We start from the raw sequence: 53,792 nt of genomic DNA, 5'->3' as shown, positions 1-53,792 counted from the left end.
TCTTCCAATGTATCAGTCAGTTTGGCAGGACGGCTATAAATACCAACTTTATTTTTAGCCAAATCGATATCATTACGTAATGTCAAAAGGCCGGACGTTACAATCGCCTGTTCGACGGTTGCTCCTTGCGGTACTTTCACATTACGCAGATATTGCCGTTCAGGCAGAGCATAAACGACTTCGATATTAATTTCAGACACTATAGACCTCACGTGCACGTTGGGTAAAAGCCTGAACCATATTCCCCGCCAGCTCTTTAAATACCTTACCAAAAGCCAGTTCAATCAATTTATTGGTAAATTCAAAATCGAGATGCAACTCAACCTTACAAGCCTCTTCACTTAACGGAGTAAAATGCCACCCTCCCATCAATTTACGGAAAGGCCCATCAACAAGTTGCATACTGATGCGTTGATTATCAAATAACGTATTGCGCGTTACGAACGTCTTACTGATCCCTGCCTTAGAGACCTCAACAGAAGCCGTCATTTCATTGTTGCTACTGCTTATTACACGGCTACCTACACATCCTGGTAAAAAATCCGGATAAGATGTCACATCGTTGACCAATTTATACATTTGTTCCACGCTGTAAGGCACTAGCGCAGAGCGACTAATCTGTGGCATATCGTTTCCTGTAAAACATAACAGCGCTGAATAGTATCACTTAAACATGGTTAAATAAAAACCCGATGACATTTAGAACAATAAATGCGCACTTATCGCTAAATATCATACAGAAGAGATTTCTTTCACTAACGCATACAGTATAATACAACGCACTATGACAAAGAAAAAAGCATACAAACCCGGTTCGGCAACAATTGCCATGAATAAGCGAGCCCGCCACGAATACTTCATTGAGGAAGAACTCGAAGCAGGCTTATCCCTACAAGGTTGGGAAGTCAAATCACTGCGCGCTGGCAAGGCTAACATCAGTGAGAGTTATGTTTTGCTCAAAGATGGTGATGCTTATCTTTTTGGTGCCACAATTACGCCATTAAATGTTGCTTCTTCCCACGTAGTTTGTGATCCGACGAGGTCACGTAAGCTACTACTTAACAAACGCGAGCTTGATTCACTGTATGGTCGAATCAATCGAGAAGGTTATACCATCGTCGCACTTTCCATGTATTGGAAAAATGCCTGGTGCAAAATCAAAATTGGCGTGGCAAAAGGTAAAAAGGCGCATGATAAGCGTTCAGATATCAAAGAACGTGAATGGAAATTAGACAAAGCGAGAATTATGAAGAATTCTGGGCGTTAATCACTGGCATTATCACTCAATATTCTGATATACTTATTCTTAATACACTTGGGGCTGATTCTGGATTCGACGGGATTCGCGAAACCCAAGGTGCATGCCGAGGGGCGGTTGGCCTCGTAAAAAGCCGCAAAACAATAGTCGCAAACGACGAAAACTACGCACTGGCAGCTTAATAACCTGCGCAGAGCCCTCTCTCCCTAGCCTCCGCTCTTAGGACGGGGATCAAGAGAGGTCAAACCCAAAAGAGATCGCGTGGATGCCCTGCCTGGGGTTGAAGCGTTAAATCCAATCAGGCTAGTTTGTTAGTGGCGTGTCTGTCCGCAGCTGGCAAGCGAATGTAAAGACTAGACTAAGCATGTAGTACCAAGGATGTAGGAATTTCGGACGCGGGTTCAACTCCCGCCAGCTCCACCAATTTTGTATTCGGAAATCATCGGAATACACCGAAAGTAAAAGAAAAAGCCCTAACTCATAATGAGTTAGGGCTTTTTTATTGCCCGTTAGTATTCGTTTAGTATCGTTATAACTCGATAGTTTTGGTAGTATGTTTGGTAGTAAGTCAGCTACACTACAAAAACACTTACTACCAAAACGTAAATACCCAAGTGTCCAAGAGAAACTCATATATATAGTTAAGTTTTTTGCAAAAAATGATGTCCCGCTGTCCATAAACACTTAACAATATGATTTATAAAATAAAATACTGTTAGAATGCCGTCCCGTACATGTTTTCTCACACGTCCCAAAACTTAAAAAAATAACCATTAACAACTTGATTTAAATATAAAAAATACAACATGGACGCTTAGACACCAAGGGACGCAGTACAAGGTTAAAGAGGTAAAAAGTTAGTAGTAACAGCCCAACCACACCAATAAACCGCTACTACTACCACAGAGAACACTTACTACTACGGTTAGAGGTGCCCGATGCCTAAAAAGATAACGCCGCTTTCCCCTACAACGGTATCTAATGCCAAAGCCAAACTTGATAGCAAAACAGGTAAGCCCAAAGACACGATCTACCGTGACGGGGATAATTTAGAACTCCTCGTAAAAGCATCAGGCATTAAGCTCTGGTATTTCCGATACTACAAGCCATTCACCCAAAAGCGCACGATGATTGCATTTGGTGAATACCCCTCTACTAAGCTGGCTGACGCTCGCCGACTCAAAGACGAAGCAAAAGCGATGCTGGCTAAAGATATTGATCCTGTTGATTGGCGTAAACAGCAAGCAGCGGCAATACAGGAAGAGAACAACAACACCTTACGGAATATTGCTGCCCGCTGGTTTGAAGTGAAGAAAACCACTGTCAGTGAAGATTACGCCAAAGATATCTGGCGCTCACTGGAAAAAGATATTTTCCCTAAACTCGGTGATGTACCGATATCAAGCCTCAAAGCACCTATGCTGGTGGAAGTGCTCAAGCCGATTGAAGCACGGGGCAATCTGGAAACGATTAAACGCCTGACACAAAGAACCGTGGAGATCATCGACTACGCCATGAATTTAGGCGTTATTGATGCCAACCCTTTTACCACTGTCAGCAAGGCGTTTCCTAAACCAAAGAAAAAACATAACCCGACCATTCGACCCGAAGAACTCCCCGGATTAATGCAAGCGCTCTCCATTGCACAGGTAGAACGGCAAACACGTTTAGTCATTGAATGGCAACTATTAACGGCTGTACGCCCGGGGGAAGCGGTAAAAGCGCGTTGGTCAGAAATAGACTTTGAAAATAAAGTCTGGAATATACCCGCCGCAACGATGAAAACATCGCATGCTCATACTGTGCCTTTATGCCAACCGGCTTTAGACCTTCTTGAAATTATGAAACCTATCAGCGGACATAGGGAATTTGTCTTCCCACACAGATCTACCCCAAGTACCCATATGAGCAGCCAGACCGCTAATATGGCGTTAAAGCGCATGGGGTATCAGGATATGCTTACTGCGCACGGCATCCGCTCAATTGTCAGTACAGCGATGAATGAGCAGGGTTTTATGCCCGATGCCATAGAAGCGGTATTGGCTCACAGAGAAAAGAACTCTGTCCGGGCAGCGTATAACCGCGCCACCTATTTAGAACAACGCCGGGTTATGATGGATTGGTGGGGGCTATATGTAAAAGGCGCAGCAACGGGTGATTTAACGGTAGCAGGAAGTGTCAAAGGATTACGCATCGTAGGAAGTGATTACTATGTCGGATGATATTTTTATTCTTGAGAATGTAAACGCAGCACTCAAACATTACTCTATTGGCAATGGTATCGAAAACGGTTTATACCCCCACTCCCCGGCTTATTGGTGCGCTGAGCAAGTATCCAAATTAACCAATGATGAACGAAAAGAAGCTCTGTTCAGGTTAAGTGTATGGGATTTGATTGATGTTGCTACTGTAACCATAAAAAAACTCTGTCAGCCTGGCAGTGATGCTTGGCAGTATTCTATAGTCGAAATGCTGGCGGATAATGGTAAGAATGACTTACTGGTCAGCGCGTGTGCTATATGGGGATGGGGGCTAACCGTGGAGTCTGATAGCGCCGCGTATCATCTAGCGGCCTCTAATTTCGTTTTTGCGGTTTTGGCACAAGAGCAGTACCGTCGAGACATATTAGATGACTTTGAAGATTTACAGCTCATAGAAAGCCGTAGTAAGGGTGGAACGGCGAGACATTCTATCTACTATATGCCACTTAAAGAGCGATGCCTAAAATGGGCGCAAGAAATTATCGACTCAACCACTGGCACTATGACCAAAAAAGCGCTAGCTACTGCTGTGGATTCTCGCTATCACGATTTGATAAAAGAAAACCCTCCCGGGACGGCAGTGTACGGACAATATCACCCAATGAATTATGATACTGGTCAACGAATAAAAGAACCCGTATACCGCACTATCTATGGATGGGTGAAAGGTCTACTACCAATAACCAAAGAAGCAAAGAAAAAGAAATAAGCCGGATTGCTCCGGCTCTCTTATCACTCAAATAGCTTACCTGCGTCTATCCTGTAAAATCGGCGCTGGTCTTTATAACCAAGCGGATCACGTTTCTTAGGGTTATAAACGGTACGAGGTTTACCGTTCTTACCTACCTCCTCTGTTACGCCAACAAGTGCCCCTTTTTTGTGTAAGGCGGCAATTGTTATATCAAAATTACAGCCATCCAAAGCACGTTCTTTCAATGCTTCTGACGTAATCCAATAAATGCGCGATGGGGGATTATCATCCTCAAGTATCGATTCGTTACTAACATCAGAGCTATCTACAGCTTCACCGGTAGATAAAGCAATATAACCGTCAAATATCGGCATATTCCTAACGTCATTAGAATAAGAACGGAAGCGTGATTCACCATAGGTACTGAGGTACACACTTAGCCGCTCAATGCCATTTACCGCTTCCAGATCGCCAGTCGTGCCCCTACTATCTACATAGGCTTTGAAGCACTCACCAACACAGCGTAGAGCTTCCCCGGTATCCCAACCTGTAATACCCCATTCAGTCGCCAATTCCCCCGCGGCAGCACAGAGCGCGAACCGCTCTAATACCCGGTCTAACTGTGCTCCTGCATCTTCTGGTCTATAAGCTTCCTTGAACTGAATAATTAACGCTCGCAAGCGGTCAACCAGCTCTGAACGGGAAGAAGCAGTAAGCTTTTCAAGCCATGTGATACCCGCACATCCATAATATTTCGTTGTTAAGGCATTCAGAGAATCAGCAAATTCTTTAGCTGTGCCTAATCCGTGGAGGGTATCAAAAACGCCATTCTCATCGCTTACTATCGCCGGGATATCCACAAAGCGAGCTTGCTGGCCTGCGGCAACGCTTTCACCCGAAGCCTTAAGATAACTTTCGAAAGCATCTTCGCTTGATGCCAGCACCAGAGTTCGCCATTGTAGCGTTTCACGCAAAGTAACGTCTTTTGTGCCTCGTGCCTTTCCCTGCCCAAGAGCCAGCATATAAGCAACCTGACCCACCAGCTTAGGGTTAACGCTTTTCAGTTCATCCAATATTAACGGTAAGTCATTATGCGCTGTGGCCAATACCTCGATCCCGACTAAGGTAGTGTTGCAACTATGGGAATATCCGCCTGTTGTTGCACCACTCCCCCATACAGAGGCCGCGACATGCTGAGCTGTACTTTTACCTTTGGTTGAAGCTCCTTTCAGGCTGAATACACCACCATCAACCCCCAATACATTGAGTAAAGGAGCAGCAAAAGCAACACAGAGAGAAAATATTAACCGAGTATTACCGGCACATTTCGCGCTGATCTGTTTCTGCCAGTCTTCAAGGGATTCTGATTGCGCTAACTGGCTGCGTTCGCTCTTTTTACGCCCGGATAATTGGTACATCACTTTACTGGTGGAGCTGCCTATTGTGTTTTCAGGCAGTACAAACAGGCGATCATTAAACCAGCCCGTGGAATTTGCTAAGGTTATGCGTTCTTTTGCCGTTGTGATATTCAGATACCCCAATAAATCACGGCTCATACCTGTACCAATATATAACCCTAATCTCGCTAAGCTCTGAGGAATATCACTACCGGGCTTATGTAATTGCTCATCGGGTACAATGAATTGCTTCGTTTCCCTATCCTTGTCTTTAAATGAAATTAGTTTGCCCCAGTTATCGCTATATACATCGCGAGTTAATCCCAGTACTGAAAACGGCGCGGATATCTTCCTTGCCTCAATGGTTTTTGCCTTACCTTTCCCCTCTTCAATATTCTTCATTAGACCATCCTCGGTCATATAAAAACCGAGCTTTTCTAGGGGCTGTTGACGTTTTGAGTTCACCATTTACTCAACCCACATCGGTAACCATATAATGACAAACGCCAGTGCCAACATACTGGCGTAATTTCGCGCCAATTTATCGTATCTTGTCGCAATAGCTCGAAAATGTTTTATTCTGGCAAACGCATTTTCGACCAAATGCCGATAACAGTATAAATCTTCATCAATACTTTTATCGGGTTTTCGGCTATTTTTTCGATAGGGAATGACCGTTTTTGAACCTTGTTTTTCAACGAAATCTCTGAAAGTACCGCTATCGTAACCTTTATCCGCGATCACAAAATCGGATGCGGGTGAATGGGTGACCAAACTTTCTGCATGTACAATGTCGTGCGTTTGACCCCCTGACAGCTCAAAATGGACAGGCAAACCATAACTGTCTACGGCCAAATGAATTTTAGTCGAACGTCCACCTCGACTTTTACCGATGGCTTCATCTTCTGTTGAAGTTGCCCCTGAGCTATGTTGATGAGCGCGGATAATACTCCCATCAATGAATAACCATTCGGTGTCTGTATTTTCAGATAACAATTTGAATAATAATTCAAAAACACCTTTCTTTGACCAGGCGTTAAAGCGCTTAAAAAGCGTATTCCATTTGCCAAATTCATCGGGTAAATCCCGCCACGGACATCCCGTTCTCATTCGATAAAGGATCCCTTCGAAAGTCAGGTAATGCGCGTCTTTGTGGTAAATACATCCATGTTGTTGCATTAATACAGCTAGCGTATTCCATAAAGATTTTGATAACATTGTTCTTGGCATGATGAGCTGGGGTAATGGTTTTTTCGCGAAGACAATGATACCAGATCATCATGCTGTTCAAACTTCCCTCCACGAAACGTCAACACGCCCTAATTCGATACCCGATTGCTACGCCGATGCTTTTTAAGTTTTTCCATTCAGAAATGGTTGAGATAACGCTTGTGCAGACAATACATGATATTCACGCGCTTCTATACGACCATGCCCTTGTTCTATCGTGATATTTTCGGCATGACTCACTGCTGAGACTTGCGCAGACAACGCCTTCTTGACGGCGTGATACAGCGTTTCCTGATTGCCTTTCACCGCCAGAAGATAGTCACCTTCTTGCTGCACAATTTGTTCCGCAATCTTCGTTTGACATCCCATCGCATCAATCGTTATCAGGCAGCCTTTGATATCCAGCAAACGGAGTAATTTAGGGATCGCAGTGATTTCATTGGACTTTTTGTCTGTCTTCAATTGCCCCATCACAACGCCATTCTGGGTGGCAAACGCACTTACATCGACTGCCGATCCTTGCCGTGATAAGTTCCCCGCAATGTTTTCCCGTCAATGGCGATAATTTCCCCTTCAGAACGTTCATTAATCCCTTGAACCCACTGGATAAAACAGTGCTGAAACTCAACAGGATTGAGACGAGAAATAAGTCGAGCGATAGAATCATGTCCCGGTATTCCATTCGGGAAAAGTGATTTTTTTTGATACCAGTCCAGATACGTTTCGCCGAAATCTTCAATATCTTCCCATCCTTCCGCGCCGGCGATGATGGATGTAATTGCCAGAAAAAGGATATCAAACAAAGGATAACTGATCTTAGACGACTGGCGAGGGTCTGTTAACGTACTGAAATATTGAGAAAAGGCATCGATGCTCATGAGAATACTTCCTAAAAAAAGAAGGATGAGATGATGTTTTTTCTTATCCGTCAACCCTAAATTTTGTTAACAAAAAATTCACGCTCTCACCCTGGTTAATATACTATTTTTAGAGCTATCCTTACTATAGATATGAAGATAAGCTACCCCGTCTTTGTTGATATCATTCAGCAGTGTAGTATTAAGGTCATTATTGCCAAAAAGAGCATTTGTGACATGAGCCATAATTGGTTTGTTATCTAAATGAGTATATACCACTGCGATTAAAGATGGTTTTATATCTGGATGGTCACTATCCAGATCGGCAATATTTTTGGTCGTTTGTACTTTAATGTTGACAGTATCTAAATCATTTTTAATAGAAATGTCTTCATAATTAGACTTTATTTTATCATCAGGCGTAGAGAATTTCACAATAACGGATTTTACTTCTGAAAAATTAATTTTATTTTTATCGAATATATAATCTAAATAACCATTGTTGATATCATCCACTCTTAATGTGATGTTGATTGATTTGATAATAAATAACTCTCCACTATCCCCAAAAAATTTCGCAGTGAAAATGATATCATCATCTTCCGCCAAATCGTCAAATTTAGCACGAACTCTAGTTCCCTTTTTCATATTTATTTTTGTTAAATATAATATGGAATTTTTAGCATCAAGAAAAATGATTTCATTATCGGGATTAGGCATGTTAGTCTCTCCTATAATTGTAATGTTCGCTGTTTGTGAGTAAAGGATTTCTTGATGTAAATTTGTCATTGTATAGCTGGTTTCACATAAACCAGAGATGTCTATTTTATCCACATCAAATAAGACAGTATAAAAATCATAATTTATTTGATCGGGAGCGACAGTATAAGGAATACTTTTCACGTTGGCTTTAGTATCCTTTTCATTTTTTAAATGAATTTCTCCTTCGATTGTATCTATTTCCTCTATGCTTTGATATTTATTGACCCTCATAATGACATATTTAGTAAGCATTGCTTTAATATCGGGAATGTTAATTTTCCCATCTGAATTTGCTTGAGGAAACTCAGGTGGTGGTAAGGTTTTTTTCTGACTCATAAGCTACCTCACTAAAAATTAGTTAAAATGTATCAATATAACCTGACCAAATTCCACCATATGTCACATCAGAATCACTATCATGACCAATTTGATAATCAAAGTAGATCCAGGCATCACTATATGGGAATGCCAAATTATTATTTAAAAGATTATAAGGGATATTAAATTTCAATGTTGCTGTTTTTCCCCCTATTTCATCTGGTTGATAGGGCATATCACCGTTAAAAACATGTTTTGTCGTATTATTACTTGCATTAATATATAAAGTTAAGATGACTTTTGAACCCAATTTTATTTTAGTACCATCTCTAACATCATTAGTTCCTGTTATCCTGACAAACAGGCCAGCATCGTCTGGGTTATTAGTATGGTTTGATATAGTTTTGTCAATGATGGGGTTATCCTGACTTATAAGTTCGTCGAAGCTGGAATAAACCTGGCAAGGTTCATATGTTCTATCAATATCATTCCATGGTTGATTTGGTCTTCCTCTATAAATAACATCAGCAGGACTTGATTTAGCGATTATATTGTCACTGGGTTTAATTAAAAAATAAGATAGTTTTGATGGTTCATCTTTTTTGAAAATAAAATAAGGTAACTCCTTTAAACAAGGTTCACTCTCCTTATTACTAAGGATTCTGGTGTAGTACTTATATTCATCGTTAACAAAAAATAAAAAAAAATCACCCAACTTATAATCATTACACGGTGACATATCTACCCAAAATTTACTTTCTCCTTCTGACTTTAAATTATCATTAATGGCAGTTACTATATTTAAGGGTTGCCGGTAATCTTTAATGTTATCAACAAAAATAAATATAGGATCATTAGCAAATTTAAAGTCGGTTGAATTTGGTATGGTAGAAGATAATTGAATGATTGGTAATACTGCTTTTTTCGGAGAAATGTAAAATTCTAGCTTTCCTTTTTCATCTGAATTTACGAAAATACCCTGATCGTTACCAAATTCATGAACATCTATTTTTGTGGTTTTATCATTGTGGTAAATATTTATTTCTTTTAACTCATTAATGGTATTAGCTTTTATAAATACAGGTACTCCTGATAATGTTTTTCCTTTTTTATCTCTTAGAATTGTATGAATTTTAGTTGATAGAGAGCCAATTTGGGCGTCGGTAAATGAGATTGGAATAACTAAACATGGGTTATCAATACGTAATCTCACTGAATCCGAATCAATAATTCTTGCTGTGGATTGTAATGTTTTAGTTGGAAATCCGGTTGACGATGTTTTTACACTAAAAGAAATTTTTTCATTTTCTGCTATAGAGTTAGATACAGTAAGAGTGACTGTTGCTGCTGCCTTTTTTTTATTGTGATCTGATGTTAAGGAGATAGGATCAAGTGGTACAGTAATGTTTTTGTTATTATAAAATGAAATAGTAGAAAGGTCATCAATATTTTCATTAGATGATAGAGTTACTGTAAATAAAAATTTTTGTCCGATAATTAAATCGCCATTATCAGGTAGGGAAAGTTCAATTGTACCAGCCATATTTTTATTTCCTTTTCTATTTTATGAACATTAAGTTTAAGAGCGGTGCTACAATCAGCGCTCATATTTTTGTTAATTAATTACCTGTATCATCTGGTAAGGTTTGTTTATAATTACTTACAGACACCATAAAATACGATAGTCCTGAATAGAGTAAAAATAGAATATTTTTAATCTGGTGCCCCGTTTCTTATTTTTAACTTATTTCTTAAATTTAAAATTTAAAACTTCAAGTTGCAATTTACAACACGGTATGAAGCCTGATTTTTCGCCGCTTCACGGGGAGAAATCACACGCATCTTGAAGTTAGATTGGTATAGATGTGGGATATATACTTTATAAATAATAAAAATTAAAATAAGTGTATTATTATATGGTTTGAATTATCAGTGGTCTTTCACACCTCCTGGAGCTGCATAGGTATCAATAGATCCATCCCAAACCACACCATACTCTAATTTTTCATCTAAGTAAAATTGATAATAAAAACTAAGTCCTCCATCTTCTATACCAGCCAAATCCATATAAGGAATATGGAAGAAAATAGAATCTTTATTACCATCACTCCCGATGTCATCTAATGTAATTGGTGTGTGATAAGTTAACATTATATTTCTATTCGGTGAATCTATATACATATTTAAAGTAAAATCCGTTACACTTAATGGGACAGGGTTTACTGTTAAGTTAGGATCCTGAGTATTAGAACGAACAATTTCAATAAATAATCCATTATGTTTATAACCGGGGTATTGCATAATGCTGGCATAAGCAACACCATTATGAGTTGGGATAATATTATCAGGGCCAACACCAATACTGGTATGAACTAGGCAATGTTCATAACTCCTATCAACATTCGGGTTAGCTTCGTAAGGAATACCACCTAAATAAGTGACCGGTATTGGTTCAGAATAGAGGGCTTTGCCATTCGATTTGACTACGGTATAAGAAAATTTGGATGCTTCATCTTGTTTAAAGATAGCATAAGGAAGCTTTATGCTGTATTGATCTAACTGTTTTTCTTTATCCTCGATCATCATGGAATAACCAGTATAGTGACCATTAACAAAAAATAAAATGAGATCACCATTTTCTGCACCATCATAGCTACTTATCGATACCAGAAAATTGGGATCTGAAGTATATGCTGTTAATCCTTCGGGGGTATTACCCTCAATACTTGGCATACCTATAGAATTAAGATAACCCGGTTCTTTATAATTAACTACATAAATCATTTTTTTAGCCAGAATGTTATCTACATTCAGAATAACAGTCTCTAACAGAAGTGTGTTCATCAGTGATGATTTAGGGTAGAGATAAAACTTTGCCAAACCATTTTTATCTGAAATTATAGTTATTCCTTCATTAGGTCCAATTTTCTCAGGAATAAGCTCTGTTTGATTATTAGAACTATTAAAGCTAAATTCTTTCATTTTATTTTTTTGTACAGATGTAATAAATACAGGTGTACCCGCCAATACTTTCCCTGATGTACTTTTCAACGTTGTATATATTGCCGTAAAGTTATCTTTCTCCGATGGTTTTTCATTACCTGCGATACTTGCTTTCAAGTAAGGTTTTTCAATAAAAAATGCCAACGAATTTATATCAATTTGATTAGTCGTACCACTGAAAAGTACAAAATTAAAATCAGCCGCATCTGTATGTACCTCAAATTCAATAGGAGAACCCTCTTTTATGGAGTTACCATCAACTTCTTTAAGCACAATGAACCCTAACTGCGCAGAAGCTGTGAGGAAATCTTTTTCATAAACAAGTGGAATAGTTTCTTTATCAAACTGTGTATTATTACTGGAATTTTTTATAATTATATTTTTCAGTGGGAGAATTAGTTTATCCGAACTTAATGTAACAACAAAACGAACGTACTGCCCAATGACTAAATCCGCGTTAGGTTGAATTGAAATTTCCATTTTATTATTTTTCATTTTATTATCTCATATTTTTATTGATACTGTTTATAGTTAATGACTTGTGAATTAATTATAAGAGCGCTGCTACAATCAGCGCTCATGTTTATTTTTGTTAATTAACTACCTGTTTCACCAGGGCCTGCGGTTGTTTCAATATTTGAAGTCCATTCTACACCATATTTTAATAATTGATCTTGATAGAAATGATAGTCAAAATGTATATAACCATGACCTTCTATACCAGAGATATCATCATAAGGAATATGGAAAAAAATAGAGTCTGGATTACCAGCACTACCAATTTGAGCTAAGGGTATTTGTTTAGTGTAAGATTTCTGAAAACTATTATTGTCTGAATTTATATACATTGTCAGAGTAATATCTGTTATATCTAATGGGACGGGATTTATCTCTGCATTGGAACTAATATTATCAGAGCGTATAATCTCAATAAATAATCCATTGTATTTATATCCAGGGTATTTCATTATGGCGTCATAATTAATATAATTACCCCAACCGGGTTGTAATATGTCATCTGGACCAACACCAATGCTGGCATGAACTATACAAGGTTCAAATTCTCTTTTAACACCTGTAATAGGTTCATAAGGAGCACCACCTATATAATTTAATTTTAACACTTCAGAATATAATGCGTGTCCACCAGATTTAATTACAGCATAAGAAAATTCAGAAGACTCATTTTCTTTAAATATAGAATAGGGAAGGAGTATAGGAGTATTTAACTGGTCAGCTAATTTAATAATACTTACAGAATGGCCTGTATAGTTACCATTAACAAAAAATAATATGGTATCACCAACGGCTGCTTGGTCGTAACTATTTACTATTGTGGCAAAATCTTTCATTCCCGTAGAATATAAATTCCCTATAGAAAATCCAGCGATAATTGGTTGACCTATAGAATTCATGTAGCCTGGATTTGTATAATTGACAGCATAAATTTCTTGTTTAGCAGGGGCATCAGTCACACCATCAAGGATAATAGTCTTGAGTGTAAGTGTGACAATTTCTGCCAGTTTAGGATAGAGATAAAATTTAACTAATCCGTTACTATCTGAAGCCAACATAATACTTTCATTTGGTCCTATTTTTTCAGGAATAATATCAGTTTGATTATCAGCTTTTTTGAAATCAAAATCTTTCATTTTATGTGAAATCATTGATGTGATTAGTACAGGCGTATAAGCCAACGTTTTTCCTGATTTGCTTTTCAATGTTGTATATATTGGTGTGAAGTTACCTGTTTCTGATGGTGGTTGATCACCCTTTATTATTGTTTTCAAAATAGGTTTTTCAACAAAAAGCGATAATGAATTTGTATCAATTTCATTAGCTTTCCCATTAAATTGTACAGATTGAAACGTAGCGTGATCGGTTGTTGTAGCATTAGTCTCTATTTCAAAATTAATTTCTGAACCATCTTGTGCACTCGAAAGTACTGTAAACCCTAACTGCATAGCGGCTATTGTATTATTAGAGCCATACACAAGAAAAGTAGGAATCGGATCGAATTGTATATTGTTACTGATACTGCTTTGTTTAATAGTTATCGAAGCTGACTGATAAATAGGTGTGTCCGAACTTAATGTGACAACAAAACTAACATACTGACCTATAACTAAATCAGCTTTTTTGTTAATTGAAATATCCATTGTTTTTTTTGAAACTGGTTTGGCTTTAACTTTGCCCGCCATAACCGGTGGTGGCGATGTAAATTTAACGCCACCAACATCAGCATCGGTATCTACGTCAAATGTAATGTCAGAATTAACTTGTGCATTGGGAAGGATTTGAAACGTAAACTTTGCAGTTGCTGTCTGGTCTTGATTGGCGTAAGCAAGATTAACAGAATTTGCATCGAATTGTATATTTTTACTGTGATTATTTTTTATTGTTACTTTTTTCCCCTTTGTAATAGGCTGATCTGACGTTAATGTTACGGTAAAACTAATCTTTTGGCCTATAACTAAATCATTTGGATCGATTTTTGAAATATCCATTTTATTATTTGGAGCTGGTTTGGCTTTAACTTTGCCCGCCATAACCGGTGGTGGCGATGTAAATTTAACGCCACCAACATCAGCATCGGTATCTACGTCAAATGTAATGTCAGAATTAACTTGTGCATTGGGAAGGATTTGAAATGTAAACTTTGCAGTTGCTGTCTGGTCTTGATTGGCGTAAGCAAGATTAACAGGATTTGCATCGAATTGTATATTTTTACTGTGATTATTTTTTATTGTTACTTTTTTCCCCTTTGTAATAGGCTGATCTGACGTTAATGTTACGGTAAAACTAACCTTTTGGCCTATAACTAAATCGTTTGGATCGATTTGTGAAAGTGTTATTTTATTCGTTAAAGCTGCCATTTTATCACCTCATTTTTTAATTAATGCTAGTTATTTATAATAACGGATAGAATACCTATTTTCAGTTGAAACTATTTTATGCGTTAATGGTTTTTAATAAACGTAAGACAGATTAAATTATAAACTCAACTGTGCTGTTTTTAATGGTTGAGATCGTCGTTTAAACTAAATAAATAATCAGAAAAAAACCAATGAAAAAAAGTTATCACCTGATAACTTTTTTTCATTGTAAGATTTTGTCATATTTTATAAGTCTTATTTTGTTTTATGTTATTTTATCAATGTAACATAAAACTACTCCTTCTGAATATTTATCAAAAGTATTGCTGTTAAAATCATAAATTCTGTATTTACTTTGATTACCAGCACGGGTGTTTTGTACTACAATAGTGGCTTTATTTTTATCCATTCCTGATGTATTACCGAATATGCCCCATTTATATAAATTACCAAATTCATTATATAAACTATAAATATTGGTGTGATCAGAAACTTGCTTATCTGAAAAAATATGGGAAGCAATACCTGGAAAACTTGGATTACTATTACACTGAATATTGCCATTTATATTTTGATACACAAGGTTATTAAAGGGTGTTAGAAGTTTTGTAGCAGACATTTTATATTCATATAATTGAATCTCTCCCGTTTGTTTATTTGTTATTATGACGGTTATGGTGGCAGAACCTAGCGCCATAAATTGTATGGGGCCACTGTTGTCAGCACCAAAGAATAACATTCCATCTCCATAAATTGGAGAATTAGCATCTTTTATACCATAAACGATTTCATTTTTATTTTTATCAAAGGGACCAGAATTTGTGGATTTCCTTAATTCTCCTCGAAAAATAGGCGCAATGTGATTCGGATGAAGTTTACCTCCGATATTGTCAAAGTATCTATGTTCATCGGTAATGGTGTTATAAATATACAATATTGCAGGTTGAGCAACTGGTGCGAAATCTACATTCTCTTTGGAATCTTTACTGATAATATTCTTTGTAGAGTTGCTATTTAAGTGTGGTATTTTTAATGTAATTTTAACATTATCTACGCCAACAAAACTCTTCAATTTTGCGTATATGTATCCACTGGCATCGGATGTAAATTTATCTCCTCCTGTCGGTGAATAAGCTTCAGGTTTAGGGAATTTAGCGTCCTCGATTTTGTCATGGTCGTGTGTCCACTGTATACCTTCGAACGTATAACCGGAGAGAGGATCTGTCGTCCCTTTTTTTACGATCAATGCCTTGTAGTGATATTCATCTGTGCCATTACCTTGTAATGGATTATTTTCATCAAAATTCGTCACTTTAACCCAGGAAATATCGAATTCCGGTGGAGGTTCAACAAAATTCATCATATCTGAACATGTTGGTGCCGCTGGTTTTCTACCGTCGATATCAATACAAACTTTCACCTTCTGTGCCTTACTACTAGCGACATTCACTTGCAGTTTGCCATCATTGGGGGTCACGGATTGTGAGCTATCTGTTGAGGGTGATAAGGTTACACCTATCGCCTCCGTACCATCTTGGTTTTGAGGTTTAGACCATCTAAACTTAATATCTTGCCCTTTATATGTTGTCTTATTTTTTTCACGCCATACCCTTGCGGTGAGAGAATATTTTTCTTGCCCGCCAATAGTGACATCATGATTTTTGGATTTCGTATCAATGGTGATTTCCGGCCAACTAAAATTAATTTTATCCTTTGATTCTCCTTGACTGGATTGGCCTGCAACAGAAGCTATCACGACAATATTTGAAGCCTCAATGGGACTCCTTAATGTTGCCGTCACTTTACCATCACTATTGGTTTTCTCTGAAGAGGGTATCAGTTTAAGGTTAATATTATCTTTAACCTGCCAATTTACTGTCTTATCTGATACACCTTGGCCACCCACGTCGGTGACTGTTGCTGTACAGGTGTAGGTTTCAGTAACCAATACAGGGAGTTCCCCATCAGCTTTACAGATCACATTAATACTTTCAGGCTTAATCAAAACTGAAACTGGAGGATCGCTGGTAACGGCAGCATGGTGTTCAATAGCCAGTGAAACCTTCACACCATTTAATGGCACTGAACTATCCAGTGTTGCAATCAATTCTCCGTGTTCATTTGTCTCTGTTTTTTGTGTTGTTAATTTAACATCCTGTCCTTTATCATCTTTTGCTTGCCATATCACTCCATCGATAGGTTGACTAATCACCTTGTACTTCTGACTATCAATGTTCTTCTGACTATCAATAACAGTGGCCTTAAAGGTATAGAATTTTCCATCACCAACTGTCAGAGGGCCTTTGGGCTTCACGGTCAGGCCATCCTTAATTTTGTAGTGAGGTTGTTTTTTGTTAAACGTCACTGAACCTATTTTTTGCTGTGGGGCACCATCTAGCTGTATATAAATATCGACTTTTTCATGGGGTTTTTCACTCAATAAAATGTTATGGACTAGTTTCCCTTTTTCATCGGTTAATTCACCCTTTTCATTCGTTCGGGCAGGCTGATTATTCCATATAAATTTTAAGCCAGAACCAGCGCCTAAAGCCGGCTCGGTTGTCCAGACAACTTTATCGATTCTGGCATTTTTAACAAATTTTCCAGATGGGGAACCTGCATAAGTAATAATAGGGGTATCAAACGTATATCCATTTTCTTTTTCGCCGGTTTCTACCGGTGATTTAGGTGGAATGATATTGACTTTTCCCTCTATCATAAAAGGCAAAACTTTCATGGGGATCTGAATCGGTTTTGTTTTTTCCTGACCATCTACTGTATATTCTAACAATATATCAAGCAGGTAATCATTTTTATGTGTTTCCTGATAGCTGGGGAGAGTAATAACAATATTCTTACCTGAGTCAGAAGAAAGTTTCCCCTTGTTATGTAGAAATGCTTTATCTGCAACAATCCAGCGAATTTTTTTTATATCAATATTAGAGGGGACGGGTAAGTTAACGGGTATCTCTTGATGGCCATATCCGACAATAGGCTCTAACGCGATCAGTATTTCTTGTTCTCTTTTTGCATGATCTAAAACAATATGATTATTTCTTTCCACCAAATCATAACGGCTACTTGCTAATGTCCGCATTGAAGCCACATTAGCGGGTGACAATTGAATACTAAAGGGAACCCCGAATTTATAATTTAAGTTTGCTAAAAACTGTGTTTCAGTATGGCCACTTTCCCCCTGCTTATAGTCAACGCCCATGGTAATTAGTGGGATTGGGGTATATGTTAGGCCGAACTTAGCCAGGCTTGGATTTTTCTGTTTAGTATCACGATTGAATAAAGTGACCTTATCACCAAAATATTGCTCATAGGTTAGTTTCATTCCCAGATTAGGGTAAGCCGGCAAGAAAAATTCCCCATTAATGTCATAACCGTTGGCGGAACGTTCATAATAATCCTGAAAGTTTCGTGATTTTTGCCAGTCACTTAAACGATAATAGGTATTTGCGGAAAGTTTAATATAATCGCCCCAGATTTCTCCTCCTAGTCCCAAACGTTGGTTTTTTCCAGTAAAGTCATGATCATAGAAAGTATTTAAGCCATACATCCAGTTCTGATAAAAATAGCGACCACCTAAACCCAGATTCATGGTATTTCGGCTATCTTTGTTACGATAACCCAATTGGGAAAAGAACAACCAATCTGCTTTGTTATCGTAAAGGGGTAATAGTATATCGAGTGAGTTATCTTTCAGTGTCCATTTCCTATCTAGCCCAAGGTTAATTCTGGCAGTACCAAACTGCGATAACCATTTTTGAGTTTCTGAAGATAGGGTGCTATTAAATTTACCTAATGCATAGGATTTTGCTTGCTTCGCGAGTTCTGAAGGGGAAGAAGATAAAATATGACTAGCTTTCTGGATATTGCTGATAATGACATGTGGGGCGTTCAGATCTGAAGTGTCATTTTTTTTTAAATGAGTATACAGTTTATCATCTGTCTTGACATTAGTTTCTGCTAAAGCGTTACTGACTGTAGAAGGCATAAATAATACGTAGAAGAAAATAAAAAAGCCAATGATTTTTCTAGTGTATGATGACATATATGAGAGCCTCAAAAAGTTCATATCAGCCGTTATTTTTACTTAATTTTTCATTTCTTAAACAACTTCACTTATTCCCGTATATAAATCTAGTCAAGAAAACTCAAATTAGCATCATTCAAAATAGTTATCACATCATCAGCAGAGTATCTTGGAACTCAATTGAAATGGCATTTTCGATCAAGGGAATGATTCAGAGGCTTTCTAGACACGAAGAAAACTAATTTCATGCGTGGTTGTTTGCTTTCATGATAATCGTATTTCACTTATTATACGAAATCAGTGATAATAAAAAGTTATCAATTGATAATCTTTTATCATTAGTTTTTGAGTTTCACTCTGTTTATTCTAAAGCGACATCAGAAGATCAATTTTATAGTGATAATAACAGTGAATTATTATTTCATTTATCTGAGAGGGTTTGTATTTAAAAAATAATTTATGTGGCAGTTTTTTTAATTAAAGCATGAGGTGATAACATGTCAAATAACAACAATAAAATGGAAATTTACACTCAACCTAATGCGAGTTTAATCATAGTTCAGTATGTGATTTTCGTTGCCATATTAAGTTCGGATAAGTCGATTATTTCACTGAAAAAAATAACCAATAAAAATTATGATAATAATACACAATTTAATTCTGATATTATCCCATTTGTTTATGTAAATAATGATATCACTCAGTGTTATTATATTTATATTTTTATAATAAAAATAGTTCTCCTTAAAATAACCAAATGAATTTAATTGTAATGCATAAACCAATCATAAAGTTTATAATTTTATAGGTTGCTTTTTAAATTTTTTTCAAAAAAGGTTTTTTATGAATAACAAAAGCAAAAATATTTTATTGCCACCTACTTTTCCTCAAGGAAATTTAAGTGCTGTAATTAATATGCCTGACGTTATTGCAATGAAAATTAAGTATGTAATGATGCAGGTGAATAAATATGAAGGTGTGAGATTATTAGATAAAATAGAGGGTGAGATTTATGTAAAAGATAATATAACCACTAAGGTAAAAAGCGTTCCTTATCATGTTACATCAGATAAACTAAAAGATGATTTCTATTTCTTATTGTTTCGAGTTAATGAAATGGATATATCAGGCCTGTGTGAAGCAAAATATACAGTAACAGATTTAAATTATAATCATTTTGATTCGCCAACATCAAATATCACTATTATAGGGGATCCTAACATGAGTAATGCCGACAATGTGGTCATTTTTCTTGATGCTAAAAGTTCTATATTAAGTTTACACACAATAAATCTTAAAGAAGGTGTTAGGCTTCAGGCTAAATTTAAAGGTCTTGTACCTGGTGATACTATAATTATAGAAGCCAAATTTTTAAGAGAAGATAGTACAGAGTTAATAACCATCCATTCTGACAATATTGATTTAGACTCGAATGCAATAAATGATGGTCATAAGGATCATACAATTAAAACAAATGAAGTTAATTTTTTAGAAGTAAAATATATTGTTGCATCCTTTACTGTTCTTAATAAGAAGATAAATCAATATCCTACACAAGTTTCCATTTTAAATGATTTAGATACTGTCAATATTAAAGTGCAAACAACTAAAAATGTAGGTAGTACTCTAAGTGACTATCCACATATAAAGCCTTTTTTAACCGCGGTAATATATACGGGTTCAGATAACAATCCAATAAATGCTCGACTGACAAATGCCAAATTTACTGATGATACTTCTGATACAGTGGTAGACAAAATCGATGAAAATGGTGTGGCATATCTTCATATCTATAGTGATGATATTACTAAAAATAGCGTATTAATTCTTAACTATGAAGATCCAGTGATTGCCTGTAAAGTTCCTTTGGATTTTGGCAATTGGATTTCATCTTCAGCGGGAGAACTTTCTTATACCTATAGTTCTTATGGTGTCGCAGATGGTAATTGTCAATGTTTACTTCTTATTAGACTCCTCTCAGAGGATATTACGGGGATTACAGTGAATTTTGATAGCCCTGATATTAAAATTAATGGCGCGAATAATACTTCACAAATAGATAAACCTGATTCTAACAAAATATTAGTTTATAAATTAACATCCACAAAAGCGGTTCGCTCAAATTTTACTATTAATGTTAGTGGTATTTCTATGGATCAAATTAGGAATACTATTGTTTTTACCGACCTTCTTACACTTTAAATAAGAATATTATGAATATTTCAGTGAAATTCTTTCAATCTTATCGACTCTATCAAGATAGGTCTGCTACTGATATTCAGATTGTAGTCCATGAAGAATATATTGATTTGGCTGAATTAGGCCTAATTCTTGAATGCTCATTAGGTAGCTTTATCATTAATGGTCAGGAGACAGGCGACAATACACTTTCTTGTTTTACAGATAGTGGCGGAGAAGTTTCTGTTTCAATTGTCGGTTCTGAAATAGGAGGTGATGGTCACTTAACCGTCTCTCTTCAAGATCATGGTAAACAGATTGGTGTCCAACCCTACCATCTTAAAGCTACGGCATATTATACACTTAACTTTAATGTTATTAATGATTATGCAATGGCTGACGGTGTGCAAAGTAATAAAGTTACGGCGAAACTTACCGGAACCGGTTCAGGGGTAAATCTTACTAAGCGTAATCTGGATTTAAATGTTACAGGTTCTGCTTCTTTTGAGAAAAACCATGTAGTTCAGACCACTTCTATAGAGACTGACGAAACAGGAAATGTGAGTTTTGAACTTTATAATACCAATAAAGATGCTGAAATGGTAACACTCACGGGTTTCTTGGATATCAGCAAAGCAGCCTACGCAACCGAACAAATCCATTTTCAGTCTAATCTGGATTGTGAAGCTTCGCCTCCTGCTAATGGAGTATACATTAGAACTATTTTTATTTATTCCATTAATTATCAACAGTATCTTTTGCGGCAGCGTCAATGTGATCATCTGGTGACGGTACACCAGCTGCTCGCAAGTGGACAACAAGGAAATCAAACTTCTACTGGGCAGAAGTGGGTAAATTTTTATGATTTAATGTTTCCTTTTGTGCTTGGTGAAGAACAATATATTTTTGGGTTAGCCAAAAATTTTATTAATAAGTCAAACAATACGTATAAATCCTATTGGATAATTGCAAAATTAGATGAAAAAGGACATAAAGAAATTATAGACTCCGGTTATTGGGATAGTGACTATGATGTAGGTTTTGCCTATAAAACGAGTAAAAGTCAGTTTATTTATCTCCATAGTAAAGATAAAAATGATCAAGGTAAATTCCCCTATATTATATGGGAAATATTGCCAAATGGAAAAATGGGAACAATAGTAGAACAAAGTGATTGGGATAATTTTTATGGGGCTACTTTTTTCTTCTCAATGGAAGGAAAAGAATACATATATATCCATACGAGCGCTAATCGTGCTATGTTTACTTATGAATTAAATGAAGACGGAAAGATAGGTAACTTAGTTAACCAAAATACTTGGGAATATTATTACTATCCACAGTTTCCATATGCTATTGACGGGAATTATTTTTACACAGGGCAAAGATTCTACGATAATTATTGGTTTGTTAGCTATCTATATAGTGGGGGAATACCTGATAGAATAAATGAACATCAAGATTTATGGGATAGGAGTTATCAATATCTGGTTCCATTTTCTATTGATGGGCATCAATATTTTTTGAGACAGGATCAGAGCAAAGATCATTGGTACATTACAGAAATCCTTGCTGATACTCGTATGGGGAATGATACCGATAGCAGTGTTAATCACTAAGCTCTGTTAATGGATGTAACTTATGTTTCATCAGGCGTTTTATCTGTCAAGCTATCGTGTGGTCTGGGATGGTTGTAAAACGCCTCTTATTCGCCAACCTGGCTTCTAATTTTGTTATTGTCTTCTGTATTATTACCTTCCATGTTAGTTGTACCAGTTTTATCATTTTCAGTTTGGAGCACACTGACGATGGTAGTATCCGTTGGTGCTTCATTGCTCTTTGCTTTCTCGCGGTTGGCTTTTGCCCTCATGTATCCCTCCAGGCTCAAATAGTAGCGCCGAATATTTTCAACGTAGCGATAAGCTTCATAGCCACGGGCATAACCATATGTTGTATTGGCGTAATATTTTTTCTTGCTGAGCAAGGGAAGACGCGTTTTAACATCCAGCCAACTGTCTGGATTACTTTTTTGCGCAGCGGTTAACTTACGGGCATCAAGAAGGTGCCCATACCCCATGTTGTAAGCGGCAAGGGCAAACCAAATGCGCTCATCTTCAGGAATGGTTTTTGGCAAACGTTCCATCAGGTAGTTCAGATAAGCCATTCCTCCTTTTACACTCTCTTCTGGATCCAGCCGATCATGAATTCCAGCCCATTCTGCTGTTGGGCGGGTGAGCATCATTAATCCACGAACACCAGTCGGTGAAGTGGCTTGTGGATCCCAATGTGATTCTTGCCATGCAATGGCAGCCACCAATTGCCAATCAAGCGATCCCGCGTATTGTTGAAAAATTGGCTGATAGGTTGGTAAGAGCTTATCGATGGCACGAATAAATGAAATAGTGTCGAAATAATCGAATGAACCGACATGACTGAAATATTTTTCTTGTAGCCGCGACATAATGCCGTTTTCAGTCAACATACTGAAGAAATCGAGCATAGCAGAGTAGAGGCTATAATCGCCATTGCGTTTTAAATACCAGGTTAAAGGACTTTCTTCACTGACATCAAAAGCAACTGCCAGATTGGGATGAATACGCTGCTGCAAGGCTAAACTAAGGGAGTCACTGATGGTGTAGTCGATTTTTCCCTCGGAAAGTTGTTCGAGCAATTGTTGCGTATTTTCGCGCGGTGTTTCTTCCCAACTTAATTCAGGATAAGATTTTTCTTTCCACTTTTTCAGCTCGCTTACATGGGCTGAGCCTGCCGTGACGATGAGTTTACCTTTTAGATCGCCAAACGAACGTGGCCGTGCCTCCCCCTTGCGATAAACCAGTTGTTGTATGACAGAAGCGTAGGCAGGGCCGGTGCGTGTTTGGTCCAGCCTATCTTTATTGTAGATAAGCCCGGCAGCCAGGAAATCGGCTTTATCGTTTTCCAAGTCGTCAAACAGTTGCTTAATGTTGGGACGAAACTTAATCACAAGTTTAACCCCCAGATAATCGGCAAACCGCTTGACTAACTCATAGTCGAATCCTGTCGGTTCATTTTTACTGTTAAGAGAGAGCAGAGGAGAGCTAATAGTGCTAACCCGCAGCTCTCCTCGTGCCAGAATTTTGTTTATCTGCTCCTGCTGTTTATTCGGCCAATTGATATTAAGGCCGATGATAGCAGCAGAAAGGAGCGTGATAATTACGATAACAAAGTAATTTATCTTTATGTTATTCAAATAGTTATCTCTTTTCAGAACGATTTGAAACCGTATGAAGTACAAGATAATAGCATGGTTAAATTTCCAGTAATTGAGAATTTTGCGTAACAAAAGGGAGATGTGCAACCCTATTAAACCCATTTTGGCATTTTATTGAGTGTATTGTTGGGTGGATAAATCACCACGCAAACGGTTTCGTCAGAGGAAACATTCCTCTATAATGCTTGCAGTTTCCCCTGAGGCATCAGTCAGGCTTTGCGTCTAAGATGAGAGAACCTATTATTATGGAAATTCTGCGTGGCTCACCCGCTTTATCGGCATTTCGTATCACTAAGCTCCTTTCCCAGTGTCAAGATCAACATATCCCTGTTACCGACATTTATGCAGAATACGTGCATTTTGCCGAAGTTAATACTCCAATCACAGAAGATGAGCGAGAGAAATTAAGTAAGCTATTAAAATATGGCCCTTCTTTGGCTGAATTGGAGCCTAAAGGGCAACTTATATTAGTCACTCCGCGTCCTGGCACGATATCCCCTTGGTCATCGAAAGCGACAGACATTGCCCACAATTGTGGACTGAAGCAGATTGTCCGTTTAGAAAGGGGCATTGCCTATTATATTCAGGGTATTGGCATGGATGACGGGCAGTGGCAAACGTTGTCGGCATTATTGCATGATCGCATGATGGAAAGTGTGTTCACTCAGTTTGAACAAGCTGAAGTCCTGTTTTCTCACCAGCAACCTGCACCGTTAAAACAGATTGATATCTTGCAATTGGGGCGGGTAGCACTGGAGTCGGCAAATATTGAATTAGGGCTGGCTCTGGCTACCGATGAGATTGATTATCTGATGAGCGCTTTTCAGGCGTTGGGGCGCAATCCAACAGATGTTGAGCTGTATATGTTTGCTCAGGCAAATTCTGAGCATTGTCGCCACAAAATTTTCAATGCAGATTGGGTTATTAATGGTCAGGCTCAACCCAAGTCTTTGTTCAAAATGATCAAAAACACGTTTGAACAAACGCCGGATTACGTGCTTTCTGCTTATAAAGATAACGCAGCGGTTATGGAAGGTTCTAATGTTGGCCGCTTTTTCCCTGACTCCACCGGTACTTATGACTACCATCAAGAGCCAGCCCATATCTTAATGAAAGTGGAAACCCATAACCATCCAACCGCGATTTCGCCTTGGCCTGGTGCAGCAACGGGCTCAGGTGGTGAAATTCGTGATGAAGGTGCAACCGGACGAGGAGCTAAACCGAAGGCTGGGCTGGTCGGTTTCTCAGTTTCAAACTTGAGAATTCCTGGGTTTGAACAACCGTGGGAAGCGGATTTTGGTAAACCTGATCGGATTGTCAGTGCATTAGATATCATGCTGGAAGGTCCATTAGGCGGTGCAGCGTTTAATAATGAATTTGGGCGGCCGGCATTGGCTGGGTATTTCAGAACCTATGAAGAAAAAGTCTGTTCCCATAATGGTACAGAATTGCGTGGTTATCATAAGCCCATCATGTTGGCAGGCGGGATCGGCAATATCCGTGAAGAGCATATCCAGAAAGGGGAGATTTCGGTCGGCGCAAAATTGATTGTGTTGGGTGGGCCAAGCATGAATATCGGCTTAGGGGGCGGTGCGGCATCTTCAATGACATCAGGTCAGTCTGATGCTGATTTGGATTTTGCCTCTGTGCAGCGTGACAATGCCGAAATGGAGCGTCGTTGCCAGGAAGTTATCGACAGTTGCTGGCAATTGGGGGATAAGAATCCGATTTTATTTATCCATGACGTTGGGGCTGGTGGTTTGTCAAATGCCATGCCTGAATTGGTCAGTGATGGTGGTCGAGGCGGGCGTTTTGAGTTACGCAATATTCTTAACGATGAACCTGGTATGAGTCCATTGCAGTTATGGTGCAATGAATCCCAGGAGCGTTATGTTTTAGCGGTAGCACCAGAGCAGTTAGCCCTGTTTGAAGAAATATGCCGTCGTGAACGTGCGCCTTACGCTGTGATTGGGGAAGCCACGGAAGAGCGACATTTACTGTTGAATGACAACCATTTTAATAATCAGCCAATCGATATGCCGCTGGATGTCTTGCTCGGTAAGACACCAAAGATGGTGAAAAATGTGCAGGTCTTGCAAGCGCAAGGGCAAGGTTTGGATCGCAAGGGTATTGATCTCGCAGAGGCGGTAAAACGCGTCTTGCATTTGCCCGCTGTAGCGGAAAAAACATTCCTGATTACGATTGGGGATCGCTCCATCACCGGTATGGTTGCCCGTGACCAAATGGTTGGCCCTTGGCAAATTCCAGTCGCAGATTGTGCTGTTACTACCGCCAGTTTGGACAGCTATTATGGCGAAGCCATGTCAATAGGCGAGCGAGCGCCGATTGCATTGTTGGACTTTGCGGCATCGGCGCGTATGGCGGTGGGTGAAGCTCTGACCAATATTGCTTCCGCCTATGTCCAGGATCTGAAACGCGTGAAGTTATCAGCTAACTGGATGTCGGCATCAGGCCATGCTGGTGAAGATGCGGGTTTATATGCTGCCGTCAAAGCGGTGGGTGAGGAGTTGTGTCCCGCTTTAGGATTGACCATTCCCGTTGGCAAGGATTCGATGTCAATGAAAACCCGCTGGCGTCAAAATGGGGAAGAGCGTGAAATGACTTCACCACTTTCATTGGTTATCAGTGCCTTCGCACGAGTAGAAGATGTGCGCCGTACCGTGACGCCAGAGCTATCTACTGAAGATGACAATGCGTTGCTGCTGATCGATCTGGGTAAAGGGCAAAATGCGCTGGGTGGAACAGCATTGGCGCAGGTTTATCGCCAACTGGGGGATAAAACCGCAGATGTTCGCAACGTCGAGCAATTAGCGGGCTTCTTTAATGCGATCCAGCATTTGATTTCAGAACAAAAATTGCTGGCTTACCATGATCGTTCGGATGGTGGGCTATTAGTGACATTAGCGGAAATGGCTTTTGCTGGTCATTGCGGCTTGCATACCGATATCAGTGCATTTGATGAAGATATCTTGGCCGCATTATTTAATGAAGAACTGGGTGCGGTGATCCAAATTCGTGAGACTGACAGGGTGCAAATTGAAAACCTGTTGGCAGATTATGGATTAAATGAATGTGTGCACTATTTAGGTAAAGCCCAGGCGGGCGATGATTTTGTGATTTCCAGTGGCAATATGGAAGTTTATCGTCAGAAGCGCAGCACATTGCGCTTATGGTGGGCAGAAACAACGTGGCAAATGCAGCGTCTGCGTGATAACCCAGAGTGCGCAGATCAAGAACATCAGGCAAAACAGGATGTGGCTGATCCGGGCTTGAATGTGGAATTAACCTTCAACCCTGCGGAAGATATTGCTGCTTGTTATATTGCAAAACAAGTGCGTCCGCGCGTTGCTGTATTGCGTGAACAGGGCGTTAATTCCCATGTTGAGATGGCGGCGGCATTCCACCGAGCGGGCTTTGAGGCGGTGGATGTTCATATGAGTGACTTATTGGCGGGGCGGATCACATTAGATCAATTCCAAACATTGGTTGCCTGTGGTGGCTTCTCATATGGGGATGTGCTTGGTGCAGGTGAAGGCTGGGCGAAATCCATTCTGTTTAATCCACGGGTACGTGATGATTTTGCGAGTTTCTTCGCAAGGCCGGATACCTTAGCACTTGGTGTATGTAACGGGTGTCAGATGATGTCCAATTTGCATGAATTGATCCCTGGCACGGAACACTGGCCGCGTTTTGTCCGTAACCGTTCAGAACGCTATGAAGCCCGTTTTAGCTTAGTGGAAGTGGCAAACAGCCCTTCATTGTTCCTGAAAGATATGGCCGGTTCTCGCTTGCCAATCGCAGTGGCTCATGGTGAAGGGCAGGTGGAGTTCAGAAACGACCTGAGTTTAATGGAACTTGAAAAGCATCAGCAAGTCGCATTGCGTTTTGTGGATAACTACGGTTCAGTGACAGAAAACTATCCGGCAAACCCGAATGGTTCTGTGAACGGCATTACTTCTGTGACCAATCTTGACGGCAGAGTCACCGTGATGATGCCTCATCCTGAGAGGGTATACCGCACAGTTAGCAACTCCTGGCATCCTAAGGAGTGGGGAGAAGATAGCCCGTGGATGCGAATTTTCCGTAATGCCCGCAAACAGCTAGGTTAATAGCAAAGGCCCTGAAAATACATCAGGGCCTTTATTTTTTACGTTATTAATCATTTTCTTGGCAGTGTCTCTATCTCGCGACAAGAGTGCTTTTTAGTGTCTCAAAAATGAGACATTTAATTTGTTGATATTATTTGAAAAATATTTTTTGATGGTAAAATGTCATAAATAGGCGACACTCATGCCTATCAGATATGAATAAATACCAATAAGAAAATGCAATAAATCTGCGATTTTATTTATTTTCAATTATATCAATTGGTTAAAAATAATTTTGTAAGTTGGCATGTAATGTGCATAATACAGAGCAGTTGCTCATTCAACTTTTTTATGTCGGCCCGCAATTGGGTGGAAACATGCCACATAAAGCCCGGAATGACGCCAAAGTAAGGTGCCTACCGTCCAACTTAATGATACTCGCCTTCGGGCCTTATCAAACACAGGACGACACGTGGAGTGAGGCACCGCCTACATGTTTACATGTAGGAACTTCACTGGCGGGATGGTAAAAAAAGTTACCGTCCCGCCGTCATTATTACAGTCCACCCTGTTTATGTATGCATCCGCATCACTTTCAATGACTCATTGTTTCAATTATCCGTCGTTTTCAACTATTATTCTGACCATTTTCAATAAGAGAAAAGTCACTGTAGCATCAATGTCATTACAGGTTATGAGATGATTTCTTTGAAAAAATGGCGTTTATTTCCACGCTCATTGCGCCAGTTGGTTGTCATGGCTTTCTGGTTAGTGTTATTACCACTCTTGGTTTTGGCTTATCAGGCTTATCAAAGTCTTGATCAGCTTAGTACCCAGGCTGCTGAGATTAATCGTTCAACGCTGGTGGACGCCCGCCGTAGCGAAGCAATGGTTGGCGTCGCCCTTGAGATGGAGCGTAGTTACCGCCAATATTGTGTATTAGGTGATAGTCGGTTAGAAAAGCTTTATCAACGCCAATATCGGCAATACATGAATATGCTTGGTAATCAGATGGCGATGCTAGCTAATGCAGAGTATACAAAGAAATTCAATGAATTACTGTCGGGCTTGAGCAACATTGCCTGTAGTAATGGGGCGCCAGAAGCAACGTCTTCTAAATTACTTGAAGAATTTTCCAGGGCTAATAATCTTTTGGTACAGGAAACCCGTAATATTATTTTTAGCCGTGGTGAACAACTGCAAAAAGATATCGCCGACAAAGGGCAATTTTTCGGTTGGCAGAGCCTTATTTTATTCTTGTTAAGTGCTTTCTTGATAACCTTGTTTACGCGTATGATCATTGGGCCAGTAAAAGGCATTGAGCGGATGATCAATCGGCTTGGAGAAGGGCAATCATTGGAAAATCAGATTGATTCCTTTAAAGGACCACGGGAATTGCGATCATTGGCTCAACGCATTATTTGGCTGAGTGAGCGTTTATCCTGGCTAGAGTCTCAGCGTCATGAGTTTTTACGCCATATTTCCCACGAACTGAAAACCCCTCTGGCAAGTATGCGTGAAGGAACGGAGCTATTGGCTGATGAAATTGCTGGACCCCTGACAGCAGATCAAAGGGAAGTTGTCAGTATCTTGGATAGCAGTAGCAGGCATTTACAGCAGCTTATTGAGCAATTACTGGAATATAACCGCAAATTAGCGGATGGCGCTGCCGAACATCAGATTGTTTCTTTAAAAGAAATTGTGAATAGTGTCGTATTATCACACCAACTGCCGGCACGGACAAAAAATATTCATACGGAAATTCAACTGGATATGGATTATTGTTGGGCAGAGCCTGGCTTACTAACACGGGTGATTGATAATCTCTATTCCAATGCAGTGCACTATGGCGCTGAATCCGGTAACATTTGGATTGCGAGTCGGCAAGTGGGGAAAAACCTTCAAATTGACATTGCCAATACAGGAACGCCTATCCCAGAGTTAGAGAAAAGTATGATCTTTGAGCCATTTTACCAAGGAAAACTGCAACGAAAAGGCGCAGTTAAAGGAAGCGGTCTTGGTTTGAGTATCGCGCAAGATTGCATTAAACAAATGCAGGGGGCGCTTTGCCTGGTAGAATCCGAATTTGCTGATGTATGTTTTCGAATTGAACTGCCATTAACCGCAGAGAATGACTAAATAATATGTATAACAGGTTTACTTACCGCTTTATGACGGAGACGGAACAGCAAAATATTGTGACTAACCTAATGAAAAAAATGGTTGTCAGGCCATCTATCTTGGCACGTGCTTCGGCCCTGCGCTTGCGGGCGATATTGCTATTGTGCGTTCCCTATTTGCTGGCAGGATGCGTTAAAACGAGTGGTTCAGACAATTTGACAACCCTGGCGCAGTCTATCCTGCCAGAACAAAATGTTACCGATTATCGTCTTAGGGATTGTGATGCAATCTGGGATATCACAAAGCCTGCGGCGATGGAAAACGGACTTTATTGGTTGAGATTTATCGATTGTACGGATCGGTTGACTTCGGCAGAAGCTCGTGAGACGGCGAAACGGTTTGCTCCAGAGACGCCGACTGATTGGCAGCAAGTGCTTAAGCAAAGTATTTTAATTGGCAGGGCGACTTCGGTATTAGCTGAACGCCGGAAAACGGTGGAAAACTTTAATCAGTATAGTGCACAATTTCCTATCGGTTTACGGCCATTACTTCAACTGTGGCGTGAGCAGCAATATCTGAAAATTAATCTTGCTGAAGAAAGAGCCAAATTCCAGCGCTTCCAGTTTGACAGTGATAACAAAATTGATCGTCTGAAAGAAACACGAGCACGTTTAGAATATGAGCTTCATTCAATGTCCCGCAAACTCGAAAATTTAACCGATATTGAACGCCAACTTTCCTCCCGTAAACAAGAACAAAGTAGCGTAGCTACTCCTAATACGAACACGTCACCGGATAATAAAGCAGAACTGAAAGAGAAACCCGCCACAAACTCGGATACTAAAGCGGAAGCCAATCCTTCAGAAGAAAAATTAGAAGAAAAAGGAGCTGAATAATAATGACAGTACGCAATTCCGCCCATCTTCTTTTAGTTGATGATGATCCCGGCTTGTTAAAACTATTGGGAATGCGTTTGACCAGTGAAGGCTTTCGTGTCACGACCGCAGAGAGTGGTCATGAAGCGTTACGCATACTGGCGAGAGAAAAAGTAGATTTAGTGATCAGTGACTTACGCATGGATGAAATGGATGGTATGGCACTGTTTGCTGAGATCCAGAAACAGCATCCCGGTATGCCGGTCATTATTCTGACTGCGCATGGTTCTATTCCTGATGCGGTGGCAGCAACGCAGCAAGGTGTATTTAGTTTTCTGACCAAGCCTGTTGATCGTGACGCACTTTATAAAGCGATTGATGATGCGCTGGAACTCTCAACGCCAGCCATTGATGGGCAATGGAGCGAGAAAATTGTTACCCGAAGCCCTTTGATGTTGCGTTTACTGGAACAGGCAAAGATGGTGGCTCAATCCGATGTGAGTGTTCTGATTAATGGGCAAAGCGGAACCGGTAAAGAGGTATTGGCGCAAGCTATTCATCGGGCAAGTCCCAGAGCGAAGAAACCTTTTATTGCTATTAACTGTGGTGCCTTACCTGAGCAATTACTTGAATCTGAATTATTTGGTCATGCCAAAGGCGCGTTTACAGGCGCGGTCAGCAGTCGGGAAGGGTTATTTTTAGCGGCGCAAGGAGGAACATTATTCCTTGATGAAATCGGCGATATGCCGATGGCGTTGCAAGTTAAGCTTTTGCGAGTGCTACAGGAGCGCAAGATCCGTCCATTGGGGAGTAATCGGGATATCGACATTGATGTCAGAATTATTTCGGCAACCCACCGTGACCTGCCTAAAGCCATGCAACGTAATGAGTTTCGGGAAGATCTCTATTATCGATTGAATGTTGTTAATTTGAAAATTCCTGCCTTGAACGAACGCGCAGAAGATATTCCTCTCTTGGCTAATCATCTGTTGCGTGACGCAGCTAAACGCCATAAACCGTTTGTGCGCAGTTTTTCCACTACGGCCATGAAATGCCTGATGGCAGCAAGTTGGCCGGGCAATGTTCGTCAATTGGTTAATGTCATCGAACAGTGTGTGGCATTGACGATGGCTCCGGTCATTAGTGATGCGCTGGTTACTCAGGCATTGGAAGGGGAAAATACGGCATTGCCGACATTCGTGGAAGCCCGTGGTCAGTTTGAACTGAATTACCTGCGTAAATTGTTGCAGATAACCAAAGGCAATGTGACCCATGCCGCTCGTATGGCAGGGCGGAACCGGACAGAATTTTATAAATTGTTGGCACGCCACGAGCTGGATGCTAACGATTTTAAGGAATAACTTTTCTGCTCCTGCAAAAATTCTTACACTGAGTAGAAATAAATTGCTTTGCTGCTAAGACCCAGTAAAGCAGATAGATGATTTATGGCCCAGGAGAGCCGCATTCTATGAGTCGTACTCTTAATATCGCTCTTGCCCAGTTAAATTGGTTGGTAGGAGACATTGAAGGCAACAGTGAACGTATGTTGCAGACAGTTCGGGAGCAGCAGGCAAAAGGCGCTGATCTGGTTATGTTTTCTGAGCTGGCGCTGTCTGGCTATTTTCCTGAAGATTTGTTATTCCGTTCTGATTTGCATCAGCGTTGCCATGAACAATTGGTACGTTTGCAACAGGCAAGCGCTCAGGTTGGTATCTTGGTAGGGCATCCGTGGCAACAGGATGGCAAACTTTACAACGCACTTTCCCTGTTTTGGCGAGGGGAAATTGTGGCTCGTTACTTCAAACAGTTATTGCCAAACTATGGCGTTTTTGATGAAGAGCGTTATTTCGACGCGGGTGATCAAAACTGTGTTATCCCATTCAAGGGTTATAACCTTGGTTTGTTGATTTGTGAAGATTTGTGGTTTGATGCCCCCATTGATGCCTTGAAACAGGCGGGGGCAGAAATCGTCTTGTCGATTAATGCTTCTCCTTATAATCGTGAAAAACCGAATATCCGCAGTACATTAATTAAATCCCACTGCCAGCGTACTCATTTGCCAATTATTTATCTTAATCAGGTGGGGGGGCAAGATCAGCTTATCTTTGATGGTTGTTCTAAGGTCTTTGATGCCAATGGTGAAATAACCCATCGCATGGCGGCATTTGAGGAACAGGTTGAACAATGTCGTTTCAATGAAATGAACATTGAACCTATGGCAAATCCGATCCCTCAATTGCCCCCTCTGGCGCAAATTTATAAGGCGTTAGTGCTTTCTGTACGTGATTATGTGCAAAAGAACGGTTTTAAAGGTGCTTTGCTTGGTTTGTCAGGCGGGATTGATTCAGGGTTGACATTGGCAATTGCTGTGGATGCTTTGGGTAAAGATCACGTGCAGGCGGTCATGATGCCATTCCGCTATACCTCAGAAATAAGTATCCACGATGCCAGAGAACAAGCAGAATTGCTGGGGGTTGAATTTGACGTTGTTTCCATCGAACCCATGTTTGATGCGTTTATGGTACAGCTTGACCCCATGTTTGCGGGAACAGAAAAAGATACGACAGAAGAGAATTTACAGGCACGTTGCCGCGCAGTGATTTTAATGGCAATGTCTAACAAGCGTCGTCGCTTGGTATTGACCACCAGTAACAAAAGTGAGTCGGCAGTCGGGTACTCAACCCTGTACGGCGATATGGCGGGTGGCTTTAATGCTTTGAAAGATGTTCCTAAAACGATGGTATTTGCATTGGCTAAATATCGTAATACCGTATCTCCGGCGATCCCTCAGCGTGTGATTGATCGTCCACCGTCAGCGGAGTTGGCACCAAATCAACTGGATCAGGATAGCCTTCCTCCCTATGACATTCTGGATGCGATCCTCGAAGGGTATGTTGAAAAAGATAAATCAGTGGCTGATCTGGTATCCGAAGGTTTTGATGAAGCCATTGTACGCAAGGTGATCCGACTGGTTGACATTAATGAATATAAACGTAGCCAGGCACCTATTGGCCCACGCATTACGCAGCGTGATTTTGGTAAAGATCGGCGCTACCCGATTACATCTGGTTTCGGGCGTAATAATTGGTAATTACAGGAAAACTTGATGAAAAAGATTGATGCAATTATCAAACCTTTCAAGCTGGATGATGTGCGTGAAGCGCTGGCTGAAGTGGGTATCACTGGTATGACGGTGACAGAAGTGAAAGGGTTTGGCCGTCAGAAAGGGCATACTGAACTGTATCGCGGCGCAGAATATATGGTGGATTTTCTGCCAAAGGTAAAAATAGAAATTGTCGTACCGGATGATATTGTTGATACCTGCGTCGAAACAATCATGCAGGTTGCACAAACAGGCAAAATTGGCGATGGCAAAATTTTTGTTTTCGATGTTGCCCGTGTTGTGCGTATCCGTACCGGCGAGCAGGATGAAGAAGCGATTTAATCAATTCACTAAAATCATCCGAAAAAAGTGATAACGGAAATATTATCAGTTATTCCACATCCTAACTTAATGTAGGAGATGAGGAGTGGAACTGTCCGATTTTTATCCGCTATCACTTACCTTGTTTATTCGGAGAACTTTACTAAATGACTTTGTGTGGGCCAAAACATTCATAATGGATATGTTGTTCATCAATGCCCATTGCCAGCAGCTGTTTGGCGATATGTTGCATGAAAGCCACAGGCCCACAGAAATAGAATTGCATCCCTTTTACCGCTATTGCATCCTTCACGAGCGATAGATCCATCAGCCCAATATGCTGGTACTGTATGCCTTTCTGATCTATATCTCTGGGTTCACGATACCAAACTTGTGAATACAAATTAGACATAGATTGGGAAATTTCATTCACCTTATTGGCAAATGCATGATGGCCACCATGCTCTGCGGCGTGGAACCAATTTACTGCACCAATATGATGTTGGTTATGTAGGGATTGCAGCATACTCATCATTGGTGTCAAACCAACCCCGGCAGAAATCAGTGTAACTGGCATATCAGGTTGTACATCAAGGAAGAAATCACCGTGTGGTGCAGCTAGCATCACAATATCCCCTTCCTGTACCTTATCGTGCAGATGGTTTGAAATTTTGCCTTGAGGTTCACGCTTGACGGCAATTTGGTAACTGGTTCCGTTTGGCGCGGCAGTCAGTGAATATTGGCGGATTTCACGGTTGTCAAATGTGGGATCTTCTACATAGATTGCCAAGTATTGCCCTGGTTTGTAATCCATAACCTTGCCACCATCAACAGGCGAAAACTCAAAGCTAGTGATAACATCACTTTGTGGTTGTTTCCGGCTAACACGAAACTGACGTAGATCACGCCAACCTCCTTCCAGGGATTCACCACTTTGATAAATTTCCTCTTCTCGATTGATAAAGACATTAGCTAATACGTTGTAAGCTTCTCCCCAGGCGTTGAGAACTTCGTCACCAGGATGAAACATTTCATCAATCGTTGCCAGCAGGTGCTTACCTACAATTTGATAATGCTCAGGTTGAATACTGAGGCTGGCATGTTTATGGGCGATTTTTTCTACGGCAGGTAAGAGTGCTGACAGATTATCGATATTGCCAGCATAAGCACAAAGGGCATTGAAAAGTGCTTCCCGCTGATCACCGTTGATCTGATGACTCATATTAAAAATATCTTTTAATTCAGGGTTATACTTGAACATCCGCTCGTAAAAATGCGCAGTTAGCTTAGGACCTGTAGAAACAATTAATGGAATGGTCGATTTTATGGTTGCGATAACCTGACTATCTAGCATGGGGATCTCCTGAATTTTTCTCACATAATGCTGAAATTTATAAATTGCATTTTAAATGCAACTTATAGGGTTTGGGAATGAGTCAAATTAAGAAAAGATGATTATCTCTTCTTAAATCAAAAAAATAGAATTTTAATTAACGTGGATCACGACCAGGATCACAAATCTCAGTAATAAATCCATAATCATTAGTGAAACAACAGGTTATTTAGCTTCTATTGGGTTACCAGGGTGGAGTGCAAACGTTTGCGTAATTTATTTTGTCAAGACTATCTCATTCGATAAAAAGAGTTTACACTGTGTGCCATTCTGGCCCTCAGGGGTATTTTTTTAGAGATGTAGCTGAGTCAGGAGAACCAAATGTTAAAGCGTGAAATGAATATTGCGAATTACGATCCCGAACTGTGGCAAGCGATGGAACAGGAAGTTTGTCGTCAAGAAGAACACATTGAATTGATTGCTTCTGAAAACTATACCAGCCCAAGAGTAATGCAGGCACAAGGCTCTCAGCTGACTAACAAGTATGCGGAAGGTTATCCGGGTAAACGTTACTACGGTGGCTGTGAGTATGTTGATGTGGTTGAGCAGCTTGCGATTGACCGCGCAAAAGCGTTGTTTGGTGCAGATTATGCTAATGTCCAGCCACACTCTGGTTCTCAGGCAAATGCTGCGGTGTATATGACACTGCTAAAACCCGGCGATACGGTTTTAGGAATGAATCTGGCGCACGGTGGCCATCTGACTCACGGCTCCCCAGTTAACTTCTCTGGCAAACTTTATAATATCGTGCCTTATGGTATTGATGAAAATGGCAAAATCGATTACGACGATATTCGTAATCAAGCGCAAAAACATCAGCCTAAAATGATCATCGGCGGCTTTTCTGCTTATTCTGGTGTTGTCGATTGGGCGAAGATGCGTGAAATTGCGGATGAAATCGGTGCCTATCTGTTCGTTGACATGGCTCACGTAGCAGGTCTGGTGGCCGCAGGGGTTTATCCAAACCCAGTGCCTCATGCACACGTTGTCACAACCACAACGCACAAAACATTGGCTGGCCCACGTGGCGGCTTGATTTTGGCGAAGGGTGGCGATGAAGAGTTTTACAAGAAACTAAATTCCTCTGTTTTCCCTGGTTCCCAGGGTGGTCCGTTGATGCACGTTATTGCTGGTAAGGCAGTTGCATTGAAAGAAGCGATGGAGCCTGAATTCAAAGCCTACCAACACCAAGTTGCTAAGAACGCGAAAGTGATGGTAGACGTATTCCTGCAACGCGGTTACAAAGTGGTTTCTGGAGAAACCGAAAACCATTTGTTCTTGCTGGATTTGGTGGACAAAGACATTACGGGTAAAGATGCTGATGCGGCCTTGGGACGTGCCAATATCACCGTGAACAAAAACAGCGTACCTAATGATCCACGCAGCCCATTCGTCACTTCTGGTATTCGTATCGGCACGCCTGCAATTACCCGCCGTGGTTTCAAGGAAGCAGAATCCCGTGAGCTGGCTGGCTGGATGTGTGATGTGCTGGATAACATCAATGATGAAGCAATCATTGAAAGTGTTAAGCAAAAGGTATTAGATATCTGCGCAAAATATCCGGTTTACGCATAATTTAAATAAAATTTAGTTTAGTAATAAACCCGACTCATAACGTCAGTTTTGAGCGGGTTTTTTGTATCAAAAACGGGGGCATTTGGATGGTTGTTCCATCGACATTTTGGTTAGGCTTGGGCTATTTCACCTATTTTTTCTCTTACGGTATATTCTTGCCTTTTTGGTCTGTCTGGTTAAAAGGTGAAGGCATTGATGCCTCAATGATAGGGATCTTGCTAGGTGTTGGAATGGTAGCTCGCTTTGTCGGCAGTTTGGTTATCTCTCCTACGGTAAAAAACCCCGCTAAATTAATTAACGCATTACGTCTTCTCTCATTATTGGCCTTGCTTTTTGCCATTGGCTTTGTATTTGGTAGCCATTGGGCATGGCTTTTCTTTATCATGGTTGGTTTCAATTTATTCTTCTCACCATTAGTCCCCTTATCAGATGCTTTAGCGGGAACATGGCAAAAGCAGTTTACGTTTGATTATGGCAAGGTAAGGGTTTGGGGTTCGATTGCATTTGTTATTAGTTCTTCGTTGGCAGGCATATTGATGTCTGCCAATGGGATCAATTTCTCAATCAGTAGCCTGAATGTTGACTGGAATATATCGTTTGATCGTTTGAATAATTGGATCGGTCATGAGTTATTCGGTACACACCATATCATTCTTGCTTTCTTGCTATTCAGTGTTACCGCCATGTTATTGGGTATGATGTTGAAACCCTCCATCATGCCAGTAGGTAAGGTTAAAGTTGCCAATACTAATGCTGTTTCTTTTAAAGAACTCTTATCTGAAAAATCAGTGTGGCGGTTTTTACTCTGTGTCACTTTATTGCAGGCCGCCCATGCGGGATATTACAGTTTTGGTTCCATTTATTGGGAGCAAGCGGGGTATTCCTCATCAACCATTGGTTATCTCTGGTCCTTGGGTGTAGTGGCTGAAGTTGTTGTCTTTACTTTTAGTAAACAATTATTTCGTCGTTGGAGTGCCCGTAATTTACTATTGTTGTCGGGGATTTGTGGTGTCGTTCGTTGGGGGCTTATGGGAACCTCAACCGAGTTACCAGTGTTGATTATTATTCAAATCCTGCATTGTGGTACTTTTACTGTTTGCCATTTGGCCGCGATGCGTTTTATTGGCGCCAGAAAGGAAAACGAAATTATCCGGTTGCAAGCAACTTACTCTGCTTTAGCGATGGGGGGCGGTATTGCTGTCATGAGTATGGTTGCCGGCTTCATGTATGAGCAGATAGGAAGTGGTATATTTGGGGTGATGGCACTGGTTGTTTTGCCCGCCCTATTCCTGAGACCAAAAGTTGAAGCCCATTCACTTTCGCGCTAATAAAAAAACGAAGATAAGAAAAAGGGCACCCGATAGGTGCCCTAAAAATAACATTGCTCAAATTATATTTATTCAATAATAACGAATTAACGTTTTAATGCTTCAGTCAATTCTTCACGCATTTCAGACAGAATGTCTTTAACGATACGTGGGCTACCTGCAACGATATTGCCAGAGCTGACATAGTTATGACCACCAACGAAATCGGTGACAATACAACCTGATTCACGTACCAGCAATTCACCACCCAGGAAATCCCAAGGTTTTAAGCCAATTTCAAAGAAACCATCGACACGTCCGGCAGCAACATACGCCATATCCAGTGCTGCCGAACCTGTGCGACGGAAATCTGCACAACGTTCAAATAATTTACCCAGTACATTCATGTAAGGGATAGTGTGTTGCTTAGCTTTGAATGGGAAACCCGTCGCAAGGATAGTGCCGTCCAGATCACGGGCATTAGCGCCACGCAGACGATAACCGTTCAATTGAGCGCCTTGGCCACGAGTTGCACTGAACAGTTCATTGCGCATTGGATCGTAAACCACAGACACTTCTGTGCGGCCTTTAATACGTACGGCAATGGAAACAGCAAAATGAGGAAGACGTTTAATAAAGTTGGTGGTGCCATCCAGTGGATCGATAACCCATTGGAAGTCATCTTCTTCTCCTATGTGATCACCACTTTCTTCGGTGATAATCGTATGTTTAGGGTAAGATTTACGGATGATGTCAATGATCAGCTTCTCTGCTTCACGATCAACATTGGTAACGAAATCATTACTGCCTTTTTGACTTGCTTCAACAGCATCAGGAGTTTCGTAGCTTTTGGCAATGTAGTTGCCGGCCTTACGCGCAGCGCGTATAGCGATGTTTAGCATCGGATGCATGGGGTATCTTCCACCAGGATTTTAAAGAACGGGAAATAAATTGGCGCGCATTATAGCAGTAGTTCGTCAAAATGACTAATGCTGTGTTAAGATATTCGGCTCTTATACTGAATTTAAAAGCCGTCATGTTAGAGAATATCCGCATTATTCTGGTAGAAACCTCCCATACGGGGAACATGGGATCAACCGCCAGGGCCATGAAAACCATGGGATTGACCAACCTGTATCTGGTGAATCCCATTGTCCAGCCTGATTCTCACGCTATCGCACTTTCAGCCGGTGCAAGTGATGTTATCGGCAATGCAACGATTGTGAATTCGTTGGATGAAGCATTGGCCGGGTGTGAGTTAGTCATTGGCACCAGTGCCCGTTCCCGAACCCTATCCTGGCCGATGGTGGAGCCACGTGAATGTGGTGAACGCTGTGTCGAAACTGCCAGCCACTCGCCAGTTGCTATTGTCTTTGGCCGTGAACGTGTTGGCTTGACTAACGAAGAGTTGCAAAAGTGTAATTATCACCTTTATATCCCAACTAACCCAGAATATGGTTCATTGAATTTAGCAATGGCGGTTCAGTTGGTTAGCTATGAAATTCGCATGGCATACCTTGCGGCTCAGGAGCAATTAAAAGCAGTAACGTCTCCAGAGCACGGAGTAGAGTATCCCCCTGTCGAAGACATGGAGCGTTTTTATCAGCACCTTGAACAGGTATTGAAAGAGTCCGGTTTTATTCGCAAAGCGCATCCGGGTCAGATAATGAATAAATTAAGACGTCTTTACACTCGTGCCCGGCCAGAAACCCAAGAGCTGAATATCCTGCGTGGTATACTGACTTCCATGGAAAAGTGGGATAGAAAATAAATTGGTACAGTATACCCATCTAACTTCAAGATGTGTGTGGTTTCATATAGTGTGTAAATTGCAACTTGAAGTTTAATGCAGATAAAAACTGTAGCAGAAAGTAACAGGAAGCAGTCGCTAGAAAATACAATGTAATGGGAAAATAGGTAACTGGACAATAGCGGAAAACAGTCGGGATAGGTAAGTGAAAAAGTGAAAGAGCGTCAAATAATAGTTGAGTGAATTACTCGGTTAAATAGTTGACTAAAATACTCAGGAATGCCACAATTTCAACCATATTTCACCACGGAGTTTTTGTTATGAGACTGACATCAAAAGGACGTTATGCGGTAACAGCCATGCTAGATGTGGCGTTGCATTCACAAGAAGGACCGGTGCCGTTAGCCGATATTTCTGAACGTCAGGGTATTTCTCTTTCCTATCTTGAGCAGTTGTTTTCCCGCCTGCGTAAAAATGGTCTGGTTTCTAGCGTCCGTGGTCCAGGTGGCGGCTATTTATTGGGCAGAGATGCCGGTAAAATTTTCGTTGCCGAAGTGATTTCAGCGGTTGATGAATCTGTTGATGCCACTCGTTGTCAGGGGCGAGAAGGTTGTCAAGGCGGTGATCGGTGTTTGACTCATGCTTTGTGGCGTGACCTCAGTGATCGCATCACGAGCTTCCTGAGTAGTATCAGTTTAAAAGAATTAGTGAATAACCAAGAAGTATTGGATGTTGCTGATCGTCAAGACGGCGATAAGCGTCGTACCCCTGGCCCTAACGGCAGACTTCAAGAGACGATTAACGTTAATCTGCGTGCGTAACTTGCGGCAAATACTTGTGTGGCAATGAAAAGTATTAAAAATGTCTTACGGAGCATGTGAGCAATGAAATTACCCATTTATTTGGACTATTCAGCAACAACACCAGTCGATCCACGTGTTGCTGAAAAGATGATGAATTATTTGACTATTGACGGCGTCTTCGGTAACCCAGCTTCCCGTTCACACCGTTTTGGTTGGCAGGCTGAAGAAGCGGTTGATATTGCGCGCAATCAAATTGCTGACTTAGTTGGCGCGGATCCACGTGAAATTGTGTTCACTTCCGGTGCGACAGAATCAGATAACCTGGCAATTAAAGGTGCTGCAAAATTTTATCAGAAGAAAGGCAAGCACATTATTACCAGTAAAACTGAGCATAAAGCGGTTTTAGATACTTGTCGTCAGCTGGAGCGCGAAGGTTTTGAGATCACGTATCTGGCGCCAATGAGCAATGGCCTGATTGATCTGAAAGAGTTGGAAGCGACCATGCGTGAAGACACCATTCTGGTTTCTATCATGCACGTTAACAACGAAATTGGTATTGTTCAGGATATCATGACTATTGGTGAATTATGCCGCAGTCGTGGCATTATTTTCCATGTTGATGCAACCCAAAGTGTTGGTAAAGTGCCTGTCGATCTCAGCCAGCTAAAAGTGGATTTGATGTCCTTTTCTGCCCATAAACTTTATGGCCCGATGGGGATTGGTGCGCTGTATGTTCGTCGTAAGCCTCGCGTACGCATTGAAGCTCAACAACATGGTGGTGGTCATGAACGCGGTATGCGTTCAGGTACATTGCCTGTTCACCAGATTGTTGGCATGGGTGAAGCTTACCGTATCGCGAAAGAAGAGCTGGAATCAGAGGCAGAACGCCTGCGTGGTTTACGTCTGCGTTTGTGGAACGGTATTAAAGATATTGAAGAAGTTTACCTGAATGGTGATTTGGAACAGGGAGCGCCACACATTCTGAATGTCAGCTTCAACTATGTTGAAGGTGAGTCATTGATGATGTCATTGAAAGATCTGGCAGTATCTTCTGGCTCGGCATGTACTTCAGCGAGTCTGGAGCCTTCCTATGTCCTGCGTGCACTGGGTATGAATGATGAACTGGCGCACAGTTCTATTCGTTTCTCTTTGGGGCGTTTTACCACAGAAGAAGAAATAGACTATGCAATCAAACTGATTCACAACGCGATTGGTCACTTACGTGATCTTTCTCCATTGTGGGAAATGTTTAAGCAAGGTGTGGATCTTAGCACCATCGAATGGTCTCATCATTAATCAGACGGTTTCAGGAGTAACGATATGGCTTACAGCGACAAAGTAATTGATCACTATGAAAACCCACGTAATGTTGGTTCATTCGATAACGAAGATCCAACAGTGGGTAGTGGCATGGTAGGAGCACCCGCTTGCGGTGACGTCATGCGACTGCAAATCAAAGTCAACGATGAAGGTATCATTGAAGACGCACGTTTCAAAACCTATGGCTGTGGCTCGGCCATTGCATCCAGTTCTTTGGTAACAGAATGGATGAAAGGTAAATCGTTGGAACAGGCTGAGGCAATTAAAAACACGCAAATTGCTGAAGAATTAGAACTGCCACCAGTGAAAATCCATTGCTCGATTTTGGCAGAAGATGCTATCAAAGCGGCTATTGCTGATTACAAGAGCAAGCGCCAAGCCAAATAATTTTTCATAAAAAGAACATAATTCTGGTGGATATTGTAGCAATATCCACCTTTACGAGTTTTAAAGTGAGGTGTTGTATGTCAATTTCCGTGACAGAAAGTGCAGCCCAACGTATTTTGGCTTTTCTGACCAATCGAGGAAAAGGTGTCGGGTTGCGCTTGGGAGTGAGAACATCCGGCTGCTCTGGTATGGCATATGTGCTTGAATTTGCTGATGCAGTAAATGAAGAAGATCAGGTTTTTGAAGATAAGGGCGTGAAAGTCATTGTTGACGGTAAAAGCATCATTTATCTTGATGGTACTGAGTTGGATTTCGTTAAAGAAGGTCTGAATGAAGGCTTTAAATTCAACAACCCCAATGTTTCCAGCGAATGCGGTTGTGGAGAAAGTTTCCACGTTTAATCCCATTTTTTGACCCGCATTTTGCGAAACTAAGAGTAACTTATGGACTATTTTGCTTTATTTGGGCTGCCTGCACGTTATGCGATTGATCGCGAACAGTTGGTGACCCGTTATCAGGAATTGCAACGCCAGTTTCACCCTGATCGTTTTGCCAACCAGCCAGAACGTGAAAAAGCGCTGGCACTCCAACAAGCTGCTACCATTAATGATGGTTATCAGACACTCAAACATCCCCTGAAACGCGCAGAATACATGCTCTCTCAACAAGGGTTTGATCTATCCAACGAACAGCACACGATGCAGGATACGGCTTTTTTGATGCAGCAGTTGGAATTGCGTGAAGAGCTTGATGCCATTGAACATCGTGCAGATTCAGAGGCAGCCTTGAACGATTTTTCCTCTCGCTTGCATAAAATGATTAAAACACGCAGTGAGCAGATGGAACAGCAACTCAATGCTGCCGAATGGTCAATTGCAGCTGATACCGTCCGTAAGTTACGCTTTCTGGATAAATTGCAACAGCAGGTTGAACAACTGGAAGAGCGGTTGTTGGATGATTTTTAGCGGATTTTTGGCTGAATGCATTTCAGTTGAGTAAATTTCGGCTGATATAGATTTATAGGGGCACATATGGCTTTATTACAAATCAGCGAACCAGGTTTATCTGCCGCACCGCACCAGCGCCGACTGGCTGCAGGGATTGATCTTGGCACAACTCACTCTCTGGTTGCGACCGTCCGTAGTGGCCAGGCGGAAACATTGGCAGACAGTGATAACCGTCACTTACTTCCTTCTGTTGTACAGTATCGTAAAGAAGAGATTCAAGTTGGTTGGCAGGCGCGTCAACAGGCTGCGTCTGATCCTGCCAATACAATCAGTTCAGTCAAGCGGATGATGGGACGATCTTTGGCTGACGTTCAACAGCGTTATCCTAACCTGCCATATCAACTTCAGGCCAGTGAAAATGGTTTGCCATTGATCAACACTGTGGCGGGGCTGGTAGATCCTATTCAGGTTTCTTCTGAAATATTGAAATCGTTGGCGCAACGGGCAGAAGAAACCTTGGATGGTAAACTTGATGGTGTTGTGATCACAGTGCCTGCTTATTTCGACGATGCTCAGCGTCAGGGCACTAAAGATGCTGCTCGTTTAGCGGGCTTGCATGTTCTGCGTCTCTTGAATGAACCTACTGCGGCAGCCATTGCTTATGGTCTTGATTCCGGTCAGGAGGGGATAATCGCTGTTTACGATCTTGGTGGTGGAACATTTGATATTTCTATTCTTCGCCTTAGCCGAGGCGTGTTTGAAGTGCTGGCAACGGGGGGAGATACCGCTCTTGGTGGTGACGATTTTGATTCGTTGTTAGCAAATTGGATACGTGAGCAGGCTGGGATCAGTGATAACGGCCACGGATTACAGCGTCAATTGCTGGATGTTGCTACCCAAACCAAAATTGCCTTGAGTGAAGCTGAGAGCGCGGAAATCAATATAGCTAACTGGCAGGGCAGCATTACTCGTACCGAATTTAACGAATTGATTGCCGCTTTAGTTAAACGCACATTACTCTCCTGCCGTCGGGCGCTGAAAGATGCAGGTGTAACGATTGACGAAGTTTTGCAGGTCGTCATGGTTGGTGGTTCAACGCGCGTGCCGTTGGTACGCAGCATGGTGGGAGAATTCTTCGACCGCGAACCATTAACGTCTATCGATCCAGACAAGGTTGTCGCAGTGGGTGCTGCAATTCAGGCCGATATTCTGGTGGGTAACAAACCAGATAGCGAAATGCTGTTACTTGATGTTATCCCGCTGTCACTTGGCTTGGAGACAATGGGAGGGTTGGTTGAAAAAGTCATTCCACGTAATACCACCATTCCCGTTGCTAAAGCGCAAGAATTTACCACTTTTAAAGATGGTCAAAGTGCGATGAGCGTTCATGTGGTGCAGGGCGAGAGAGAACTGGTTAGTGATTGCCGTTCACTGGCTCGTTTCACACTGCGTGGTCTTCCGCCGTTACCGGCTGGTGGTGCACACATTCGTGTGACCTTCCAGGTCGATGCGGATGGCTTGTTAAGCGTCAGTGCATTAGAAAAGTCCACGGGTGTTGAGGCTTCCATTCAGGTGAAACCTTCCTATGGTTTGTCGGATGAAGAAATTGCCCATATGCTCAAAGATTCTATGTCTAATGCACAGGAAGATGTTCAGGCACGCAAATTAGCTGAACAGAAAGTAGAAGCCGCTCGAATGCTGGAAAGTTTAACCAGTGCATTGGAAAAAGATGCAGATTTGCTGGATCAAGAAGAGCTGGCGGCGATTGATGCTGCTGCACATGTATTAATTGAAAGTGCTCAGGGAACCTCCCCTGAGGCAATTGAAAGTGCAATAAAACAACTGGACAAGCAAACGCAAGAATTTGCAGCACGCCGTATGGATACATCAATCCGCCGGGCTTTGGCGGGTCATTCTGTGGATGAGATTTAATATATGCCGAAAATTGTGTTTTTACCTCATAACGAACTTTGTCCTGAAGGGGCAGTCTTGGAAGCAAAGGAAGGCGAATCCATTCTGGATGTTGCATTACGTAATGGCATTGAGATTGAACATGCCTGTGAAAAATCCTGTGCGTGTACCACTTGTCACTGTATTGTCAGGGAAGGCTTTGACTCACTGGAAGAAAGCTCTGAACTGGAAGATGACATGTTAGATAAAGCATGGGGTTTGGAGCCTGAAAGCCGTTTGAGCTGTCAGGCTAAAGTTACCGATGAGGATTTAGTCGTTGAAATCCCCAAATACACCATTAACCATGCGCGCGAACACTGACAGGAGAACAGAAAATGAAATGGTCTGACAGTCGTGATATTGGTGAAGCACTGTATGATAAATTTCCTGATTTAGATCCAAAAACAGTGCGTTTCACCGACATGCATGAATGGATTTGTGAGCTGGAAGGTTTTGATGACGATCCGCAGAAATCCAACGAAAAAATACTGGAAGCTATTTTGTTGGTGTGGCTGGACGAATATGAATAACGTGCAATTTCACCGATTCTTGCTCAATAGCTTGGCATAGTGTGTATTTAGTGGAAAACTGGCGATTGCCAGTTTTTTTATAAACCCTCACTGTGTAACAGTGAACAAATAAGATAAGAAGTGAGAAAAAATGACAAAACAAATCATGCCTATAACACTGTCTTATGAGCCAGCTAACGCTTGCTGGGGTGAAAAAGCACTAATTAGTTCAAATGAGCAAGGGATCACAATCCATTTGGAAGGCAATGGCAAGCTGGGCGCAATTCAACGTGCCGGGCGTAAAATTGACGGACAAGGAATTCGTAATATTGCTTTAGTGGGTGATGGCTGGGATCTGGAAAAAAGTTGGTCATTTTGGCTGGGCTTCCGTTCACCTAAAGGATTACGCACAATTGAATGGCCACAACTCCCTGCGGCGGAAAAACAGGAACTAGAAAGAAGGATCAAATTCATTGACTGGGTGCGTGATACCATCAATCTTCCAGCAGAAGATTTGGGGCCAGACCAGCTTGCTCAGAAAGCCATTGATTTATTGCGTGGAGTAGCGGGTGATGCCGTTAGTTATCGTATTATCAAAGGAGATGAGTTGCGTAAACAGGGATATGCAGGGGTATATACCGTTGGCCGTGGCTCTTCTCGTGATCCTGTGTTCCTGGCATTAGACTTCAATCCAACAAAAGATGCAAAAGCAGCTGTCTTCGCCTGCCTGGTTGGTAAAGGCATTACTTTCGATTCCGGTGGATACAGCATCAAACCTTCTCATTTCATGGACTCTATGAAATCAGATATGGGGGGATCAGCGACATTAACGGGAGCACTGGCTCTGGCAATCAGTCGAGGCTTAAAACATCGTGTAAAACTGTTCCTGAGTATTGCAGATAATATGGTGAGTAGTAATGCGTTCAAATTGGGCGATATCATTCACTACCGCAATGGTAAAACGGTTGAAGTGATGAATACGGATGCGGAAGGGCGTCTGGTTCTGGCTGATGGTTTGATTGATGCTAGTGCAGAAAAAGCACAACTTATTATTGATGCTGCTACGTTGACTGGCGCAGCGAAAACAGCAGTAGGAAATGATTACCACTCAGTATTGGGTTTTGATGATCAACTGGTATCTGATTTAATGGCTGCGGCCAATAATGAAAATGAATTGTTCTGGCGTTTGCCGCTGGCTGAATTCCATCGTAACCAGCTACCATCCAACTTTGCTGATCTGAACAACATTGCGTCACCGGCACATTCGGCAGGAGCAAGTACCGCAGCAGCATTTTTGTCGCACTTTGTTGAAAATTACAAAAAAGGTTGGGTACATATTGATTGTTCAGCAACTTACCGTAAATCCGCTGTTGAACAGTGGGCGGCGGGTGCAACGGGATATGGTGTACGTACCATTGCCAATTTATTGCTGACAAAAGCGAAATAAACTGAAATATCTTGCTTAATAGCTCCTCTTCTTATGGGGAGCTATTATTGAATTTTTCGATGACCTTATCTTCAATTTAAACAGTACCATCGGGGATTTTCATGAACTTATTAAATGGATCTATCGCTACTGAAATAGAGGTTCCTGGCGGAAGTCTCATTACTCTAAGCCAGCCAGAAGAACAGCCAACTCAGCTTATTGAGTCATTAATTGAATTATTTAAACAACATAAACCTGTTCGACAGGCTTTTTTAATTATGGCCCATGATAAGAATATAGATGAAAAACCCAATGTATTAATTGGCTTGGAATTCAGTGTGACACTGGCAGAAAACGAAATTAATTTGTTAATTCAAGAAGCGGGTGAACTGGCTTGCAAATATCTTGATGAAGAGGAATCTGTCGATTTTTGCCTGCTTGATGAACAAGAAGGAGGCATCAGCCATTTCTTGATTCATCATACCCAACCCTTTTATCAGCGAAAATTAGGTAGCTGGTTGCGTGATACTATCCCGATTGTTAATCAATAACGACTTGAGGATGGACATCAGATTAGTGTTTTAGATTAAAAAATTATTGTTTTACGATAATTTTGATCTATAATTCGATCATGTTAACTAATGAGACACAAACATGATGCCCTCTGGAAAACTGACACGAATAACGACACTCAGCTTGGTGATGTCCAGGTTATCTTTGTTAATTATCATCCTAATGATGGTGATTAATATTTTTAGTTGGCTGGATCCAAAACTCATTTTGGGAAGATATGGATTAGGTTTTTCTTTAACTGAAAGGATATTATCCAACTTTGACAGGGATACGTTTACTGCATGGAAATTAACCGGAGGAATATTGATATCGACGATCCCACTATTATCATTGGTTGGTAGTTTTTTGGCTTTTCATCGATTATTTGGCAATTATAGAAAAGGAGATTATTTCTCCAAACGCACGGTTAAATATTTGGAGTATGCGGGTTGGGGCGTTATTTTATGGAGTATTTTAGATATTCTTTGCCAGCCAGTATTAACATTATGGTTAACAATAGGGGCACCAGTAGGTGAACGCCTTATCTCATTGAGTTTAACGACCGGTCATTTTGTCGCTATTTTCATTTCAGTTTGCCTGGCTATTATTTCACGTATTCTTTATCAAGCATGTGATATATATGATGAAAATCAGAGTATTGTATAGGAGATACCGTGGCAATTCTTATCAATTTGGATGTGATAATGGCGAAACGAAAAATTAAATCTAAAGATTTAGCACAAGTTATTGGCATTACTGAACAGAACCTTTCTTTGCTAAAAACAGGAAAAATTAAGGGGATTCGATTTTCTACCTTAAATGCCATTTGCCAATATTTAGAATGCCAGCCGGGAGATATATTGGAATTCAAAGATGATTAGAGCAAGTAAATAGCGTAGTGGTTATTATTAATTCAACGTAAACAGTGAGGAAAAAAGATGAAAAATTTTTCATATGTTTTGCTGCTGGGGGCATTTTATATACCTGCTTCGTTTGCTGATACCTCAATAACTAATAGTCAAAAAATAACAGATCAGGGATCTCCTCGTCAGGGAGTGCTAAGAGAGTGTACTGATCTATTACCAACGGGGCACAAATATACTATCAGTATTATTGGTACGTCAGATAAAACCAGCCAAGATCCTAAAGAAAAGTTCACCGGAGAATTTATCGTTTCTGATGAAAGTAAACAAGATATAAGCAAAGAAAGGGCTGACGAAATTAAGCCTTTTATTCAATGTGTAACAGAGAAGGTTTTATAATTGTCATTGAGTGAAAAACACGAATTCAATGATCCTGGTCAGTATGCCTGTTTGGGAATTCATCGCCTGAACGGGCATTATTTTATAAAATGGTTATTTCATCGTGTATACCAATCTCACTTCAAGATGCGTGTGATTTCTTCACGCGAAGCGGGGAGAAATCAGGTTTCATAGCGTGTTGTAAATTGCAACTTGAAGTTTAATGCGTATATAACGAAGCGAAAATGTGATTTATGCTAAAAAATGATATTTTCGCTAAGAAAGTTTTAATAAAATGTTATGTTTTTTGTAGGCAAGCAGAAACTCTCCTCCTATAATCAACGCCTATTTTTATCCCTGTCAGATACAGGGTTGAGCAGCCCTTCAGTTTTGTTTGGGGCGTAAAAATTAAAATGAATCATCGCTGAAAGTGCCAAAGAGGTTACGCAATGACAATTGAACGTACTTTTTCCATTATTAAACCCAACGCAGTGAAGAAAGATGTTATCGGTTCTATCTATGCCCGCTTTGAAAGTGCTGGGTTTAAGATTATCGCCGCCAAAATGTTGCATTTGACGCGCGAACAGGCGGAAGGTTTTTATGCTGAACACAAAGGCCGCCCTTTCTTTGATGGTTTGGTGGCGTTCATGACCTCTGGCCCAATTATGGTACAGGTTCTGGAAGGTGAAAATGCCGTTCAACGTCACCGCGATCTGATGGGGGCTACCAATCCTGATAATGCGTTGGCTGGCACTCTGCGTGCAGATTATGCCGACAGCTTTACTGAAAATGCGGTTCACGGTTCAGACTCTCCTGAATCTGCAAGTCGTGAAATTGCTTACTTTTTCAGTGACGATGAAATTTTTCCGCGTTTTTAAAGTTCTTCACTTAAGTAGCATATAAATAGTAAAGTTTGTACAATGATGCGCCCCACTGATTTGGTTCAGCGGGGCGTTTATTATTTTATTTCAATGTCCATTCAATATGGCTCTGATTAAAAGAGAGAATGAACATTGAATTGGCAGTCACCGCATGAAAACTTAATGCTGAAATCAGATCAGCATAGAGCCGAAAGTGTAACAACGAGGCGATGTAACAATGTCCCAACTTAACGAAACCGTACCACCTGCAACTTCCGCCGTATCCGTCACGCCTGAAAAGAAAAACGGTAAAGTCAATTTGCTCGATCTTAACCGTAAACAAATGCGTCAGTTTTTTGTCGATATGGGAGAGAAACCTTTTCGTGCCGATCAGGTTATGAAATGGATTTACCATTATTGCTATGACGATTTTGAGCAGATGACCGATATCAACAAAGTGCTCCGGGCAAAATTGCAACAACTTGCTGAAATCAAAGCCCCTGAAGTTGCAGAAGAGCAACGCTCTGCTGATGGCACAATCAAATGGGCGATTACTGTCGGTGATCAACAGGTTGAAACGGTTTATATCCCAGAAGATGATCGTGCGACACTGTGTGTTTCATCTCAGGTGGGGTGTGCTTTAGAGTGTAAATTTTGTTCTACGGCTCAGCAGGGCTTTAACCGTAATCTGCGAGTTTCCGAGATTATTGGTCAGGTTTGGCGCGCTGCCAAGATTATAGGATCACTAAAATCCAGTGGTCGTCGCCCCATTACCAACGTAGTGATGATGGGAATGGGGGAACCATTACTCAATTTGAATAATGTCGTGCCAGCAATGGAAATCATGATGGATGACTTTGGCTTTGGTTTGTCGAAACGCCGTGTAACATTGTCAACGTCTGGTGTTGTTCCTGCGCTGGATAAACTGGGGGATATGATCGATGTTGCACTGGCTATTTCCTTACATGCACCCACTGACGACATTCGTGATGAAATTGTGCCCATTAACCGCAAGTACAACATTGAAGAGTTTCTGGCGGGAGTACGCCGTTACCTGACAAAATCCAATGCTAACCAGGGACGTGTGACAGTGGAATATGTGATGCTTGATCATGTCAACGACAGCGTTGAGCAGGCTCATCAGTTAGCCGAATGCCTGAAAGATACTCCCAGCAAGATCAACCTGATCCCGTGGAACCCGTTCCCAGGTGCACCTTATGGGCGCAGCTCAAATAGCCGCATTGATCGTTTTGCCAAGATCCTGATGGGATACGGTTTTACAACCATTGTGCGTAAAACGAGGGGAGATGATATTGATGCTGCATGTGGGCAGCTTGCCGGTGATGTCATTGACAGAACCAAGCGAACCATGAAAAAACGCCTTGCAGGTGAACCTATTCAGGTAAAAACAGTCTAATTTTTTGTTTAATATCGATTAATGGCTAAAAATCTGGCAAAGTTTAACATATCCTTATAAATGAAGATGGTATGATACGGAAATCAATAATTTGGTCTATAGTTTGTTTTGGCCTGCTAACGGGGTGTGTGGAACAATCAACGCATCGCACTCATCAGGTTGTTGCCATAGATACACGATTGCAGCTAGGGAGAGCTTATTTGGCGGAACGAAATTTATCGGCCGCTAAATATCATTTTCAAAAAGTCCTGCTGGCGGAGCCTCATCATCCAGAGGCACATTTAGGCATGGCACTGCATGAACAATATGCAGGCCGTCCTGAAACCGCCAGTCAGCATTATAGAATGGCTATGCAGTATGCAGCTGAAAGTGATACCGTAGTGTATCACTACCATATTTTTCTTTGTGAACAGAAGCAGTATGAAAAAGCTGAGCAGTTGATCATGAAAAATATGAAAAGTAACACCGGCCGTTATAGCTGTGATAAATGATTTTCTGCGGCCAACGTAGTATTTAGATGATTTCGCTACACAAATTAAATGAATATCAATTTGTGTAAATTCTTTAACCCAGAACAGTACCAGTATCCCTTGCTAATGAAGACTGAAACTTACCCAGAAGAAGCCAATCTGACAACAGGTCAGATTCTGCGTCAAGCTCGTGAAAAACATGAGCTTTCTCAGCAAACTGTGGCAGATCGCTTGTGTCTTAAACTGTCCACTGTTCGTGATATTGAAGAAGATAATATCCCGTCAAATATTTCACCAACATTTCTTCGTGGTTATATTCGCGCCTATGCAAAATTAGTTCAGGTGCCTGAATCTGAAATCTTGAGTACCCTGGATAAACAGATCCCTTCCAAGGCCATAAAAGCGGCACCTATGCAAAGTTTTTCAGCAGGAAAAAAACGCAAGAAACGTGACGGTTGGTTAATGAAAATAACATGGGTTGTTATTGTTGTATTGCTGGGAATGACATTCCTGTGGTGGTGGCAGAACTATAAAGTACAACAAACAGAACTGTCTTCAATGGCCACACAATCAAATACCCAGGATAACCAGGTAACAGGTTCTGAAAATGATCGACTGGCGCCAAGTGCTGGGGAAAATAATGTAGCGCCGCTTAAAGAAAATCAAGCCGAAGCGACTGCTCAATCTGATGTTTCCCAGGCGAAAACATCGCCGACAGAGGCGAATGACACAGCAGGAAACAGCAAGGCTCCAGAGCCTCCCGACGCGCCGGTATCCACAGAAGCAAATCAGCCTGCAACCAATGTAACGCCAGAAAATGCGGCTGCTTCTGCCAATACAGAGGCGGCGAATAGTACTGTTGTGAGCCCCGTCATTGACTGATGTAAATAGTATCAGCACTGCGAACAACGATGAATTAGTGATAGATTTCAGCGGTGAGTGTTGGCTGGCCGTCAAAGATGCTAAAGGTAAGATGTTGTTTAGTGGCATAAAAAAGAAAGGGGATAGCCTAAAACTTTCCGGGAATTTACCTTACTCAGTGAATATTGGCGCACCTGCTAAGGTTAAAGTCCAGTTCCGAGGAAAGCCCGTGGATCTCAGTTCTTTTGTGAAGAAAGGTGTCACGGCTAAACTGACACTGAAATAAATGCCTTAACCTTTTGGCATAGTTATTCACCACAGCATAGTTGTAATTCTTATAAACAAAAATACAGGGATGTAGGGGAGTAATGT

The 53,792-nt window shown here is 41.0% G+C and carries 42 protein-coding genes, 1 other RNA gene and 2 pseudogenes; 32 read left to right on the top strand and 13 right to left on the bottom strand.

Annotated elements, in window-relative coordinates:
- Both AAC853_RS02330 and AAC853_RS02325 read right to left on the bottom strand, forming a co-directional pair.
- Window positions 1-200, bottom strand: a 200-nt coding sequence (locus tag AAC853_RS02330; protein ID WP_340613579.1) for an RnfH family protein, incomplete at its 3' end; no start/stop codon positions are given.
- The gene (locus AAC853_RS02325; protein ID WP_338884888.1) at window positions 193-627 is read right to left on the bottom strand and encodes a type II toxin-antitoxin system RatA family toxin; all 435 of its coding nucleotides are present in this window, start codon (window positions 625-627) and stop codon (window positions 193-195) included. The genes AAC853_RS02330 and AAC853_RS02325, both read right to left, overlap by 8 nt.
- 157 nt (window positions 628-784) lie before the next feature.
- Between AAC853_RS02325 and smpB the strand changes: the two genes are divergently transcribed.
- The 4 genes from smpB to AAC853_RS02305 all read left to right on the top strand — a co-directional run bounded on the left by smpB (window position 785) and on the right by AAC853_RS02305 (window position 4,228).
- Window positions 785-1,267 (top strand): SsrA-binding protein SmpB, encoded by a 483-nt coding sequence (gene smpB, locus AAC853_RS02320; RefSeq protein ID WP_189760709.1) that lies wholly within the window; start codon window positions 785-787, stop codon window positions 1,265-1,267.
- 50 nt (window positions 1,268-1,317) lie between these two features.
- Window positions 1,318-1,681, top strand: a transfer-messenger RNA (tmRNA) gene (ssrA, locus tag AAC853_RS02315).
- Window positions 1,682-2,196: 515 nt separating this feature from the next.
- The gene (locus AAC853_RS02310) at window positions 2,197-3,480 is read left to right on the top strand and encodes an integrase domain-containing protein (RefSeq protein ID WP_340613578.1); all 1,284 of its coding nucleotides are present in this window, start codon (window positions 2,197-2,199) and stop codon (window positions 3,478-3,480) included.
- Complete coding sequence (locus AAC853_RS02305) at window positions 3,470-4,228, top strand: hypothetical protein (protein ID WP_340613577.1); 759 nt, start codon at window positions 3,470-3,472, stop codon at window positions 4,226-4,228. Before AAC853_RS02310 ends, AAC853_RS02305 begins: the two co-directional genes overlap by 11 nt.
- A gap of 23 nt (window positions 4,229-4,251) precedes the next feature.
- Here the strand turns inward: AAC853_RS02305 and AAC853_RS02300 are convergent, their stop codons facing one another.
- From AAC853_RS02300 to AAC853_RS02265, 8 genes and pseudogenes are all read right to left on the bottom strand, one after another.
- Window positions 4,252-6,027 carry a DUF927 domain-containing protein gene (locus AAC853_RS02300; protein ID WP_340613581.1) on the bottom strand — a complete coding sequence of 592 codons (1,776 nt, stop codon included), beginning with the start codon at window positions 6,025-6,027 and terminating at the stop codon, window positions 4,252-4,254.
- A 48-nt stretch (window positions 6,028-6,075) separates the two neighbouring features.
- On the bottom strand, window positions 6,076-6,837 hold the full coding sequence (locus AAC853_RS02295) for an IS5 family transposase (RefSeq protein WP_340613576.1): 762 nt from the start codon (window positions 6,835-6,837) through the stop codon (window positions 6,076-6,078).
- A 123-nt stretch (window positions 6,838-6,960) separates the two neighbouring features.
- Window positions 6,961-7,715 (bottom strand): annotated as a pseudogene (locus AAC853_RS02290) (ISAs1 family transposase).
- A gap of 78 nt (window positions 7,716-7,793) precedes the next feature.
- Complete coding sequence (locus AAC853_RS02285; RefSeq protein WP_340613575.1) at window positions 7,794-8,792, bottom strand: hypothetical protein; 999 nt, start codon at window positions 8,790-8,792, stop codon at window positions 7,794-7,796.
- Window positions 8,793-8,814: 22 nt separating this feature from the next.
- Window positions 8,815-10,317: a hypothetical protein gene (locus AAC853_RS02280; RefSeq protein ID WP_340613574.1), complete on the bottom strand. Its 1,503-nt coding sequence runs from the start codon at window positions 10,315-10,317 to the stop codon at window positions 8,815-8,817.
- A gap of 386 nt (window positions 10,318-10,703) precedes the next feature.
- Complete coding sequence (locus tag AAC853_RS02275; protein WP_340613573.1) at window positions 10,704-12,272, bottom strand: hypothetical protein; 1,569 nt, start codon at window positions 12,270-12,272, stop codon at window positions 10,704-10,706.
- 101 nt (window positions 12,273-12,373) lie between these two features.
- Complete coding sequence (locus AAC853_RS02270; protein ID WP_340613572.1) at window positions 12,374-14,653, bottom strand: hypothetical protein; 2,280 nt, start codon at window positions 14,651-14,653, stop codon at window positions 12,374-12,376.
- A 265-nt stretch (window positions 14,654-14,918) separates the two neighbouring features.
- The gene (locus AAC853_RS02265; RefSeq protein ID WP_340613571.1) at window positions 14,919-18,713 is read right to left on the bottom strand and encodes an inverse autotransporter beta domain-containing protein; all 3,795 of its coding nucleotides are present in this window, start codon (window positions 18,711-18,713) and stop codon (window positions 14,919-14,921) included.
- A gap of 825 nt (window positions 18,714-19,538) precedes the next feature.
- On the opposite strand from AAC853_RS02265, the gene AAC853_RS02260 reads away from it, so the two are divergent.
- On the top strand, window positions 19,539-20,897 hold the full coding sequence (locus tag AAC853_RS02260) for a hypothetical protein (RefSeq protein ID WP_340613570.1): 1,359 nt from the start codon (window positions 19,539-19,541) through the stop codon (window positions 20,895-20,897).
- 11 nt (window positions 20,898-20,908) lie between these two features.
- On the top strand, window positions 20,909-22,492 hold the full coding sequence (locus AAC853_RS02255) for an Ig-like domain-containing protein (RefSeq protein ID WP_338884918.1): 1,584 nt from the start codon (window positions 20,909-20,911) through the stop codon (window positions 22,490-22,492).
- A gap of 86 nt (window positions 22,493-22,578) precedes the next feature.
- Here AAC853_RS02255 and mltF read toward each other — a convergent pair whose 3' ends face one another.
- The gene (gene mltF / locus AAC853_RS02250; protein ID WP_338884920.1) at window positions 22,579-24,102 is read right to left on the bottom strand and encodes a membrane-bound lytic murein transglycosylase MltF; all 1,524 of its coding nucleotides are present in this window, start codon (window positions 24,100-24,102) and stop codon (window positions 22,579-22,581) included.
- A 266-nt stretch (window positions 24,103-24,368) separates the two neighbouring features.
- Between mltF and purL the strand changes: the two genes are divergently transcribed.
- The 6 genes from purL (at window position 24,369) to glnB (ending at window position 34,673) form a co-directional block, all read left to right on the top strand.
- Window positions 24,369-28,253 (top strand): phosphoribosylformylglycinamidine synthase, encoded by a 3,885-nt coding sequence (purL, locus tag AAC853_RS02245; protein ID WP_340613580.1) that lies wholly within the window; start codon window positions 24,369-24,371, stop codon window positions 28,251-28,253.
- A 678-nt stretch (window positions 28,254-28,931) separates the two neighbouring features.
- Window positions 28,932-30,371 carry a sensor histidine kinase gene (locus AAC853_RS02240; RefSeq protein ID WP_340613569.1) on the top strand — a complete coding sequence of 480 codons (1,440 nt, stop codon included), beginning with the start codon at window positions 28,932-28,934 and terminating at the stop codon, window positions 30,369-30,371.
- Window positions 30,372-30,376: 5 nt separating this feature from the next.
- On the top strand, window positions 30,377-31,249 hold the full coding sequence (gene qseG, locus AAC853_RS02235) for a two-component system QseEF-associated lipoprotein QseG (protein WP_340613568.1): 873 nt from the start codon (window positions 30,377-30,379) through the stop codon (window positions 31,247-31,249).
- 2 nt (window positions 31,250-31,251) lie between these two features.
- Complete coding sequence (gene glrR / locus AAC853_RS02230; RefSeq protein WP_273559430.1) at window positions 31,252-32,589, top strand: two-component system response regulator GlrR; 1,338 nt, start codon at window positions 31,252-31,254, stop codon at window positions 32,587-32,589.
- 107 nt (window positions 32,590-32,696) lie between these two features.
- The gene (locus tag AAC853_RS02225) at window positions 32,697-34,319 is read left to right on the top strand and encodes an NAD+ synthase (RefSeq protein WP_340613567.1); all 1,623 of its coding nucleotides are present in this window, start codon (window positions 32,697-32,699) and stop codon (window positions 34,317-34,319) included.
- A 15-nt stretch (window positions 34,320-34,334) separates the two neighbouring features.
- The gene (glnB, locus tag AAC853_RS02220) at window positions 34,335-34,673 is read left to right on the top strand and encodes a nitrogen regulatory protein P-II (protein WP_045971762.1); all 339 of its coding nucleotides are present in this window, start codon (window positions 34,335-34,337) and stop codon (window positions 34,671-34,673) included.
- 142 nt (window positions 34,674-34,815) lie between these two features.
- On the opposite strand, the gene hmpA is transcribed toward glnB, so the two are convergent.
- Window positions 34,816-36,006, bottom strand: a complete 1,191-nt coding sequence (hmpA, locus tag AAC853_RS02215) for an NO-inducible flavohemoprotein (protein WP_340613566.1) — start codon at window positions 36,004-36,006, stop codon at window positions 34,816-34,818.
- 360 nt (window positions 36,007-36,366) lie between these two features.
- On the opposite strand from hmpA, the gene glyA reads away from it, so the two are divergent.
- Both glyA and AAC853_RS02205 read left to right on the top strand, forming a co-directional pair.
- Window positions 36,367-37,620, top strand: coding sequence for a serine hydroxymethyltransferase (gene glyA, locus AAC853_RS02210; RefSeq protein WP_340613565.1), 1,254 nt, complete (start codon window positions 36,367-36,369; stop codon window positions 37,618-37,620).
- Window positions 37,621-37,706: 86 nt separating this feature from the next.
- Window positions 37,707-38,948 (top strand): 3-phenylpropionate MFS transporter, encoded by a 1,242-nt coding sequence (locus AAC853_RS02205; protein ID WP_340613564.1) that lies wholly within the window; start codon window positions 37,707-37,709, stop codon window positions 38,946-38,948.
- Window positions 38,949-39,034: 86 nt separating this feature from the next.
- Here the strand turns inward: AAC853_RS02205 and suhB are convergent, their stop codons facing one another.
- Window positions 39,035-39,838 (bottom strand): inositol-1-monophosphatase, encoded by an 804-nt coding sequence (gene suhB / locus AAC853_RS02200; protein ID WP_338884928.1) that lies wholly within the window; start codon window positions 39,836-39,838, stop codon window positions 39,035-39,037.
- Between the two features lie 125 nt (window positions 39,839-39,963).
- On the opposite strand from suhB, the gene trmJ reads away from it, so the two are divergent.
- The 18 genes and pseudogenes from trmJ (at window position 39,964) to rodZ (ending at window position 53,706) form a co-directional block, all read left to right on the top strand.
- Window positions 39,964-40,698, top strand: a complete 735-nt coding sequence (gene trmJ, locus AAC853_RS02195; protein ID WP_340613563.1) for a tRNA (cytosine(32)/uridine(32)-2'-O)-methyltransferase TrmJ — start codon at window positions 39,964-39,966, stop codon at window positions 40,696-40,698.
- Window positions 40,699-40,997: 299 nt separating this feature from the next.
- Window positions 40,998-41,498 carry a Fe-S cluster assembly transcriptional regulator IscR gene (gene iscR / locus AAC853_RS02190; protein WP_338884932.1) on the top strand — a complete coding sequence of 167 codons (501 nt, stop codon included), beginning with the start codon at window positions 40,998-41,000 and terminating at the stop codon, window positions 41,496-41,498.
- Window positions 41,499-41,561: 63 nt separating this feature from the next.
- Window positions 41,562-42,776: an IscS subfamily cysteine desulfurase gene (locus AAC853_RS02185; RefSeq protein WP_338884934.1), complete on the top strand. Its 1,215-nt coding sequence runs from the start codon at window positions 41,562-41,564 to the stop codon at window positions 42,774-42,776.
- Window positions 42,777-42,800: 24 nt separating this feature from the next.
- Window positions 42,801-43,187 (top strand): Fe-S cluster assembly scaffold IscU, encoded by a 387-nt coding sequence (iscU, locus tag AAC853_RS02180; protein WP_074019771.1) that lies wholly within the window; start codon window positions 42,801-42,803, stop codon window positions 43,185-43,187.
- Between the two features lie 77 nt (window positions 43,188-43,264).
- Window positions 43,265-43,588 (top strand): iron-sulfur cluster assembly protein IscA, encoded by a 324-nt coding sequence (iscA, locus tag AAC853_RS02175; RefSeq protein WP_189759906.1) that lies wholly within the window; start codon window positions 43,265-43,267, stop codon window positions 43,586-43,588.
- A gap of 42 nt (window positions 43,589-43,630) precedes the next feature.
- Complete coding sequence (hscB, locus tag AAC853_RS02170) at window positions 43,631-44,152, top strand: co-chaperone HscB (RefSeq protein WP_338884935.1); 522 nt, start codon at window positions 43,631-43,633, stop codon at window positions 44,150-44,152.
- A 66-nt stretch (window positions 44,153-44,218) separates the two neighbouring features.
- On the top strand, window positions 44,219-46,066 hold the full coding sequence (gene hscA, locus AAC853_RS02165; protein ID WP_338884937.1) for a Fe-S protein assembly chaperone HscA: 1,848 nt from the start codon (window positions 44,219-44,221) through the stop codon (window positions 46,064-46,066).
- A 3-nt stretch (window positions 46,067-46,069) separates the two neighbouring features.
- Window positions 46,070-46,405 (top strand): ISC system 2Fe-2S type ferredoxin, encoded by a 336-nt coding sequence (gene fdx, locus AAC853_RS02160; RefSeq protein WP_074023187.1) that lies wholly within the window; start codon window positions 46,070-46,072, stop codon window positions 46,403-46,405.
- Between the two features lie 14 nt (window positions 46,406-46,419).
- A complete protein-coding gene (gene iscX / locus AAC853_RS02155; RefSeq protein WP_189759909.1) occupies window positions 46,420-46,614 on the top strand; it encodes a Fe-S cluster assembly protein IscX in 195 nt (64 codons plus the stop codon).
- Between the two features lie 130 nt (window positions 46,615-46,744).
- A complete protein-coding gene (pepB, locus tag AAC853_RS02150; protein WP_340613562.1) occupies window positions 46,745-48,040 on the top strand; it encodes an aminopeptidase PepB in 1,296 nt (431 codons plus the stop codon).
- A 101-nt stretch (window positions 48,041-48,141) separates the two neighbouring features.
- Entirely contained in the window at window positions 48,142-48,570 is a 429-nt protein-coding gene (locus AAC853_RS02145) for an enhanced serine sensitivity protein SseB C-terminal domain-containing protein (protein WP_338884940.1), read from the top strand.
- A gap of 166 nt (window positions 48,571-48,736) precedes the next feature.
- A complete protein-coding gene (locus AAC853_RS02140) occupies window positions 48,737-49,237 on the top strand; it encodes a DUF2975 domain-containing protein (RefSeq protein WP_340613561.1) in 501 nt (166 codons plus the stop codon).
- A gap of 8 nt (window positions 49,238-49,245) precedes the next feature.
- Window positions 49,246-49,452: a helix-turn-helix domain-containing protein gene (locus AAC853_RS02135; protein ID WP_338884942.1), complete on the top strand. Its 207-nt coding sequence runs from the start codon at window positions 49,246-49,248 to the stop codon at window positions 49,450-49,452.
- Between the two features lie 57 nt (window positions 49,453-49,509).
- Window positions 49,510-49,833: a hypothetical protein gene (locus AAC853_RS02130; RefSeq protein ID WP_338884943.1), complete on the top strand. Its 324-nt coding sequence runs from the start codon at window positions 49,510-49,512 to the stop codon at window positions 49,831-49,833.
- A 428-nt stretch (window positions 49,834-50,261) separates the two neighbouring features.
- Window positions 50,262-50,690: a nucleoside-diphosphate kinase gene (ndk, locus tag AAC853_RS02125; protein ID WP_340613560.1), complete on the top strand. Its 429-nt coding sequence runs from the start codon at window positions 50,262-50,264 to the stop codon at window positions 50,688-50,690.
- Between the two features lie 220 nt (window positions 50,691-50,910).
- Complete coding sequence (gene rlmN, locus AAC853_RS02120) at window positions 50,911-52,089, top strand: dual-specificity RNA methyltransferase RlmN (RefSeq protein ID WP_340613559.1); 1,179 nt, start codon at window positions 50,911-50,913, stop codon at window positions 52,087-52,089.
- 71 nt (window positions 52,090-52,160) lie between these two features.
- Window positions 52,161-52,580 carry a fimbrial assembly protein gene (locus AAC853_RS02115; protein ID WP_340613558.1) on the top strand — a complete coding sequence of 140 codons (420 nt, stop codon included), beginning with the start codon at window positions 52,161-52,163 and terminating at the stop codon, window positions 52,578-52,580.
- A 105-nt stretch (window positions 52,581-52,685) separates the two neighbouring features.
- Window positions 52,686-53,706 (top strand): annotated as a pseudogene (gene rodZ / locus AAC853_RS02110) (cytoskeleton protein RodZ).
- Window positions 53,707-53,792 lie beyond the last annotated feature (86 nt).

Source organism: Xenorhabdus thailandensis, from assembly GCF_037996785.1.
Classification (GTDB): domain Bacteria; phylum Pseudomonadota; class Gammaproteobacteria; order Enterobacterales; family Enterobacteriaceae; genus Xenorhabdus; species Xenorhabdus griffiniae.
Note: the sequence above shows the minus strand (reverse complement) of the source record. Positions and strands in the feature narration are given on the sequence as shown.

Excerpts from the sequence above, each read along its gene's own strand:
- AAC853_RS02265 (WP_340613571.1), bottom strand. The coding sequence starts at position 18,713 with ATGTCATCATACACTAGAAAAATCATTGGCTTTTTTATTTTCTTCTAC.
- hmpA (WP_340613566.1), bottom strand. The coding sequence starts at position 36,006 with ATGCTAGATAGTCAGGTTATCGCAACCATAAAATCGACCATTCCATTA.
- fdx (WP_074023187.1), top strand. The coding sequence starts at position 46,070 with ATGCCGAAAATTGTGTTTTTACCTCATAACGAACTTTGTCCTGAAGGG.
- hscB (WP_338884935.1), top strand. The coding sequence starts at position 43,631 with ATGGACTATTTTGCTTTATTTGGGCTGCCTGCACGTTATGCGATTGAT.
- AAC853_RS02295 (WP_340613576.1), bottom strand. The coding sequence starts at position 6,837 with ATGCCAAGAACAATGTTATCAAAATCTTTATGGAATACGCTAGCTGTA.
- iscR (WP_338884932.1), top strand. The coding sequence starts at position 40,998 with ATGAGACTGACATCAAAAGGACGTTATGCGGTAACAGCCATGCTAGAT.
- purL (WP_340613580.1), top strand. The coding sequence starts at position 24,369 with ATGGAAATTCTGCGTGGCTCACCCGCTTTATCGGCATTTCGTATCACT.
- iscA (WP_189759906.1), top strand. The coding sequence starts at position 43,265 with ATGTCAATTTCCGTGACAGAAAGTGCAGCCCAACGTATTTTGGCTTTT.
- iscX (WP_189759909.1), top strand. The coding sequence starts at position 46,420 with ATGAAATGGTCTGACAGTCGTGATATTGGTGAAGCACTGTATGATAAA.
- AAC853_RS02225 (WP_340613567.1), top strand. The coding sequence starts at position 32,697 with ATGAGTCGTACTCTTAATATCGCTCTTGCCCAGTTAAATTGGTTGGTA.
- AAC853_RS02275 (WP_340613573.1), bottom strand. The coding sequence starts at position 12,272 with ATGAAAAATAATAAAATGGAAATTTCAATTCAACCTAACGCGGATTTA.
- AAC853_RS02130 (WP_338884943.1), top strand. The coding sequence starts at position 49,510 with ATGAAAAATTTTTCATATGTTTTGCTGCTGGGGGCATTTTATATACCT.
- AAC853_RS02115 (WP_340613558.1), top strand. The coding sequence starts at position 52,161 with ATGATACGGAAATCAATAATTTGGTCTATAGTTTGTTTTGGCCTGCTA.
- AAC853_RS02300 (WP_340613581.1), bottom strand. The coding sequence starts at position 6,027 with ATGACCGAGGATGGTCTAATGAAGAATATTGAAGAGGGGAAAGGTAAG.
- hscA (WP_338884937.1), top strand. The coding sequence starts at position 44,219 with ATGGCTTTATTACAAATCAGCGAACCAGGTTTATCTGCCGCACCGCAC.
- glnB (WP_045971762.1), top strand. The coding sequence starts at position 34,335 with ATGAAAAAGATTGATGCAATTATCAAACCTTTCAAGCTGGATGATGTG.
- trmJ (WP_340613563.1), top strand. The coding sequence starts at position 39,964 with ATGTTAGAGAATATCCGCATTATTCTGGTAGAAACCTCCCATACGGGG.
- qseG (WP_340613568.1), top strand. The coding sequence starts at position 30,377 with ATGTATAACAGGTTTACTTACCGCTTTATGACGGAGACGGAACAGCAA.
- AAC853_RS02325 (WP_338884888.1), bottom strand. The coding sequence starts at position 627 with ATGCCACAGATTAGTCGCTCTGCGCTAGTGCCTTACAGCGTGGAACAA.
- suhB (WP_338884928.1), bottom strand. The coding sequence starts at position 39,838 with ATGCATCCGATGCTAAACATCGCTATACGCGCTGCGCGTAAGGCCGGC.
- AAC853_RS02270 (WP_340613572.1), bottom strand. The coding sequence starts at position 14,653 with ATGGCAGCTTTAACGAATAAAATAACACTTTCACAAATCGATCCAAAC.
- AAC853_RS02240 (WP_340613569.1), top strand. The coding sequence starts at position 28,932 with ATGATTTCTTTGAAAAAATGGCGTTTATTTCCACGCTCATTGCGCCAG.
- AAC853_RS02205 (WP_340613564.1), top strand. The coding sequence starts at position 37,707 with ATGGTTGTTCCATCGACATTTTGGTTAGGCTTGGGCTATTTCACCTAT.
- glrR (WP_273559430.1), top strand. The coding sequence starts at position 31,252 with ATGACAGTACGCAATTCCGCCCATCTTCTTTTAGTTGATGATGATCCC.
- AAC853_RS02285 (WP_340613575.1), bottom strand. The coding sequence starts at position 8,792 with ATGAGTCAGAAAAAAACCTTACCACCACCTGAGTTTCCTCAAGCAAAT.
- AAC853_RS02185 (WP_338884934.1), top strand. The coding sequence starts at position 41,562 with ATGAAATTACCCATTTATTTGGACTATTCAGCAACAACACCAGTCGAT.
- AAC853_RS02145 (WP_338884940.1), top strand. The coding sequence starts at position 48,142 with ATGAACTTATTAAATGGATCTATCGCTACTGAAATAGAGGTTCCTGGC.
- smpB (WP_189760709.1), top strand. The coding sequence starts at position 785 with ATGACAAAGAAAAAAGCATACAAACCCGGTTCGGCAACAATTGCCATG.
- iscU (WP_074019771.1), top strand. The coding sequence starts at position 42,801 with ATGGCTTACAGCGACAAAGTAATTGATCACTATGAAAACCCACGTAAT.
- ndk (WP_340613560.1), top strand. The coding sequence starts at position 50,262 with ATGACAATTGAACGTACTTTTTCCATTATTAAACCCAACGCAGTGAAG.
- AAC853_RS02310 (WP_340613578.1), top strand. The coding sequence starts at position 2,197 with ATGCCTAAAAAGATAACGCCGCTTTCCCCTACAACGGTATCTAATGCC.
- AAC853_RS02255 (WP_338884918.1), top strand. The coding sequence starts at position 20,909 with ATGAATATTTCAGTGAAATTCTTTCAATCTTATCGACTCTATCAAGAT.
- rlmN (WP_340613559.1), top strand. The coding sequence starts at position 50,911 with ATGTCCCAACTTAACGAAACCGTACCACCTGCAACTTCCGCCGTATCC.
- AAC853_RS02280 (WP_340613574.1), bottom strand. The coding sequence starts at position 10,317 with ATGGCTGGTACAATTGAACTTTCCCTACCTGATAATGGCGATTTAATT.
- glyA (WP_340613565.1), top strand. The coding sequence starts at position 36,367 with ATGTTAAAGCGTGAAATGAATATTGCGAATTACGATCCCGAACTGTGG.
- AAC853_RS02260 (WP_340613570.1), top strand. The coding sequence starts at position 19,539 with ATGAATAACAAAAGCAAAAATATTTTATTGCCACCTACTTTTCCTCAA.
- pepB (WP_340613562.1), top strand. The coding sequence starts at position 46,745 with ATGACAAAACAAATCATGCCTATAACACTGTCTTATGAGCCAGCTAAC.
- AAC853_RS02305 (WP_340613577.1), top strand. The coding sequence starts at position 3,470 with ATGTCGGATGATATTTTTATTCTTGAGAATGTAAACGCAGCACTCAAA.